40 protein-coding genes and 3 pseudogenes (1 of these 43 running past the window's edge) are annotated in these 57,671 nt (G+C 65.7%); 18 read left to right on the top strand and 25 right to left on the bottom strand.

Translation table 11 applies throughout. The annotated features are described in order from the left end of the window. Nucleotides 1-963, bottom strand: partial view of a transporter substrate-binding domain-containing protein gene (locus tag LGR69_RS26080; RefSeq protein WP_091859121.1) — the 5' portion only. The gene continues 192 nt to the left of window position 1, outside the view; only the first 963 of its 1,155 coding nucleotides appear in the window; its start codon is at nucleotides 961-963; its stop codon lies off the left edge, out of view. A 421-nt stretch (nucleotides 964-1,384) separates the two neighbouring features. Here LGR69_RS26080 and LGR69_RS26075 point away from each other — a divergent pair, with 421 nt between their 5' ends. Further along, nucleotides 1,385-2,707 (top strand): MFS transporter, encoded by a 1,323-nt coding sequence (locus LGR69_RS26075; RefSeq protein WP_230367841.1) that lies wholly within the window; start codon nucleotides 1,385-1,387, stop codon nucleotides 2,705-2,707. Nucleotides 2,708-3,120: 413 nt separating this feature from the next. Here the strand turns inward: LGR69_RS26075 and fes are convergent, their stop codons facing one another. Continuing rightward, nucleotides 3,121-4,707 carry an enterochelin esterase gene (gene fes / locus LGR69_RS26070; protein WP_230367840.1) on the bottom strand — a complete coding sequence of 529 codons (1,587 nt, stop codon included), beginning with the start codon at nucleotides 4,705-4,707 and terminating at the stop codon, nucleotides 3,121-3,123. Further along, nucleotides 4,701-6,926: a TonB-dependent siderophore receptor gene (locus LGR69_RS26065; RefSeq protein WP_230367839.1), complete on the bottom strand. Its 2,226-nt coding sequence runs from the start codon at nucleotides 6,924-6,926 to the stop codon at nucleotides 4,701-4,703. The genes fes and LGR69_RS26065 overlap by 7 nt, the downstream gene beginning before the upstream one ends. Before the next feature lie 295 nt (nucleotides 6,927-7,221). Between LGR69_RS26065 and LGR69_RS26060 the strand changes: the two genes are divergently transcribed. Continuing rightward, nucleotides 7,222-7,974 (top strand): helix-turn-helix transcriptional regulator, encoded by a 753-nt coding sequence (locus LGR69_RS26060; protein ID WP_230367838.1) that lies wholly within the window; start codon nucleotides 7,222-7,224, stop codon nucleotides 7,972-7,974. A gap of 10 nt (nucleotides 7,975-7,984) precedes the next feature. Here LGR69_RS26060 and LGR69_RS32245 read toward each other — a convergent pair whose 3' ends face one another. The 5 genes from LGR69_RS32245 to LGR69_RS32105 form a co-directional block, all read right to left on the bottom strand. Next, entirely contained in the window at nucleotides 7,985-8,158 is a 174-nt protein-coding gene (locus tag LGR69_RS32245) for a hypothetical protein (protein WP_370881405.1), read from the bottom strand. A 1,009-nt stretch (nucleotides 8,159-9,167) separates the two neighbouring features. After that, entirely contained in the window at nucleotides 9,168-9,368 is a 201-nt protein-coding gene (locus LGR69_RS32240) for a D-Ala-D-Ala carboxypeptidase family metallohydrolase (protein ID WP_370881404.1), read from the bottom strand. Between the two features lie 289 nt (nucleotides 9,369-9,657). Continuing rightward, nucleotides 9,658-10,329: a hypothetical protein gene (locus tag LGR69_RS26050; RefSeq protein ID WP_328505092.1), complete on the bottom strand. Its 672-nt coding sequence runs from the start codon at nucleotides 10,327-10,329 to the stop codon at nucleotides 9,658-9,660. 109 nt (nucleotides 10,330-10,438) lie between these two features. Then, on the bottom strand, nucleotides 10,439-11,212 hold the full coding sequence (locus tag LGR69_RS26045) for a hypothetical protein (protein WP_230367837.1): 774 nt from the start codon (nucleotides 11,210-11,212) through the stop codon (nucleotides 10,439-10,441). A gap of 302 nt (nucleotides 11,213-11,514) precedes the next feature. Beyond that, on the bottom strand, nucleotides 11,515-12,585 hold the full coding sequence (locus LGR69_RS32105) for a M23 family metallopeptidase (protein WP_230367836.1): 1,071 nt from the start codon (nucleotides 12,583-12,585) through the stop codon (nucleotides 11,515-11,517). A gap of 394 nt (nucleotides 12,586-12,979) precedes the next feature. Here LGR69_RS32105 and LGR69_RS26035 point away from each other — a divergent pair, with 394 nt between their 5' ends. Further along, nucleotides 12,980-14,296: a tetratricopeptide repeat protein gene (locus tag LGR69_RS26035; protein WP_230367835.1), complete on the top strand. Its 1,317-nt coding sequence runs from the start codon at nucleotides 12,980-12,982 to the stop codon at nucleotides 14,294-14,296. Between the two features lie 50 nt (nucleotides 14,297-14,346). On the opposite strand, the gene LGR69_RS26030 is transcribed toward LGR69_RS26035, so the two are convergent. Further along, nucleotides 14,347-14,916, bottom strand: coding sequence for a hypothetical protein (locus LGR69_RS26030; protein WP_230367834.1), 570 nt, complete (start codon nucleotides 14,914-14,916; stop codon nucleotides 14,347-14,349). A gap of 324 nt (nucleotides 14,917-15,240) precedes the next feature. On the opposite strand from LGR69_RS26030, the gene LGR69_RS26025 reads away from it, so the two are divergent. Beyond that, nucleotides 15,241-15,525: a PAAR domain-containing protein gene (locus LGR69_RS26025; RefSeq protein WP_230367833.1), complete on the top strand. Its 285-nt coding sequence runs from the start codon at nucleotides 15,241-15,243 to the stop codon at nucleotides 15,523-15,525. A gap of 58 nt (nucleotides 15,526-15,583) precedes the next feature. Here LGR69_RS26025 and LGR69_RS32235 read toward each other — a convergent pair whose 3' ends face one another. The 10 genes from LGR69_RS32235 to LGR69_RS25975 form a co-directional block, all read right to left on the bottom strand. Beyond that, nucleotides 15,584-17,221, bottom strand: coding sequence for a transglycosylase SLT domain-containing protein (locus tag LGR69_RS32235; RefSeq protein WP_370881403.1), 1,638 nt, complete (start codon nucleotides 17,219-17,221; stop codon nucleotides 15,584-15,586). A gap of 3 nt (nucleotides 17,222-17,224) precedes the next feature. Next, complete coding sequence (locus tag LGR69_RS26015; protein ID WP_230367832.1) at nucleotides 17,225-19,081, bottom strand: serine/threonine-protein kinase; 1,857 nt, start codon at nucleotides 19,079-19,081, stop codon at nucleotides 17,225-17,227. Further along, nucleotides 19,081-19,926, bottom strand: coding sequence for a PP2C family protein-serine/threonine phosphatase (locus tag LGR69_RS26010; RefSeq protein ID WP_370881402.1), 846 nt, complete (start codon nucleotides 19,924-19,926; stop codon nucleotides 19,081-19,083). Before LGR69_RS26010 ends, LGR69_RS26015 begins: the two co-directional genes overlap by 1 nt. Then, a complete protein-coding gene (gene tagF / locus LGR69_RS26005; protein WP_230367831.1) occupies nucleotides 19,910-20,599 on the bottom strand; it encodes a type VI secretion system-associated protein TagF in 690 nt (229 codons plus the stop codon). The genes LGR69_RS26010 and tagF overlap by 17 nt, the downstream gene beginning before the upstream one ends. Nucleotide 20,600: 1 nt before the next feature. Then, nucleotides 20,601-24,224, bottom strand: coding sequence for a type VI secretion system membrane subunit TssM (tssM, locus tag LGR69_RS26000; protein ID WP_230367869.1), 3,624 nt, complete (start codon nucleotides 24,222-24,224; stop codon nucleotides 20,601-20,603). Between the two features lie 90 nt (nucleotides 24,225-24,314). Continuing rightward, nucleotides 24,315-25,763: a type VI secretion system protein TssL, long form gene (tssL, locus tag LGR69_RS25995; protein WP_230367830.1), complete on the bottom strand. Its 1,449-nt coding sequence runs from the start codon at nucleotides 25,761-25,763 to the stop codon at nucleotides 24,315-24,317. After that, nucleotides 25,760-27,097 carry a type VI secretion system baseplate subunit TssK gene (gene tssK, locus LGR69_RS25990; protein ID WP_230367829.1) on the bottom strand — a complete coding sequence of 446 codons (1,338 nt, stop codon included), beginning with the start codon at nucleotides 27,095-27,097 and terminating at the stop codon, nucleotides 25,760-25,762. The genes tssL and tssK overlap by 4 nt, the downstream gene beginning before the upstream one ends. 344 nt (nucleotides 27,098-27,441) lie before the next feature. Beyond that, nucleotides 27,442-28,815: a type VI secretion system-associated FHA domain protein TagH gene (tagH, locus tag LGR69_RS25985; RefSeq protein WP_230367828.1), complete on the bottom strand. Its 1,374-nt coding sequence runs from the start codon at nucleotides 28,813-28,815 to the stop codon at nucleotides 27,442-27,444. A 213-nt stretch (nucleotides 28,816-29,028) separates the two neighbouring features. Next, nucleotides 29,029-29,583, bottom strand: coding sequence for a DUF6931 family protein (locus LGR69_RS25980; protein ID WP_230367827.1), 555 nt, complete (start codon nucleotides 29,581-29,583; stop codon nucleotides 29,029-29,031). A gap of 40 nt (nucleotides 29,584-29,623) precedes the next feature. Then, nucleotides 29,624-31,456 carry a type VI secretion system Vgr family protein gene (locus LGR69_RS25975; RefSeq protein ID WP_230367826.1) on the bottom strand — a complete coding sequence of 611 codons (1,833 nt, stop codon included), beginning with the start codon at nucleotides 31,454-31,456 and terminating at the stop codon, nucleotides 29,624-29,626. A 106-nt stretch (nucleotides 31,457-31,562) separates the two neighbouring features. Here LGR69_RS25975 and LGR69_RS25970 point away from each other — a divergent pair, with 106 nt between their 5' ends. The 13 genes and pseudogenes from LGR69_RS25970 (at nucleotide 31,563) to LGR69_RS25910 (ending at nucleotide 51,154) form a co-directional block, all read left to right on the top strand. After that, the gene (locus tag LGR69_RS25970) at nucleotides 31,563-32,123 is read left to right on the top strand and encodes an OmpA family protein (protein ID WP_230367825.1); all 561 of its coding nucleotides are present in this window, start codon (nucleotides 31,563-31,565) and stop codon (nucleotides 32,121-32,123) included. Between the two features lie 13 nt (nucleotides 32,124-32,136). Further along, nucleotides 32,137-33,471 carry a type VI secretion system protein TssA gene (locus LGR69_RS25965; RefSeq protein WP_230367824.1) on the top strand — a complete coding sequence of 445 codons (1,335 nt, stop codon included), beginning with the start codon at nucleotides 32,137-32,139 and terminating at the stop codon, nucleotides 33,469-33,471. A gap of 322 nt (nucleotides 33,472-33,793) precedes the next feature. After that, a complete protein-coding gene (gene tssB / locus LGR69_RS25960) occupies nucleotides 33,794-34,318 on the top strand; it encodes a type VI secretion system contractile sheath small subunit (protein ID WP_230367868.1) in 525 nt (174 codons plus the stop codon). A gap of 52 nt (nucleotides 34,319-34,370) precedes the next feature. Next, nucleotides 34,371-35,882: a type VI secretion system contractile sheath large subunit gene (gene tssC, locus LGR69_RS25955; protein WP_230367823.1), complete on the top strand. Its 1,512-nt coding sequence runs from the start codon at nucleotides 34,371-34,373 to the stop codon at nucleotides 35,880-35,882. Nucleotides 35,883-36,037: 155 nt separating this feature from the next. Next, nucleotides 36,038-36,520: an Hcp family type VI secretion system effector gene (locus LGR69_RS25950; protein ID WP_230367822.1), complete on the top strand. Its 483-nt coding sequence runs from the start codon at nucleotides 36,038-36,040 to the stop codon at nucleotides 36,518-36,520. 119 nt (nucleotides 36,521-36,639) lie between these two features. Next, nucleotides 36,640-37,188: a type VI secretion system baseplate subunit TssE gene (tssE, locus tag LGR69_RS25945; protein WP_230367821.1), complete on the top strand. Its 549-nt coding sequence runs from the start codon at nucleotides 36,640-36,642 to the stop codon at nucleotides 37,186-37,188. Nucleotides 37,189-37,222: 34 nt separating this feature from the next. Next, nucleotides 37,223-39,169: a type VI secretion system baseplate subunit TssF gene (gene tssF, locus LGR69_RS25940; RefSeq protein ID WP_230367820.1), complete on the top strand. Its 1,947-nt coding sequence runs from the start codon at nucleotides 37,223-37,225 to the stop codon at nucleotides 39,167-39,169. Then, on the top strand, nucleotides 39,166-40,191 hold the full coding sequence (tssG, locus tag LGR69_RS25935) for a type VI secretion system baseplate subunit TssG (RefSeq protein ID WP_230367819.1): 1,026 nt from the start codon (nucleotides 39,166-39,168) through the stop codon (nucleotides 40,189-40,191). Before tssF ends, tssG begins: the two co-directional genes overlap by 4 nt. Beyond that, nucleotides 40,188-42,965: a type VI secretion system ATPase TssH gene (gene tssH, locus LGR69_RS25930; protein WP_230367818.1), complete on the top strand. Its 2,778-nt coding sequence runs from the start codon at nucleotides 40,188-40,190 to the stop codon at nucleotides 42,963-42,965. Before tssG ends, tssH begins: the two co-directional genes overlap by 4 nt. A 310-nt stretch (nucleotides 42,966-43,275) precedes the next feature. Then, nucleotides 43,276-43,526 (top strand): annotated as a pseudogene (locus LGR69_RS25925) (IS3 family transposase); the annotation flags it as partial. 409 nt (nucleotides 43,527-43,935) lie between these two features. Further along, on the top strand, nucleotides 43,936-45,651 hold the full coding sequence (locus LGR69_RS25920) for a ShlB/FhaC/HecB family hemolysin secretion/activation protein (RefSeq protein ID WP_230367817.1): 1,716 nt from the start codon (nucleotides 43,936-43,938) through the stop codon (nucleotides 45,649-45,651). Between the two features lie 42 nt (nucleotides 45,652-45,693). Next, nucleotides 45,694-49,173, top strand: a complete 3,480-nt coding sequence (locus tag LGR69_RS25915; RefSeq protein ID WP_230367816.1) for a beta strand repeat-containing protein — start codon at nucleotides 45,694-45,696, stop codon at nucleotides 49,171-49,173. Between the two features lie 106 nt (nucleotides 49,174-49,279). Then, on the top strand, nucleotides 49,280-51,154 hold the full coding sequence (locus tag LGR69_RS25910) for a caspase family protein (RefSeq protein WP_230367815.1): 1,875 nt from the start codon (nucleotides 49,280-49,282) through the stop codon (nucleotides 51,152-51,154). 85 nt (nucleotides 51,155-51,239) lie between these two features. Here the strand turns inward: LGR69_RS25910 and tnpC are convergent. Beyond that, a pseudogene (gene tnpC / locus LGR69_RS25905) lies at nucleotides 51,240-52,169 on the bottom strand (IS66 family transposase); the annotation flags it as partial. A gap of 18 nt (nucleotides 52,170-52,187) precedes the next feature. Between tnpC and LGR69_RS25900 the strand changes: the two are divergent. Beyond that, nucleotides 52,188-52,443 (top strand): annotated as a pseudogene (locus LGR69_RS25900) (transposase); the annotation flags it as partial. Between the two features lie 343 nt (nucleotides 52,444-52,786). Here the strand turns inward: LGR69_RS25900 and LGR69_RS25895 are convergent. From LGR69_RS25895 to LGR69_RS25875, 5 genes are all read right to left on the bottom strand, one after another. Further along, nucleotides 52,787-53,299: a hypothetical protein gene (locus LGR69_RS25895; protein WP_230367814.1), complete on the bottom strand. Its 513-nt coding sequence runs from the start codon at nucleotides 53,297-53,299 to the stop codon at nucleotides 52,787-52,789. A 349-nt stretch (nucleotides 53,300-53,648) separates the two neighbouring features. After that, nucleotides 53,649-54,323, bottom strand: coding sequence for a serine hydrolase domain-containing protein (locus tag LGR69_RS25890; protein ID WP_230367813.1), 675 nt, complete (start codon nucleotides 54,321-54,323; stop codon nucleotides 53,649-53,651). Nucleotides 54,324-54,447: 124 nt separating this feature from the next. Continuing rightward, nucleotides 54,448-55,863, bottom strand: a complete 1,416-nt coding sequence (gene terL / locus LGR69_RS25885) for a phage terminase large subunit (RefSeq protein WP_230367812.1) — start codon at nucleotides 55,861-55,863, stop codon at nucleotides 54,448-54,450. Beyond that, nucleotides 55,860-56,357, bottom strand: a complete 498-nt coding sequence (locus LGR69_RS25880; protein ID WP_230367811.1) for a DUF5681 domain-containing protein — start codon at nucleotides 56,355-56,357, stop codon at nucleotides 55,860-55,862. The genes terL and LGR69_RS25880 overlap by 4 nt, the downstream gene beginning before the upstream one ends. Next, the gene (locus LGR69_RS25875; protein ID WP_230367810.1) at nucleotides 56,347-57,540 is read right to left on the bottom strand and encodes a DNA modification methylase; all 1,194 of its coding nucleotides are present in this window, start codon (nucleotides 57,538-57,540) and stop codon (nucleotides 56,347-56,349) included. The genes LGR69_RS25880 and LGR69_RS25875 overlap by 11 nt, the downstream gene beginning before the upstream one ends. Between the last annotated feature and the right edge of the window lie 131 nt (nucleotides 57,541-57,671).

The raw sequence follows: 57,671 nt of genomic DNA, 5'->3' as shown, positions 1-57,671 counted from the left end.
GAGGCGCTGCCGCAGGGCCGCGGCGCCCAGGCGCCCGGCATCGAGGGTGCCGGCCTCGGCCAGCGCACGGGCGAAGAGATGCACCTGCGCGTAGGCCGTTTCCGACCACATGCTGGTCGGGCGCCCGGGCCCGAACCGCGCCTCGAAGGCTGCCCGGAAGCGCCGGTTCTCCTCGCCCGCGAGGGCCGCGAAATACGAGGCGGCCAGGACGTGGCTGCTGCACAGCTCCGGGCCGATCGCCCGGATCTGTCCCTCCGCCAGGGTCAGGCTGGCGATCGGGCAGCGCGCCCGGTCGATCCCCGACGCCGCGTAGGCCCGGTAGAGCCGCTCGGCGCCGCGCCCGACCACGGTCGAGAACACCGCGTCCGGCGCGGCGTGCCGGATCTCGGCGATCATCGCAGCGTGGGCCGCGTCGTCGGCGTCCAGCGGCGCATAGCGTTCGCCCACGATGCTCCCGCCCTTCGCCTCGATGAGATCGCGCATCACCCGGTTCGACTCGCGCGGGTAGATGTAGTCGGACCCGATCAGGAAGATCCGCGGGCCATGCTCCTGCAGGAGGTAATCTGCCAGCGCGAAGACGTTCTGGTTGAGGGTCGCGCCCGTATAGATGATGTTCTCCGAGTACTCGAAGCCCTCGTAGATCGACGGGTACCAGAGCAGGCCGTTGTGCCGCTCGACGGTGGACAGAACCGATTTGCGGCTGGCCGAGAGCGAGCATCCGAAGATCACCTCGGCCCCGTCCTCGGCGAGCATCCGGCGGCCATAGGACCGATACGCGTCGTTGTCGCCGGCCGGATCGTAGCAGATCGGTTCGATCGGCCGCCCGAGCACGCCGCCGGCGGTGTTGATCTCCTCAATCGCGAGGGCGGTGCCGAGGAAGTGCTCGGTCTCCGTGATGCCGCTGACCCCGCTGCGGGAGAACAGGACGCCGACCCGCCATGTCGCCTCATCCTTGCCTGCCATGGCATCCCCACCCGCCCCGAAAACCCGCCCGACGGGCGGTCGCGCGCACGCCGTCCTATCGCAGTCGCGACAGCCTGGGAAACCGACGTGATGGGGCGGCAGGTACGATGGCAGGGCACGGTGATAGCGCACGGCGGATATTCGACGTGCTTAAAGCATCAGATCAGAGATAGACGCCCCTCAGACCAGGATGCGAGCGTGCGCGCTCGCGCCGGGACGAGGGCTGAGTCATCCGGATCGACGCGGATCCGGCCGCGAGCGACCGCCATCCAGACCTTTGACGCGTCCGAGACGCGCGGCCCTGTGGCCAGCTGCCGGGTCTTTGTGCATCAGACGGTCCCGGTCGTCGCCGCGGCCCGATCGCGCGGAGACGCCGGTCCGGCCGACCGGGCGATCGGCATCCGCCGCTCGGGGTATGAGAATGACCACGGCCTCCTACGATGCGGCGCTGGCCGCCACCGGCGTCGGCGCGTTCCAGAAGCGATTGTTCGCCCTGTTCGGCCTCGTCTGGGCGGCGGACGCGATGCAGGTGCTCGCCATCGGCTTCACCGCCCCCTCGATCGCCGCCGGATTCGGCATCCCCGTCCAGCAGGCGCTGCAGACGGGAACCGCCCTCTTTCTCGGCATGCTGGTCGGCGCCTTCCTGTTCGGCCGCCTGGCCGACCGTTTCGGGCGCCGGCCTGTCCTGATCGCGACCGTGCTGATCGACGCCGCCTTCGGCCTCGCCTCGGCCTTCGCCCCGAGCTTCGGCTGGCTCCTGGCCCTGCGGTTCCTGACCGGCCTCGGGGTCGGCGGCACGCTGCCGGTGGACTACGCGATGATGGCCGAGTTCCTGCCCGCCGATCGGCGGGGCCGGTGGCTGGTGGCGCTGGAAGGCTTCTGGGCGGTCGGCACCGTGGTGCTGGCGCTGGCCTCGCTCGCCGCGCACGGGACGCGACCGGAGGAGGCGTGGCGGATCGTGTTCATGATCACCGCCGCGCCCGCGCTGGTCGGCCTCGGGCTGCGCATCCTGATCCCCGAATCGCCGCTCTTCCTCCTCCGGCGCGGCCGCACCGCGCAGGCCGAGGCCGTGCTCGCGAGGGTCGCGCGCACGAACGGACGCCCCGCCAGCGCGCCGAACCTGTCGCAGGCTGCCCGATCGCTCGGGACACCGAGATCCGCCGGCTCGATCTTCCGCCCGGACCTCCGGCGGCGCTCGGTGCTGATCCTGGCCGTCTGGCTGCTCGTGTCGGCCTCGTATTACGGCGTCTTCGTCTGGCTGCCGGTGCGGCTGGCGGGACAGGGCTTCGGCTTCCTGCGCGGCGAGGCCTTCCTCGTGCTGGTCGCGCTCGCGCAGCTGCCGGGCTACGCGCTCGCCGCGTACGGGGTGGAGCGCTGGGGGCGACGTCCGACCCTCATCGCCTTCCTGCTCCTCAGCGCGTTCGGCTGTCTCGCGTTCGGCATTGGATCGTCGGTCGGCTTCCTCGCGGCGGCGACGCTCCTGATGAGCTTCGCGCTGCTCGGCACATGGGGGGCGCTCTACGCCTTCACGCCCGAGCTCTATCCCACGGAACTCCGCGCCACCGGCATGGGCAGCGCCGGCGCGGCGGCCCGCCTGGGGGGCCTGCTCGCACCGTCCGTCCTGGCGCCGGTGCTGGCGAGCGGCTTCAACCTCGCGCTCGGTGCCTTCGCGGCGCTGCTCGCGCTCGCCGCCGCGCTCACGCTGCTGATCGCGGTCGAGACCCGGCGGATGCCGCTCGGGTGACGCTTGTGTGGCCGGCGGGGCTGGCTCTGCCGCTGACGGTGGACTGTCCCGCTTGAGAGGCGCTCGATGCCTTGGTTGCGGAGGCAACCAGAGCCTCGACGGCCTGATGATGGCCCGGAGGTCGCCGCGCGCCCGCATGAACGAAGCCGCGGGCGACATCTCCCGATCAGGCAGGCTGACCGGTCACGCCGGTTTCGCAGCCGTCGGCCGCCTGCAGGTGGAGCCGTCGAACGCCTCACGATCTCTGGCACGGACAAAATTCGGGCCCAGTCCTTTCTGAGGCCGGGCATGCCATGAACGAGAACCTGACCGCTCCAGCCCGGCTGAACGCCCGACCTCGGGAAGGTCCGATGTCTGGTGGGCGAGACAGGTGTGCCGGTGAAACCACCATGAACCGGTATTCGCGAGGCGCCTCAATCGATCGTGCGGGCGCCGGCGATGGCCAAAAGACCGTCTGCGAGCGCGCCGCGCCAGACCAGATAATCGTGCCCGCCGGCATAGTCCCGGCCCGTGACGGGGTAGCCCCGGCTCTTGAGGCGCTCGCGCAGGCGCCGGGTCGTCTCCAGGATGCCGTCCGAGCCCTGATGGGCGCCCTCGAACAGGCCGGCGCTCATGTGGAAGCGCAGGTCTCGGCGCGTCGCGCGGGCGACGAGCTCCGCCAGGCGCTCCGGATGCCACCAGAACGAGCCCGACATCGCGATGACGTTGCCGAACAGCTCGGGATGGGTCAGCGCCACGGTGGTGGCCGCCAAGCCGCCATAGCTCGATCCGGCCAGGATCGTGCGGGCGGGCGGGATGGCCGCGCGGCTGCGCGCCTGGATGGCCGGCAGCAGGTCCCGCGCCAGGAAATCCGCGAAGGCCGGGTTGCCGGGGAGTTCCCGGGTGCGCGTCTCGGCATCGATCTCCGAGACGAACACCGCCAGCGTCGGCGGCAGCCGCCCGTCGGCCGTGAGGGCGTCGAGGATCCGGGGCGTCGGCACCTTGGTGAGATAGGCCTTCGCGTCGAACAGGATCAGCAGCTGGTTGCGCCGGTCCGCCGGGTCGAAGCCCGCCGGCGTGTAGAGCGTGATGCTGCGGGTGTTGCCCAGGCCCGCACTCGACAGCCGGAACCGGGTGAAGGTGCCCCGCGGGGCCGAGAGGTCCTCGAGCCCCGGCTGGACCGGTGCGGCGGGCAGCTCCAGTGTCGATTCCTGGTTGAACGCGTCCGGCGCGTCCGCCGGCCAGGGGTGATGGTTCAGAGGATCGGCGGCCGCCGTGGCGAGCAGGGCGATGCGGCGCTCGCGGTCGCTGCCAGGAGGGGCCGGCACGTCGGGGGCGATCCGGTAGGACAGGCGTGTGTCCGGAGGAACCGTGAAGCTTTTGAACCAGACATCGCTGCCGGCGAGGCGGCTCAGCCATTCATGGTCGCCCGACGGCGCCCCGACGAGCCGCACGTTCGTCCGGTTGCCCCGCGCCAGGAAGGTGAGGATGACCTGGCCGTCGCCGCCCGCCTCGACCAGGGGCGTGCCGCGCCGCGCCACATCGGCCCAGAACGCCTCCGTGCCGCCGCCTGCCTCGACGCTGCGCGCCAGGGCCGCCATGACGGGGCTGGTCAGCCGCGGCGGCGGCGACACCGCCTTCGGCGGGGCGACGATCGCCTCCGTGGTGAGATGGGCCGTCCCGTCTTCGAGGGCCATGAGCACCAGGCGCGCGGGCCCGCCCGGCGCCACGAAATGGACCACGGTGCGGCCTTCGACATCGTCGGCGAGGCGGCGGATCGGTCGGCCGTCGTCCGCCACGAGGTCGAGTTGGAAGCGACCGGCGCCGACCGCGAGCGTGCCCCGCACATAATCGCCGGGCTGGGCAACCAGCACCAGGGATCGCACCTGGCCGGCGGCCAAGCGGTGGCTCGCAACGGTCTCTGCAGGCTGCGTCCCCGGAGGCGGCGCGCCCTCGGAGTGGGGCGCGGACATCCCGAGGACCAAGCCGGCCATGACCAGGGCCGCGAGCGACCTCACCACCGGTATTTCAGCGCCCCGGTGACGGTAAACCCGTCTCCGTAGAAGCAGGCCCCGGCGCCCTGGCACGACGCCACGTAGGTCACATTGCCGATATTCTTGGCGTTGAGCTGAAGGGCGGCGCCGTCGAAGCGGCGGTCCAGAACGCCGAGATCGTAGCTCAGCATGGCGTCGACCAACGCGTAGGACGGCACCTTCACGGTGTTGGCACTGTTGCCCCAGCTCGTGCCTAGGTAGCGAATACCGGCGCCGAGCTGGAGGCCCCTGAGCAGTCCCGTGTCGAAGGTATAGGCCGCCCAGAGCGAGGCCATGGTACCGGGGATGCGCGGCGGCGTCTTGCGGAACTCGGTCGGATCGCCGGTCCTCTCGATGATCGAGTCGATGTAGGAATAGCTGGCGATCAGGGAGAGATTGGCGGTGATGTCGCCCTGGGCGGACAGATCGACGCCCTGGTTGTGGACGACGCCGATCTGCTTGAAGATGAACTTTCCGAACGTGTCCGAGTAGGCGCTGACCACCCTGTTATTCTGCACAATGTCGTAATAGGCGGCCGTGAGCAGAAGGTGCGTTCCCTCCGGGGTGTACTTGATGCCGCCCTCGAACTGGTCCGCCGTAGTCGGTTTGAACGGCGTGTTGCCCATGGGCGGCTGATCGAGGACTGGCTCGAACGAGGTGGCGTAGCTCACATAGGGTGCGATGCCGTTCGGCAGGGTGTAGAGCGCACCCACGCGATAGGTAAAGGCACTGTCGTCGTAGCGCATGGCGGTCCGCGGCACGGAATCGGTGGTCGACGTCTTCGCCCAATCCTCCCGGAGACCGGCCAGGAGGTGGAGATCACCGATCGTCATTTGGTCTTGCAGGTAGACACCGACCTGGCTGGCAGACGTGTTCAGGTTTGAGTCCGGCTCGAGGACCAAGCGCGAAAAATCGTAGCCGTAGATCGGACGGGCTAGGCTGATGCTGGGCACGTTCTTCCGGTTGAAGCCCCAGTGATAGTCGCGGGTCCGGTCGCGATAGTCGAGGCCGGCCAGGATCGTGTGTTCGACTGGGCCGGTGGCGAGCTTCAGCTCGACCTGATTGTCGTTGGTCAGCGTGCCCCAGGCGTCTGTGCCACCCGATGCGGAACGACTAATGAGCGTCTTCGCGCCGGTTGCCGAATCGAGACTGGTGCGCCCCCAGGTGAGCGTCCGCTGCTCGTAATCGACCCAGGCGTAGCGCAGCTTCTGACGCAGCGTGAGGGCGTCGCCGATCCTGTGCTCGAACTCGTAGCCGATCCAGGCCTGTGTGCGCTCCGCCTTCTCGAAGTTGGGGTCGGAGACGAAGAAGTCTCGCCGCACGTAGCCGTAGTCTTTGATCGGCCGGATCGTCCCATCAGCATCGAGGAAGTTGCGGAAGCCGAAATTCGGTTCCCACTGGTAGCCGGACAGGATGGTCAGCGTCGTGTCCGGGCTGGGAGCCCAGCTGAGCGAGGGGGCGACCGCGATACCCTGTTGACGGGTGAAGTCTTCCTGCAGGTGCGTGGTCAGCCCGGTGCCGACGAGGCGGAAAGCGAGGGACTCCGTGCCCGACACCCGGTCGGAGATGTCGAACGATCCTTGCAGGAACGCCCTATTGCCGACGGTCAGCCAGATCTCGCGCAACGGCCCCGAGAACAGCGGCTTCTTGCTCACCATGTTGATGAGGCCGCCGGGATTGACCTGGCCGTAGAGCACCGAGCCCGGGCCGGAGAGCAGCTCCACCCGTTCGAGCAGATACGGGTAGACCTTGGAGTAATCGACGTCGCCGCCAAAGAGCATGCCGTCGAGGTAGCGCGGCACGTAGGAGAAGCCGCGCACGAACACCTCGTCCCGCACGTTAGAGGCGCCGCGATAATCGGCGATCACCCCGGGCGAGTAGCCGAGCGACTCGGCGACCGATCGGACCTGCTGATCGTCCATCTGCTGCCGACCGATCACAGTGATCGATTGCGGCGTCTCGGCGATCTTCGCGCTGGTCTTGGTGCCGGAGAAGGTTTGCCGAGCCACGTAGCCCCGCACCGGGCCGTCACCGCGCTCGCCGCGGCCTTCCACCGACAGGGTGTCGAGCGCGACCGCAGCGATGGGCGCCGGTCCGCTGACACTTTGGGCCAGCGCGGCGCTGAGGGCGATCGTGCTCGCCGCCCCGGTGAGAAGGATCGAGAGGGCCAGACGCAGGGACGTTCCGGAACAGATGTGCGACCGCATGGACGAGACCTTGGCAACACGCCGCGCATGATCCGTCGCGCGAGAGCACGTGATGCTGAGCGCTCCGTATAGGCCCCAGCATTCCGAAGCTCCACGAAGGTTAGCGTTGCCACAGCGGCGGATTTCTTTGTAGGAACGGCGCGCCTTGCGTCGGAAATATCGTTTTAACTTGTATCTTTTCTAAAGTGATTGGCGTATGAATGCTATGGATCATCTGTCCGTCAGCGTGATCGACGGGCGGACAGGCTGCGTATGCGACGCAGCCGTCAGCGAAATCAGCCCAGGTTTGCTCGTGATGGTCTTGTCTGAGGGCGCGCATCGATTGTTCATCGACGGTCAGGCGTTGGATGTGCAGGGAGGCGACGAAGGGGGCGACGGAACGGTGGTCCTGCTCAACACCACCCGTGCGTCGCGCCTGCACCATGATCCCGGCGAGGCGGCGCCCGTCCGGTCCGTGACGATCGCGGCGCCCCATGCGTGGCTGGACGGGCTGAGGCGCGCGACGACCGAGACCGACCCGGTCCTCCAGGATTTCCTGTCCACGCATCGCGCGCAGCTGACCGTCCCGGCGAGCCGGCAGATCCGCCATCTGGCGGATCAGATCTACGACCCGCCGCCGACCCTGGGCGGCGCGATGCGCGCCCTTCATTGCAAGGCGCGGGCCCTCGACATCCTGTGCCAGGCCTGTGCGGCCGTGAGAGAGCACACGGGCGAGCGCTCGCACCCGCACCTCGCAAGCCGCCGTCGTAGCGAACGGGTCCGGGACTACGTGCTGGCCAATCTCGGCGCGAATCTCACCATCGAGAGGATTGCCGCGGAGATCGGGGCGAGCGTGTCCTCCGTCCAGCGCCACTTCAAGGAACACTTCCGGATGACGGTGTTCGAATTCATCCGCAGCGAGCGGCTCGCTCAGGCCTGCGCGGCGCTGGAGCGGGACGGCGTCACCATCGCCCAGGCGGCCTACGTGGCGGGCTACGCGGATCCCTCGAACTTCACGGTGGCGTTCAAGCGGGCCTACGGCGTCCTGCCCAAGCACAAGCGGCGGTGACGGCGCCCGCTCATGCCCAGAGCGTGGCGCCGCCATCGACATAGAGGTCGGCCATGGTGACGGGACCGGCCCTATCGGAGGCGAGGAACAGCAGGGCGTTGTTGACGGCGGTCTCGTGTTGGGCGCGCGGAAAATCGTTGACCGCGAGGAACGGCTCGATGGCGCGCAAGAAAGCGTCAGACACCGTGAGCAGGCCGTCGATAGGGGCTGAATGCCACACACGCTGATCGGCGCGTGCCGCCCGCCTGCATCAGGGCTTCGCGACTGATGCGCTGGATGGCGTTGAAGTGGTGCTTCACCAGCACGCTACCGCCCGATGCCAGCCGAATCGGACCTATGCCGGGCCTGTACGCCTCGAAATCTGGCGTGCCTGGGCCGGAGCAGAGGGCCGTGCCGGTTCCAACCCACCGCGGATCTGTCAGGCTCGCGGCTTAAACCACGCTTCCGTGGGGAGATCCGGCGAGAAAGCCTGGGGATTGTTCCATAAGTTCTTGCCACCCATCGCTTTTCCGAACCGAAAAGTGAGTGGTGGTGCGGGTAGTCGTGATCAAACACGTCTCTGTGCGTGATTTCCCTGTCTATGCGGAAATTACAGGGAAAGACTTCGGAAAAACGAGCTTCGTACGCATGCACACTCGGGACTTCGCAGCAGGTGCAGGAGCTTAGCGGCATTTTCCCTACGTGATGGTACAGGGAAGCGAAACAGCGTGTGCAGGGAAGCGCAGAAGGCGCTCAGAGTGCGGGATTTGCAGCATTTCTGTGGGCTTGGGAATGGCCTTTTGCCAAAAGCAAACTGAAGGCTCAGCGCCCATCTCGGTCGCAGAAGGGGCTGTCTTATGGCAACGGTCTGATAGGGCTCGTTCGATGGGACGGCCATGCTGGAACAGCTTGACCGTCCAAGAAGGCGGCGTTCCACTAAACCGAGCTCTAGCAAGACGGCCTATTTTCAACGGCCCTAAAAAATTTCTGATTTTGTTTTGTCTATGCTTCCAAGCTATCCACCTTTACGAATTTGACTTCTACATATCTGTCTTTTCTTTGAGGGGTAATGCCCTCTGTTATGAATGCAACTCCAGAGCTTGAAACTATCGTTTTTTCTAAAGTGTAATGACCGACATGAATATGCTCGGCTTCAGTTTGCGTGCAATGTCCGTGATGTATTATCTGGACTTTATATAATGACGGCAAGCAATTCATAAGATTTTGCGCTTTTTCATCAAAACAGCAAACACGTCTTTCTCTGTCATTCCAGCTACGTGCAGATCGGCCGCCCTGTGTTTCAAGTGTAGGCTTTTTTTCGCCCTTTCTTTCACTACGTGGTCACGATCACCACTGTTCACGTTTACCTTTCGTTCCAAATCATTGGATATATTATCAAATAAATGCTCGAGCATGTTGTCCGAAGTATGTTTTTTATAATTTACGCCAGTTATTCCATCGTTTTTAGGTATCATTTTTATGACATTCAATTCGAGTGGGTTACTTAATTTAAACGCTTTGATATGAAGAAATGCACCGATTATATGGTTTTACCGGTTCGATTTAAGTATTAAGATGACGTATAGAGTGAGCGGTCTGACGGCCCATACAGGTGGGATTGGCGAGCGCGGGATCAGCTTTGAGACGCTGGCGCGGCACCATCTCGGCCGAGAGACCTTTGAGCACGCACTGACGGCGACTGTTCTAGACCGCATTGAAGCCGCGCAGCACTATCTCCAGGTGGGAATGACTGTAGAGCGTGATACCCAGCACCTCCCGCTGAACGCAACCGTTGGAGCGCTTGACCATGCCATTGGTCTTCGGCGTGTAGGGGCGCGTCATGCGATGCTGTACACCGTGCTGTTCGCAGGCGGCCTCGAAAGCATCGGCTGTGAAGCAGGAGCACCGATGGGTGACCCGGAAGGGTAAGGCGCCGAGCGCGTCCGCGAGGAAGGCGCTGGCAAAGACTATGGTCTCGTCATCCTTGACCGCGAGGTGCACGTAGCGGAAGGCGCGGTCGATGGCGACGTACCGGTCGCGTTGACAAGTGGTGCCGTCACGGTCGCGCAGTTTGAGCAGGTGCTTCACGTTGACGTTGATGAAGCCGACTTGGTAATCCTGGAAGGTGCCGTGCGGCTTACGGGCTTGCTCGGCGGGCGGCAGCCGGTTGAGGCTCTCCACCCTGAGGATGCGGTAGCTGGCGTCCCGGTTCAGGTGCGACGGGAAGTGGCTGACCACGAAGGTCAGCGCGTCGAGACGGAAGCCGGTGGAGACGCCGTAGCGCTTGGCCAGCACCCCGGAGCTGTCATGCGAACGGGCGATCTCGGCGCGAACCGCCGGAATGTTGCGGGCTTGGGTATGGATGGCGATCATCACCGCGCCCTCCTGGCAGCGCGGCGGCGCACCCCCTCGAACCGCCAAGCCCAGGCTTTGATCGCCCAATGGGCCACATCTCAACGACGTTCCGCAACCAAACAATAGGCTCTCAGAGCGAACTGGCGATCGAACCAAAACCCATAGCCCGAGCACGCGCGCGAACCAGAGCCTTCTGATCCTCCCGCAATTGTTCGAGCAGCGGGCGTGCTGCCGAGTAGACCCGCATCCCCGTGCCGATACCAAAGGCGTCTTTTGGATCTTGGCCGGCGCGGACCATCGCTGTCTGCTGCGCGCTGATCTCCAGCAACGCCTGTTCGACTGGAATCCAGTACGGCTCCTGCTCGCGTGTGAGCCGTAAAGCCATGCGCATCCGCCGGATCTCGACGAGGGTCAACAATCCGTCGGCGCGCGGTTGCGCGGTGAGCGGAGCGGTTTGAGCAGGCGGGGCAGCCTGGGGCGGATGGATCGAGGGGCGGGGCAGAGATTTCGGGTCTGGCCTATGAATCTGCAGCGCCCCAGGCCTGACGAATTCCTTTGTTGGCCCGCCGACAGGGGCGTCAACCCGGTCGCCGGGCGACAGGGTCGCCGACTTTATCGCAGGTTCAGACTCAGCCAAAGGAGCAGGCTCGCTACGCCGCGTATCGGGTGCGAGCACCATGGTTTGAGCGCTCGGCCGCGACTGGCGTGATGGGGGCGCCGACGGCACAGCAGCCTCGAAGGGCTTGGTGACGGTCATGCCTTCCATCAACAAACTTTGTTGCGTTTCCGACGTGGGCCTGCGCTCGTCGGGTGACAGGCTGACGATCACGAAAGCCCCGATTGTCACGGCGGTGACAAACGCTGCCGCGCCGCCGACCACAACTGGGAGCTCCCGCGCCACCATCCCCGTTCCTCCAAGCGCCACGGATTGTTCTGGCTCCTCCGGCATGATGGCAGAGGCTCGGCTGCTGTGCCCATCATCGCGAAAGATTGTCTTCGTGCATAGAGCATCGTTTTTGAAATCGAGGTGGGGATGATATTGAAGACTATCGAGTCGGCGCCGTCTTTTCCGAAAAGCGGAGACAAGCCTTCGGGGTGTTGCTTCGAGGGCCACCTCATGATTGGACGGGTGAGGAGACAAGCGTCATGTCTTGGCTGCGGCACACGCGGTGATCGATTTGCGTGCGATGAGCCGCTGCAAGCCCCTCAATCGGCTGCCTCGGCAGCGTCTGCTTCGGGTGTCGCGTCCGTCCGCACGAGAGGCCTGAGAACGCGCTCCCCCGCGGTCAGGAAGCGGAGCGGATCGAGCGGGTTGCCGGACAGCCGCGTCTCGTAATGCAGATGCGGTCCGGTCGAGCGTCCGGTCGATCCGACCGCTCCGACCACCGCACCCGCAGGCACCGCCTGACCGACGCTCACGCCGGTGGCCGAGAGGTGTGCGTAGCGGGTGACCAAGCCGTTCCCGTGATTGACCTCAACCAAGTTTCCGTAGCCGCCGCTTGGGCCCGCGGTGATAACGCGGCCGCTTGCAGTGGCGTGCACCACGGTTCCGACCGGGCTGCGAAAATCCATGCCGGCGTGCATCCGGCGCTCGCCGGTGAACGGGTCGGAGCGCGTCCCGAAATTGCTGGATCGGCCGACCTCGCCCTCGATCGGCGGCCGCAGCGGCACGGTCTCGGCCAGAGCCCGCCAACGCACGGCCTCCCCGAGCGCGGCGTCGGCGCCGGCCAGCGCCAGAGCGAAGGCTGGGCGCGGGTCCGACGCGGGGCGGGACGGGGGGCTCACGGGTTCTGGAGCAAGAGCGAGTTGCAACTCGGCGAACGCCCCACGCACGCGCTCGATCCGCGCACGCGCGAAGGCAAGAAAATGCTCAACGGTGCCAAATTGACGGGTCTCAACCCGGCCGAGTCCTGTCTCGATCTGGTCGAACTGCTCACGCAGTGTCTGTCCCGCGAAGGTGCGCTCGGTAGCCGACCCCTTCCGCATCGGCGGCTGTCGGGCCGAGTCCTCGGCTCGAGCCGGCGCATCGGGCGGGGGCGTCGCAGAGCCGGCGAGCGCGCGCTCTAGTGTGGATGCGAGCGCTGCGTCGCGGTTCTCAAGCTCGACTTGGCGCGTGATGATATCCGTCAGCCGCTCGGCCAGTCCGTCCTGCTCCAGCATTTGACTGCTCGCGACGCCAACCAGCCTGCGCGTCAGGGCCCGAACCTTGCCTTCGTGCTCTGCCTGACGGATGGCAGCCTCGTCGGTCAGCCGGCCGATCGTGCGCGCTTGAATCACCCCATAGCCGGTGGCGACGAAAGCCCAGCACGCACAGACTGCGAGCAGCGCCCAGGGAAGCGGCCTCCGGGACGGTTCCGCGGGCCGCGCGGCGCGGGTCAGCGGGCGCCTGTGGCTTCGGCTCAAGGTCACGCGTGCGGCCTCACATGCCATCGTCAATCGAAGGGTGCCGCTCGGTGCGAGCTCGGAGACATCCCGCGGCTAAGGCAGCGACGTTAACACACATCCGGGTCGATTTCGCAGCTGGAGGTTGTCTCAACGCGATGCGGTCCCGCGATCGGCCGATCGCTCGGCGACCCGTAGATTGTATTGACCTCGGCCAGCGCGCCAGCAACATTCGATGCCGAGTGTCGCCTGCACCTGCGACAGGCGCCCCGGTCAGGCGGAGGCCATGATGGACGGCGTCGGATCTGGCGGGCCGGCAGAGTTGACCCTCGACGACGCGCTGGAGATCGCCGCGCGTGCGCATCGTGCGCGCGACGTCCCGGTGGCCGAGGCGCTCTACGAGCGGATCCTGGCTGCCGCGCCCGACCACGCGGCCGCGCTCCACCTCTACGGCATGCTCCTCCACCAGACGAACCGGCCGCGCGAGGCAGTCCGGTTGATCCGCCGGTCCATCGAGATCGAACCGGAGGACCCAAGTGCGCACATCAATCTCGGCAATGTGTTCTTCGAGCTCGACCGGCCCGACCTTGCGATCGAGGCCTACGGCACGGCGATCACGATAGAGCCCGGCGAGATCGACGCACGCAACAACTTGGGCGTGGCCCTGCGCGTGCTGCGCCGGCCGGAGGAGGCGGAGGCGGTCTACCGCGAGGCGATCGCCCTCGATCGCGGGCACCGCGACATCTGGAACAACCTCGGACGGCTGCTGGCGAGCCAGGGGCGGATCGAGGAGGCCATCGCCGCCCATACGCGGGCGCTGGAGCTCCAACCCGCCGATCCCGGGACCCGCCGGTTCCTCGTGGCGGCCTACGCCGCGACGCGGGAGCACGATCGGGCCCTGGCGGTCCTCCGGGACTGGCTGCGGGACGACCCGGACGACCCGTCCGCCCAGCACCTGTTCGCAGCCATCTCGGGGAAGGACGTTCCCGAGCGCGCGAGCGACCGCTATGTGGCCGCGCTGTTCGACGGGTTCGCGGCGAGCTTCGACCACAAGCTGGCGCTCCTCGATTACCGCGCGCCGAGCCTGGTCGCGGCGGCGGTCGACGCCGCGCACGGCCCCGGGGCCGATCTGATCGTCCTCGACGCCGGGTGCGGCACCGGGCTGTGCGGCCCGGCGCTCCGGGCGCATGCCCGCGAACTGGTCGGCGTCGACCTGTCCGGGCGGATGCTGGACAAGGCACGACAGCGCGGCTGCTACGACCGCCTCAACGCGGGCGAGCTGACGCGCCATCTCGGCGACCGGCCGGCCGCCTACGATCTCGTCGTCTCCGCCGACACGCTGTGCTACTTCGGCCCCCTCGACGTGGTCTGCACGGCCGCAGCCGGTGCGCTCCGGCCCGGCGGGCGCTTCGTGTTCAGCGTCGAGGAGAGCAAGGGCGAGGGGTTCTCGCTCCACCCGCACGGCCGCTACAGCCACGCGCGCGGCTACGTCGAGCGCTGCCTCGCCGGTGCCGGCTTCTCGGTGGAGGTGGTCCGCCACGAAGCCCTGCGGATGGAGCGCGGCGAGGCTGTCCGCGGCCTCGTCGTCACGGCTCGGAGAGGTTGAAATGTCTGACCGGGGATGCCTCCCCGCCTGTAGCAACGTTTGAGGGGCTTTCAGGCTGTTTTCGCGACACGTCCGGCCGCATCGTATATTTGAGCTCGGCCGATGTTTAATTTTTCGAGCTCTTTTTCGGCTTTTCGAAGATTTCTTTTTATGCCAGCTTCTATCGATTGCGCTTCCATTTGACCGGATTTGCCGCGCTCGATGGATTGATACAAGGCCAGTGTGTCCTCAGCCAAGCCGACTATGATGTTCACTCCAGGAACGAAATCTGGAGCTTTCTTCTTTACGCCTTCTAGTAGAGATTTTTTCAAAATGTCTAAGGCTTTACTGGCGTGTCCATCAGTTCTGGTTCCGCTCTTGGCAGTTTTAGAATATATCTCTGTTACAAGGAGCTTGTATAAACCATTCGCAGTCTTCAATTCGAAGGCATTGATGATGATGTTCAATGGAATTATCATCGTGTTCATTGCGACTTCGAAATCATTCCAGAACTTCATCTTATCCCTGGAAATGGATAGGCCCGTTTGTGCCTGCTTGAGAAGCTCTATGCCTTCACTGACCGCGAACGATTTGTTATTGGTTATTTCAAGTTTTTTCTTGAGTGAGTCGGAAGCGGACATCGGGATTGCTCAAGCTGACGTGTTTAAGATATTTGTGGTATGGATGATTTGATGTACCGGGTCGTCTGAATCTACACTGTGGGCGAGATAGCGCTAGAGGGATGTGCGTCCGCCTCGGACGAAACCGTGTCCCAGCGATGGGCCAGTAGCTTCGCACCCACGGAGGCCAATATCTTCTGAACCCGAGCCCATCGACATCTTCCCGTTCCTACCGCAGCTTCGGACAGTTCTCGGACCGATCCGTAGCATCGCCTCCGTAAAACGCGTAACCTGTAATCGTCGGACGACTGAGTCCGCGCATGGACAGTCACGGCCCCAATGGGAATGCCCGCCGCCCGCATCACCGACATGCACACCTGCCCCATGGTCACGGTGCTGGTGCCCCATGTCGGCGGTCCGATCGCCGCGCCCTGCTGCCCGACCGTGCTGATCGGCGGCCTGCTCGCGGCGCGGGTCGGTGACACGGCCGGCTGCGTCGGGCCGCCGGACGCGATCGTCCAGGGCTCGCCGACCGTGCTGATCGGAGGGCAGATGGCCGCGCGGATCGGTGACATGACCGCCCATGGCGGCGTGATCGTCGCCGGCCTGCCGACGGTGCTGATCGGCTGAACGGCCGGCCGCGGCCGGACGGCGCGTCGCAACGTTTCAGCTGCGCCGCGGGGATATATCATTTTCCCGTCGCGACCGGCACGATCCGCGGCTCCGGCGTGTTCGGCACGCTCACAGCCTTCACGCTGCTGTAGCGGTCGAGGCGCAGGGAGATCATCGTCTCGAACTTGCTGCGCACCTCCGAGACGGACAGGCTCTTGCCGCCGCCACTACCGTAGAAGATCGGCTTATTGGCCGCTGCGGGCTTCGGCAGCAGTTCGGCCGCCACCGTGTCGGGCTTGCGCGTGACCTCGTCGATCATCCGCTCCGCGCCGTCTGGCCCGAGGAAATGGACGAGGTAGACCTCGCCGCCGGTCAGGTTGCGGCCGATGCGCTTGGCGATGCGCAGGCTGTCGCGCTTGAGCATCTCCGCGGCGAGCACGGCCGAGAGGTAGGGATCGCGCCGTAGGTCGAGGATGCGGATGCGCTGCGGACTGGTGACGTCGCCCCCCGCGAGCAGCGCCGCCTCCTGCTCCAAACCGTAGCGCGGGCCGAATTCGCGCACCACGCCGAGCCAGGTCTTCTCGATGAACTGGTACAGGCCGGAGGCGGACGAGGTCTGGGCCTGCACTTCGGTCTTGAAGCTCGACTCCTTGTCGGCGATGGCCATGAGGAGCACCGGGTCGACACTCGTCGCCCGCGAAGCCCGGACGATCTTCTCGACGAGGTAGCGCCGGATGCGCATCGGCCCGAAGGTCAGGAGCTCATCCGGGTTGCGCGGGCCGTTGCCTTCCAGTTCGCGCGCCAGCGCCGTGTAGGCGGCCAACTCCGGCCGGTTGCCGGCGTTGGCCCGCACGGCGCCGATGTCGCCCTCGACCAACGACTTGGCGGCACCGGCCGAGAGCTTCACCGCCGGCGGTGCCAGGGCCTGCGCACCGGCAAGTCCCGCGGAACTGCCCTGACCCGACTGCGGCGCGACGCGGATGGAGGGCGCGAGCGGCGAGTTCGGATCGGCGTCGACATCGGTGACGTTGTAGAGCTGTGCTGCGAGGTCCGCACTCACGATGATGACCGGCTTGTCCTCGCCCAGCGTCAGGGTGGCGGTGGCCTGCTCGACCTCCTCGTCGGGCTCGGGCGCCTGCGGCACGATCAGCCAGCCGACCCCGACGCCGATCAGCATCAGCGCGGCGACCGCGCCGAGGCCGAGGAACGGCAGGTGCCGGGTCGAGGCGGCGGATGTGAGCGCGCCCAGGGATTCCCATAGGGTCTCCCGGTCGACCGCTGCAGATTGCGGCGTTGGCTGCGCCGACGCACGGTGGCGGGCGACGAAGGCGGCGATCTCCGGGAACCAGCGCGCGTCCGTCGCCGGGTCGGCGGCGGCCTTGAGGCGCCCGATCCCGGCCTCGATCTCGCCTGCCGTACGCCGGTCGAGCCTCAGGCGGCGACGCAACGCCCCCGCGCCCGCCCCTTCCCGTGCGGCGAGGTCGACGGCGTGGAACCACTGGACCAGCATGGGTCGGGACTTGGCGAACGGCGTACCTTGGCAAGGGAAGACCTTCATGCCGCAGGAACGGCAGGAGAAGGCCCTGTTGCGGCTCTCGCGCAGAAAGCCCTGGCGGCCGCCACAGGCGGCGCAGGGCGCGTCGGCGAAGTGCAGCCGCATGACTTCGTCGAGGCAGGCTTCCTCGGTCAGCGGAGGTTCGGCTGCGCCGCGCATGGCTCAGTTCCCGACCTTGATCTGGTGGACCGCGAGGCCGAACCCGGATCCCGGCCGGTCCATCGCCTGCCGGAGCTCACTGAAAGCCGGGATCGAGCTGTTGGCGCGCGGCACGGTGATCGGATCCCGGCTTCCGGCGGCGACAACGAGCTGCGCGCGGCTTGCCCCATAGGGGGGGATCTCCAGGCGCACCGCGAAGCTCGCCTGGCGGCCCGACCGTTTCACGTAGCGCGCGAGGTCGTGCACGGAGCCGTCGCGCTCGACCAGGAAGAGCGCGACGTTCTGGGCATCGCCGAGGTCGACGGTGCCGCGCAATTCCTCGCCGTCGCGCAACCGATCCCTGTCGAGTCGCAGTTTCGGGACGTTGGCGGGTTTGGTCTGCGCCTGCCGCGCGAGGAGATCCACAACAACGCATTGGTCGGGCTCGACCTGCCGCAGCTGGATCTTGGCCTCGAACCCGAACGCCTTCTTGAAGGCCGCGTCGAAATCGGCGAACGGCCGTGCCGTGGTCCCATAGGCCTCAATGACCGCCTCCTGCGCGCTGACCGCGGTCGGGCTCAGGAAGAAACATTCGCCGCCGCGATAATCGCGCACATAAGCGGCGACCCGCTCCATGGTCGGCTGGGCCGGGGGCGGCGCGATCGGTTCGAAGTCGGGATCGGGAGCCCGCGCGCGTTCGGGCTGCCGCGGCGGTTCGGACGGGATCGGTGCGACCGGAGGTTCCGCCCGCTGCCGCCCGATCTCCGGCTGTGGCACGGCATCCGGAGGCGCGCGCGTCGCGTCCGGCCGGGGCTCGGACGGTGGCGGGACCGGCTCGGGGGGCGGAGCGGGCCGCGGCCTTTCCGTGAGGATCGGCCCGGTCTCTTCGGACGTCGGTTTGGTCTCGGGCCACAGCAGGCTCGCGGCACCGATGCCGAGCGCCAGAGCGGCAGCCGCTCCGCCGACCGCGATACCGATCCGGCCCCGCTTCGTCGCTTTGACCAAGCCCCTCGGCGGTGGCGCGACGCGGGTCGTCGGTGCGACCCACGCTTCGACTTCGACCATGCTCTGCGGCCGCATCCGCGGGTCCGGCCGCAGCATGCTCTCGAGCAGCGGGACGAGCCGGGAATCGACGCCGGCGAGGTCCGGGACGGCGGTGCGCTTGGCGATGAAGTCGACGTGGCCGCCGCCCATGTCGAGGGCGCGGCCGCGACTCGCCTCCGCGAGGACGAGGCCGAGGCTGTAGATGTCTGACCGCGGCGTTATCTCGCCGCCCTGCAGGCCGCACTGCTCGGGTGAAACGTAGGCGTACTTGCCGGCGAAACCGTCGCCGATCACCGTCTGCGTCTCGGCGAGGCGCGCGATCCCGAAATCGATGAGCTTGGCCCGGCCTGGTTCGCCCGCCGGGAGGATGATGTTGTCCGGCGTCACGTCCCGGTGGACGATTCCCGCCTCGTGCGCCGCTCCAAGGCCACCCGCGAGGCGCCGCCGGAGGGTATCGACGGCCTCGTAGCCGAGCGGTCCGCGCTTGAGCAGGTCGGCCAGCGATGCGCCGGTGACGTACTCCATCGCCAGGAACGGCAGGCCGAGCCGGCGATCGACCGAGAACACGAAGTAGCGGACCACCGCGCCGTGGTGGACGTTGTGGAGCGCCGACGCCTCCTTACGGAACAGGGCCAGCGCGGTGGCATTCTCGGCGAACTCCGCGCGCATGACCTTGATGGCGACAGTGTCGCCAGTCTCGATCGCATGCCCGCGAAAGACCTCGCCCATGCCGCCGACGGCGATCGGCTCGTCGATCTCGTAGAGGTCGCTCAGGCGGGTCCCGGGACCGACCCGGGCGCCGGCGCGCGCATCGACGACGGTTTGTCCCTCTCGCATCAGGAGCCTCCCGCGGCGGGACGGCCGGGTCGAATCAACGTCGACCCGGTGCCGGCGATCGGACCGTCTTCCCGATCGCCCTGGTAGCCGCACCGGATGACGACCACGGTAACGTTGTCGGTGGCGCCGCGCTCCAGGGTGAGATCGAGCAGCGCGTCGCAGGCCCATTGCGGCGCCGAGGTGCCGGCGGCCTGAAGGATGTCGCGGTCCCCAACATGGCCCGTGAGCCCGTCGGAGCAGATCACGAAGACGTCACCCGGCAGCACCGCACCCTGCTCCAGCTCCATTCCCGGACGCTCGTGGACGCCGACGGCCCGGGTCAGAACGTGCCGTCTCGGCCACGCCGCCATCTCGGCCGCGTTCAGGATGCCGCGCTCGAACAAGTCGCGGCCCTCTGTGTGATCGCGGGTGAGCTGCTCGATGGCCCCATCGCGGATGCAGTAGATGCGGCTGTCCCCGGACCATACGCAAGCAAAGTCCCGCCCGAAGACCAGCAACACTGCCACGGTCGACCCGATCACGCCGCCGCGGACGGCACCCGTCGCCCGCAACTCGGCATTGGCGCGCAGTATCCTGTCCTCCAAGCGTGCCATCAGGTCGGCCGCCGATACGGCAACGCCGATCGAGGCCAGGGCGCCGATCACGGTGGCGCTCGCGAGTGCTCCGTCTTCATGCCCGCCCATCCCGTCGGCGACGGCGAAGACGCCAATTTCCGGTGCGACGAGGAAGCCGTCCTCATTGTGAGATCGCACGCGGCCGGGATGGCTGACACTGCCGCTGTCGAGGCGCAGCAGGTCGATCGGGAGGCTCCCGTTGGCGGGATCGGGATCAGGTTTCGTGGGCATCGAACCGCCCCGTGAGGAAGCCGGAGAAGAGGTGGGGATCGGGCATGCCCCGGCAGGTGAGCGCGAGCGCCGGGAACCCCGCGCCGCCAGCCGTCCACCAGTAGCTCATGCCCGCATACAGTCCGGAACGAGCGAGCGGGCGCACACGGCTGAGAGCCGCCGCGACGTCGCCCGCCTCGACCGGCCCGGCCCACGCTTGGCCGCGCAGCCGAAAGATTCCCGCGACCGATGCGGGCAGGCCTGGGGGGAAAGCCTCCGGCAGGGCCGCGAGGCCCGCCGTCACTGCTTCGAAGGCCACATCCTGCGAGAGTGTTGACAGCAGAAAGGACTCGGCCGATCCGAACCAGCTCTCGAATGGCTCGACCTCCGGCGGTGGCAGACCCTCGGGGTGGTCCGCACGGCAGAACAGAGTCAGTGGGAAATAGCGCCCGACCCCATCGGCCGAAGGCATGAGGGCCCCGAGCAGAGCTTCGCCCGCGATGTCGGCACCGAGCCAGAACCGCCAGATCGGCGCACGCAAGTAAGCCGCGGTCCAGCCAGCGCCCATCCCGTGCCGACTCGCCGAGATGGCGCCCTGAAGCCACGGCTCCCAGGCATTTAGGACGGCATGCGGCATCGCCATTGCGATGAAATCGCGCCGCGCCGGGAGTTTGCCGTAGAGGCAGCAGGGCACGTCAGATCCCCGTCGGGCAGCGGAACTCGCGCAAGGCCGGCAGCGCGAGCGGATTCTGCGAGGTGTTCACTTCAAACTTGTACGAGACCTGCCGCGTCCCGGCGGCCAGGGTAGCAACGACGGCGTCTCCCTGTTTGAGTACAGACCCCGAATCGAGCAACCGGAACAGCGACCACGCGCCAGTCCTCTCGGCCACGGTACTTGGTCCGCTCGAATTGCCGAAGAAGCTCGGCGGTCCTTCCACCTGAAGCACCGTCCTGCCCGGCACCGCTGGACCCGGCCACTGCACGGCCGTGGCCGGGGCGACACCACCCTGCATGGTGACGACGCTGCCGTTCACATCGAGCTTGATCTGTCCGGCCTCGCCGGCAAGCGTCAGGGGCGTCACGGAGAAGGTGACCGAGGGCATCGTGCCGCCCGTAGAGAAGAAGGTCTCGCGGATCTCCGCGGCCCGCTGGAACTCTCGCAGCGTCGCTGCCGAAAAGCTGCGGGCGACCTGATCGTCGATCCGCCACGTCCATTGCGGCCGCGAGCGGTCGGTGCGGTTGGCGAGATTCTGCGTGAAGAATTTGTCGAATGCGCCGTTGGGACCGAACAGTTTGGCGAAATCGGCGAGCGGCACCTCGCGGTCGCTCGTGCGCGCGAACGGGTAGCGGTTCATCGCAATCTGGGCACAGTCGCGAATCACCTCGTCGGCCAGCGACTTGCCGATCTGCGACACGGCAGCGCCCGCCGCGCTGCCCTCGAACTCGGCCGCGATCTGGCGGATCATCGCCTCAAACGGAGCAGGGAAGCGCGCGGCGAGGGCCCGGAGGGCTGCGGTCTGGGTAACAAGCGTATTGTTGGCGACCGCCGCTTGGTTCGGGTTCGTGGCCTCCAGCGCGGCGTTCTTAATCTCGTTGAGCACGTTGACGAGCGCGTCCGTGGTGCGGCGGCCCGGATCGCCCTCGGTCAGGACTTGGAACGGCCGGAAGGCCGCCTCGATGTTGGCCCCGGGCGCTTGATTTGCCGGCATCGCGAAGCGCTCGACCGGTGCCATGCCGCTGGCCGAGATTGCGGTGCCGGCCACATTCCGTCCGAGGGCGACGACCGCGTCGCCGGTGCCCATCGGCATGGCGGAACCGACGCGCTGCTCTAGGGATTTCGCCACCGCGCTGGCCGCAGCCTTGGTGTGGTCTATGGCTCCCGCCGGCCGTTCGCGCGTCAGCCGCGTCTCGTCGCGGATCGATTCGAGGATTTGCCGGAACGGCGAAGTCGGAGCCGCGATAGCCTGGAGGGCGACGTAACGCGGTTTGTCGGCGGCGAGCGGGCGGACTTTCAGCCGCCGCAGCGCGCCGGTCCAGGCCTGCTGGAATTCGCGGGCGTAGACCTTCATGAGGTCACCGAACAGGGAGCCATATTGGGCTCGGACGGATTGTTGCTCGCCGGCTGGTCCCAGGACCCAACGGTCGCGCTCAGCGATGTCCTGAGCGTCGCCGAACCGGTCGATGAACGCGTTGAGGAACCCGTCGTAAGTGAAAAAGAACGGCACCCGTACGCTGTCGAGGTCGGCCCCGCCGGCAGCTTCGAAGACGAGACCGGCATCGGGGCCGGCGGCCTTCGCTGCCGTCCAGTCGCGGGCCGTCGCCGGCCGCGCTTCGGACTTAAGGACTTCGTAGGTGCGCTCGGCGACGCTGAGCCGGGCGAGCGTACGCTGGCTGTCCTCGATCAGGGCTTGGTTTACTGTGACGAGGGGCGTGCTGCCGTCGTCGAGGTCCAGCATCGCTTGGAGGTGATCCTCCAAAAGCTGCCGGCCTCGCGCAAAGCCTGCGCCTGGATAAAGGTTCTCGGTCCAGTCCCGCCGGAACCACCCCACGACGAGGTTCCTGTCGAGCGGCACCTCGGCGCGGCCGCCCAGCATCAGGTAGACCTTCAGCGCCTCGTAGATGAAGCCGGGATTGGCGCGATTGGCCTCAAGCTGCTCCTCCAAGCGGAAGATGAGGCGTGGTCGGAACAGGCGCTCAAGGCCCGCCCGGTAGGCCGTCTCGGCAGCCGATCGCAACCGCGGCCGCTGGCTGAGGCCGAAGGTCGCCATGATCGGCTCGCCTTCCCCCCGGCTCGCGTAGCCCGTCGGCAGGTAGCGCAGCGCGTTGAGCAGCGGCAAGACCTTCGAGAAATTGCGGTCTGCCACGACCGGCTCGCGCAGCGTCTCGGTGGCGTCGGCGCGGTACTTGCTCGTCAGGCTGCTGGTGAGTGTGATCAACTGTCCATTGCGCAGGAAGCTCGTCCACCACAGCCCAACAAGCAGCGCAGCGCCGAGCGCCAAGCCTGCGTAGGTGCCAAGCCGCAGAAGGTTCGCCCGGCGCATCGCGGCGCGGTTGGTCGAGACCCAGCCCGCCTCGCCGATCACGACCTTCCTCAGAAGATCGGTCAGGAAATAGCTCCGACCGCGGCCGGAATAAGCCGCGGCGCTGACGTCCTGCGAGCCGAAGCTGCGCGAGAGCGCACCGATGAGTTGGTCAATCGGCGTGCCTTCTTGCGTGCCCGACGTAAAGTAGAATCCGCGCAGCGTTGCGTTGACGTGGAAACGGCTCGGCTCAAAAACCCGGCCGAGGAAATCGACCACCCGTCCGCGGATCGCTGCCATCTGGCTCGGGAAGCCGAACAGGACTACCCGGGCGGTCGGCGCCACCTCGTCCTGGAGGCGGTCGGGCATCCATTCGTTGAGGCGCTCGACCAGAGCATCAAACTCCGCCGGCACCTCACCGACCATGTTGCGCGTCTTGTCGGCCGTCTGGAAGGTATGGCCCCAGACCATCTGCCGCTCGGCTTCGGAGAGCTGACCGAAGAATTCGCTGAAGCCGGCGATGAGGTCCGCCTTCGTGAAGATTACGTAGACCGGGAAATCGACCTTCAGGTGGTTGTGCAACTCGATCAGGCGGGCCCGCACTGCGGAGGCGTGTGCTTCGACGCCGTCATCACCACCTATCAGCAGATCCTCAATGCTGATCGCGACGAGGACGCCGTTGATCGGTTGGCGCGGACGCGCACGTCGGAGCAGATCGAGGAAAGCAAGCCAACTCGACCGATCGCCCTTGGGGGAGGAATCCTGGGTGGTGTAGCGTCCAGCCGTATCGATCAGTACGGCGTCCTCGGTGAACCACCAGTCGCAATACCGCGTGCCTCCGATGCCGGCGACGGCCTCCGGGGTCCGCCCCTTCGCCAGCGGAAACTTGAGGCCGGAGCGGACAAGGGCGGTGGTCTTACCCGCTCCAGGCGGCCCGATGATGACGTACCACGGCAGGTCGTAGAGATAGCCGCTCTTGCCGCCCCGCGCCTTCTTCAGCGTCGCGAGCGCATCGCCCATCCGTTCCTGGAGGACCGTTCCGTCGCCGGCCTCGGCCTCGGGACTGGCGATCTCGGCCTGGAGCGCGCGCGTTGCCTTCCGGCGCGAGTGCCAATCCCAGCCCATCGCGGCGGCCACCCCACCTACGACGAGCGCACAGAGGAGGGCGCGGGGCCACGCCGCCTCCAGGGGGCGCGCATCGGCGATGGCCAGGAGCGGGCCTGCCCACCAGATCAGGGCCGACAGGCTGAGTCCGCCAAGAACCAGGGCTGCGCGCCATATCCACGCCTGTAACGTCATCACCCCGAAACCTCGATGCGGCCCCGCACCAGAGCCTCCCGCCGGACAGTGTCCCGGCCCTTCTCTCCCGCCGCGTCCCGCACAACGGCCTCAGCGCTCGCGCTGGACAACGATGTCCACGCGCCGATTGCGGGCTCGGCCCTCCGGCGTCTTGTTGCTGGCGATTGGCGTGTCCGCGCCCTTGCCCTCGACCGCTAAGCGGTCGGGTTTCGACAAACCGGACCTGAGGACGGCGGCGACCGCCTTCGCTCGCGCTTCGGACAGGACGAAGTTCGACGGGAACAGGACCGTCTTGATCGGGATCGCGTCGGTATGGCCCATGACCTTGATCGAGCCCGCGCCCTTTTCCAACAGGCCGGCGAGGCGTTGCAGCAGGGGGACGAACGTGGGCTTGACCCGGGCGTCCGCTGGCGGGAACAGCGCCGCGGCCACGCGCAGGACGATTTGGTTGCCGGACTCGATCACGGCGATTGCGTTGTCGTTGATCTCCGCCTTCAGCGCGTCTTGGAACCGGCCGGCCTGACTCTCCGGCTGCGGTGGGGGCGGTGGGGGCGGTGGGGCGTAGACCCGCCGCTGGATGCTGATCTCCGTCATCGGGTGGAGCAGGGTGAGTTCCGCGGCGGCGCCTTCAGCGTTCCCGACGAGGAGCAGGCGTAGGAGCAGGAAAAGGCCGAGCAGCACCGCGCCGACGACGGAACCCGCGGCCCAGAGCGGCACGTGGAAGCGTTTGGCCTCGGGCGGAATGATCTGCCCCTGCCAGCGCGGCGAGACCTCGCGATCGACGCTGCGGGTCCGACGGAGCAGTTCGTAGAGCTCACGCTGGATCCGCTGGAGGTTCGCTGCGCCGCCTCCGCCCGTGCGGTGAACGCCCTGGAAGCCGATGCCGAGGCATGCGTGGATCAGCTCCAGCAGGTCGTAGTTGCCGATCGGGTCGACCTTGGCCCTGTCGAGTTCCTCGAAGAAGCGCACGCCGCCGACGCGCTCGCCGAAGAAACGGCTCAGCATGCTGTACTGGGTCCAGACGTGCCGCTCGTCGGTGGGGATGTTCTGAACGATGTCGTCGGCGGTGGCGCAGACGATGTACTTCGCGGCACGCACCTGCTCGGCGGATACCCCGGCCGCGCGAGCATCCTTCTCGAGATCCTCGATGCTGGCAGCAACCTGCTCCATCAGGTTCGAGAACGAGGCTGTGGAGAGCTGCACGCGCAGCCGCCCGAGCAGCAGCATCAGGGGAGCGGCCGCGCGCAGGAGCGGGTTGGCGTTGGGCGCCACCACCACATCCCGCTTCATGACCAAAGCGCGCCCGGATGGCTCCGCGGGCGGGCGGCGGGCGGAGAGATCGGAGGTTGCCCAGTCGTCCTGTGGCGGTGCCGGCGCCTGCGGCCGGTAGGGGGCGGCCTGGAGGGGAGGGGCCTGATGGGGAGAGGCCTGGCCCGAACGGGCCGCCGGAGCGGCGGGCATCGGATCGGGCACCCGCCCGCGCCCGCCTGGGTCAGGCAGGATAATCGTCCGATCGCTCCGGCCGAACGGATCGCTCATCGCCGGACGTCCAGCACCGCCCACAGCTCCAGTTCGAGCTGTGGCCAATCACCGGAGAAATGCATCCCGATCGAGCTTGCCACCGAGAACTCGGGCCACAGCGGCGATTGCCGGTCGAGCAGGAAATATACGTGATCGGTGATCGCCCGGATCTGCGGCGGCGGAGTCGGCAAGTGCACAAGCGGCACACCGGGCAGGTTGGCGTGCACGATCTCGCTCATCTGCGTGTTCGGGCCGACCTTGAACAGGTGCGGAAACTCGGACTGGATCTCGGTGAGTGGCCGACGCGCTGCGACCTCGAGGACGAGGCTCGCGTTGCGGAACAGGTTGCGGTCCCGGATCATCGAGACGAAAGCGTTCGACGCCCGCTCGACGATCGGCAGCCGGATGGCCCTGCGGCCGAGCTGTGCCGAGAGGAAATCCTGGATGTCGCGCAGGACCGGCATGAACACGGTCTCTAAGTCGTCGTGATCGTAGGCCGGGTAGGTACGGGCGCGCCGGTCCGCGGTGGTGAAGGTTGCGAGTTCGCCGGCCAAGCGCAGCAACTCCTCGTAGAGCCGCTCGGGGTGCACGAAGCGGGACGCTGCGAAATGCTGCAGGACCGGGATGTGCCGGTTGAGCAACTGCAGGATGAAGTAGTCCGCGCTCTGCAGGCCGCCGCCCGCGGTCGGGTCGGCGGCGTAGCGTGCGAGTTCCTCCAGCTTGTTCTCGACCCAGCCTATGACTCGCTCGATCCAGCCATGCACCACCGGATGGCTCGAACTGGTAAGGACCGGCGGAGCGAAGGTCTCGTCGAAGACGATGGCCCGGTCGCGCACCTCGACGATGCGAGCGATCGCCAGGGCGACGTAGCCGGGTTTGGCGGTTTTGCGGAGTTCGTAGGCGAGGCGTGGCTGGGCTACCTCGATCTCCTCCTCGATCCGCAGGGCCGAGGTCGTGTCGATCAGTCGGACGTTGGCGGGCACGAAGCGGCTGGCGCTGTCGGCCTCGGCGCTCTCGACCTCGCGCGTATTAGGGGCGCCCACCGGCAGGGTCAGCCAGACCAAGTACTTGCCGGCACTTTCTGGAACCTCGATCGGGGGCGGCGGCGGCATCTCGGCTGGGATGTCGAAGGGGGTGCCGTCCGGCATGATCCCGGCAGCACGGCGCACGGCAAACCGGCTCTGCTGTGCGAGGTCGCGGTCTATCTCCAGCGACGAGAACCCCCAGGGGTACGGGGTGACGTTGCGGGTCCTGCTCTCAACCAGGCCCTCGACGTACCGGTCGTGCTGCTGAAGATGATGTGGTCGAAGGAACAGCCCTTCGGTCCAGATCACCTTGTTGCGCCAGGACATCGCCGCCCGCTCTCCCAATGCGCCCCGGAGCATCGGGCCGAAAACCCGGACCGGGGCGATGCTCCAGATTTTTGACTCTGCGTAGTTTGTCCCGAGAGCTGGTGAACGCTTTTCGGGACGATGCTCCAAGTGCACCAGCGAGTCGCTCACATGGGTCCGCTCGGTTCGCTGCTTGGCGCGAAGGCAGGCATAACGACTTTTTACGTCAGGGCCAATGCTCTGGTTCCCCTAGGACTATCGATCTCGGATCCGTAAGTATCACATCCGCCATATATCCCCATGATTTCGGGGCGCCTGTGTACTTCCGGTCACGGCACGAAGGACGGCCGTCCGCGCCCGCCCAGCTACCGAACCTTGTCGTAGCAGTCCGCGAAGAACACCATGAAGGCATCGACCATGCCCTCGTCGTGCAGCGAGGCCAGAGCATCCCAGCGCGTCGTGTAGATGTCCCAGAGGCGCGCCTTGCGCGAGCCGAGCAGCCCACCGAGGCCACGGTCCTTCTCGTCGGACGCCACGATACCCTCGGGGCTCAGTTCCTCCGCCAGGAGGCGGAGGGCGTTCTGCATGGCCGCGTAGGTCTTGATCTGATGGGTCTTGAGGTCGCGGAAGCTCACCTCCATTGCCCGCCGTGCTTCGAGGTAACCGCTCGACGGGCGGCCCATCATGATGCGCAGGGCGTCGTCGACCGTCGGCGAGAACTTCAGAGGGTTGTTGTCGAGCGCCTGGATCGTCGTCTGGTTCGCGGCTCTGGCCGCGCGCTTCGATTCGGTCCGAGCGGCCAGCAGCTGTTTCACGTTCTCCGCATTCAGGCGCAGAATTGCGCCCGCTTCCTCGGCGAGGTCCCCAGCGTCCTGCCACGCGAGGATCTCGGGCGGGATGCCGAGGCCGGCGGCGAAGCGCCGGACGAACGTGTCGGCGTCGAGGTCGGCACTCCCAGACCTCGACGGTTCCGCGGCGGGGGGCGAGGAGGGCCCCGGTGCACCCGCAAATCGAGCCCCGTCGGACACGGCCCAGGGATCGCTCGCAGACGGGATCTCTGGGGGTGAGGCCGGGGCTACGCGGACCGGAGACGTGGGACTCTGGGGTGCGACCACCGGAGGATCGAAAGCGGGCGTCGGGAAGGGTGGCTCTGGGGGGCGCCGCGGGACGGGTAACGGCGTGGGTTTCGGAACTTCCCAATCCGGCACTGCGCCGGGCCCTTCCGATGGGCGGGTGCCGGCCAGGCCCGCGGGCTCCGGGAGGTCGACCAGCCAATCGACAAAGTCGGGGCGGACGGGACGAAGCGCGTCGGGCGACCTGAGGTGATGACTCGGGACCGACGGAGTTTCGGCGGCCACGTCCCAATAATCCTGTGCCGCGGCCGGGCGCACCGAAGGCGAGGCCTGCGCGTGGGCGGCCGCGCCGTCGATCCGGGCGAGGATAACGTACTGGCCGATCTGAATGCGGTCCCCGTCCTTCAGCTGGTAGGCTTCCTGCAGGCGCTGCGCGTTGCGGTTCACGAACACGCCGTTGCGAGAGACGTCCCGCAGCCAGAAGCCTCCGTCCCGGTGGCGTATCTCGGCGTGTTTGCCGGAGATTACGCGGTCCGGATCGGGGAGCGTCCAATCGAGGTACTGATCGCGGCCGATGTCGATCCCACGCTTGCCCGACAGGCTGATGCTGAGCGGGCCCCCGTCGGGAAGGACGGTAAAATTCTCAATCTGAAGGGTGAGTGTCATCGTCCGTTCCGATGGCCACACTGGGCCACGCGCAGCGCGGTGCAACTCGCGTTCCCTGTTCCTACCACACACAGCCGCGACGAAGCGGGGGAACTCGCACGTCGCACCGGGTTGCCTCTGGGAGCGGATTGCTCCGGATGGCGTCCAGTGTGCCACCTTCGCGCGACCGCGGCGAGGGTGGTGCGCATTCACGCGCGGGCTCGGCCCGTGCGGTCACCGAGTCCCACGGTGCATCAACGATACGCCGAGGTCGATGCAAGCCTGAAGATGGTTCGAACGGTCCCGCGCGCTGACAGTCGCAAGCGCTACGAGGACCGCTGTCCGAACGGCCCTTGGGGTCATCTCCGGGGTCGCCTGCACGATAGCCTGAGCGCTCGGCCCGACATTGCCGCCCGACCAGCCCGCCGCGAGCGCCACCCAGGGCGTGGCGAGTCGCTGGTTGCTCGTCATGCCCAGGCGCAGCGCCTCGCGGCGCAGCAGGTCGTCCGGGTCGCGGACCCAGTTCTCGGCAGCCTGCAACGGCGCATCCTCCTGGCCGACCGCGATCCGACAGAGGAGGCGCACGCTCTGGGCACCCCACCAAACCGCCTCGCGGCGCCCGAGGGCGTAGGCCAGCAGGCTGACCCCGTCCTCCGGCGTCTCGCTGTGCCGCACCCGCTCCAGGAACGGAAGTGGCGGCTCGTCGGTCGGCCCTGCGGTAAAGTCGCGCTCTGCGCTCGGGAACGCGGCGAACAAATCCCGCGCGGTGCTGAAACGGCTGCCTGCCACGGGGGACCATTATATCTTGAGGACCGTCACGTACGGGGGCTCAATTCAGCGTGATGAGAGGCGCCTTCTCTTCGATCAGCGCCGTACCTTGCAGCTTGATCATTCCGGCCTCGATAGTGATCGAGGCCGGGTCCATGGTGATCTTGCTCGCGCCGCACTCAATCACGACCTTGGTCCCCGCCTTGATGTGCACTTCCTGGGCAACGTCGTTCTTCCAGTTGCCGCTCTCGACCTTGAAGCTGTCGTCCCCGTTCTTGATCACCGTCGTGCGCGAGGGCTTTCCGCTCGGCGTCTCGAAGGCGACGCCGACCTCGCGGGTCTCGGCGTGGCGCACCACCGCGTCCAGGTCCTTCTCGGCACGCACGTCGATCTTCTCCGAAGATTTCTTATCGTCGAACGTCAGTTGATTGTATCCCCCGTGCCCCTTGGTCGAGTCGGACTTCATGCCCGAGACCGTTTTTTCGCTCGGCAGCTTGAAGGGATAGGGGTATTCCTTATTGTACACCGTCCCGACCACGAGCGGATGATCCGGGTCCCCCTCCAGGAACTGCACCACGACTTCCTGGCCGACGCGCGGGATGACCTGGAAGCCCCAGGACTTGCCTGACCACATTTGTGCCACGCGCACGGGGCGGGAGATCCTGTCCTTGTCCCGGTTCCAGTGGAACTGCACGAAGATCCTCCCCTCCTCGTCGACATCGATCTCCTCGCCTTCCTTGCCCTTGCGCGCGGTCACGAGGGCGGTCTGTGGCCCCTGCACCCTCGGACGAGGCGTGATGAGCGGCGCGCGGTAGGGTCGGTCGATCGGCTGCAACTCATAGGTGCCGTGGTACAGTGCGCCCGCGCCCGAGCCAGTGCCGCTGCGGTAAGCCTCTGGACTGATCACGTGGCGGGCCGAGACGACGAGGTACTGCCCGTCATCCGAGGGGTGGTTCCGAATCGTCACAAGCGCTCCGGGGTAGAGGCTCGCAGCATCGCCGGTGGCGCTGCGGCGGTGGTCGGGCGCCTGCTCGGCCTCGAGCTGCACCTTTGCGCGCTTCTTTCCGAGATCCCGCTCCGTGTAGCGGCCCGGAAAGTCGTAAGCCTCCAGGGCCGCCTTCTCGTACCGTTCGGAACCGCTGGAATCCGCCTTCAGGTTGGCGGTTGGCTTCATGTAATCGAAATCGTTCGTCGCGAAGGTGCCGGTGCGGAATCGTCGGTCGGCGCGCCACGCCGAGACGTGCTCGCGTTCGCGCCGGTCTCGCTCAGTCAGTGGGATAAACGGTATGGCGCCACCGCCCGCCTCGACCGGCCGATGACAGGATCGTGAATCGGCAAGAATCAGAAGATGTTTGTTGGCGCTGTGCTCGTAGAACGTGTACAGACCCCACTCTTCGAGTAGGCGACTGACGAAATTCAGATCACTTTCGCGATATTGCACGCAATATTCGATTTTTTCATAGTCGCCGCGATTGGCCTTGACCTCGAAATCGCCGAAGCCGGCGCCCTTGAATACGTCCTCGACGATATCCAGGACGGTCTTGTCCTTAAAGATGCGGCAATCCGACCGGCGGCCGAGAAGCCAGAGCCAGGGACGGAGCGTCAGTCTGTAGGCATGTAGATCCTGGTGGACGCCGGCCCATTGCGCATCCACAACGATACCGTTGTAGTATCTATCGACGTCATCGTAAGATCGGAAACGAATGTGCGCATTCCGACCGAGTAGCTTGTCAAAATCGTAATTCGGATCCTCGCACAGGGCCTCGACTCTATATTCGAACAGGCGGTCGAGGCCTTCTTCGGCGTCCAAATGAACGAGCACAAACTTGTCGCGACCGGCGGTCGTTACGATTTCGGCAATGCGGCCTTGCTGCGAAGGGGCTCCGTAGTCCACGATCTGATCCGCGCTGGCGTTACTGCCCTATCCGCGTTAGACTAGTTCTCACGCGATCGCTAGTTAATCATCGATCGGCCCCGTTTGAGGTGTCAAGTCTCATATCATGAGTGCTTCGATCCGGCGCCCTGCCCGCATCCTGACCCTCACGCTGTTCGCGGCTGCCGTTTCTGCGGCGACGGCGGCCTGCGCCGATCCGGCCTATAAGGCGTCGGACATCGTCAAACACTTTGCGCCGGCCAAGCGTGCCGACCTCGGGGAGACGCGCGCACTCTGTATCGGCACGGAGAGCGAGTGTGCGAAGCAGGTCCAAGACCGCTCAAAGCCGGTCGAAGGCTTCGACCTGCGGGTGAATTTCGACTACAATTCGACCAACCTCACGGCATCCGCCCGGTCGAACCTCGACGAGTTCGCGCGTGCCCTCAGCGACCCAGCCCTGGATAGGGCGCAGTTCGTCGTCGAGGGGCACACCGACGGGACCGGCAGCGACGCGTTCAACCTCGATCTCTCAATGCGTCGAGCGCGGTCGGTCGTGGATTTCTTGACAGCGCACGGCATCCCGGCCGCGCGGCTGGAGGCGAAGGGCTATGGCAAGCTGAAGCCCCTGGTCCAGGACTCATTCTCCAGCCAGAACCGGCGGGTCGAGACACGTCTGAGGGCGGATTAGGCGCTCGCCTCTTATGGCACTCGACATCAATCCGGATCGGTTCCTCGATCCGATTACCGAGGCCTTGCCCTGCGGAGACGACCTCGATGAGGCCGGGGATCCCGATTTCCTAAACGGCGTCGCGCGCGCCGAGAGCCGGCTGCCGTCCTTCTACCTCTACCGGGAGGGGGGCGAGCTGAAGATTTTCGATCGCTCCCACATCGATTTCGCGCGAGAGTCAGAGCTCCTCCTCGACCTTCTGGATCGGACGCGCGACCTGCGCCTCTTCGCACTGCTCGGCAGGCTGGCCATGCTCGACCGCGATTTGCGCGGATTTGGGCAGGTTCTCGCAGCGGTCGCGGGGCTCCTCGAAGCACGATGGGACGGCGTGCATCCGCGCGGCGCAGGAGACGATTACGATTTCCGCGCCGCCGTCCTGCAGGCCCTCGAAGACAATCCGACCGTCATCCTGCCGCTCCAGCACACGACGCTGTTTCGAAGTCGCCGCTACGGACCGATTACCTTCCGGAACCAGATGGTGGCCACCGGCGAGGTACCGCCGGCCGGCCAGGATCCGGGGCCCGACCGCGCCGCGATCACGCGTGCGCTTGAGGACGCGGAACCGGACACACTGGCGGCGACGCGAGTCGATCTCGCGACGGTCGCCGATGCAATCGGCCGGATCGGGGCCGCCACCCTGTCCCGCGGCGGCGGCGGAGGCGCCGTCGACCTGGGGCGGCTGAAGGAGCTCATCGCGCGCATGCGCGAGTTCGTCGGCGCTCCCGATGGGGTGCCGGCCACACCACAAGCGGGGGCGCAGGAGCCCGCTCTCGCGGTGCCCGCGTCCGTTCACGTGCCGTCCGTCGGCGCAATCACGAGCACGTCTCAGGCCGCGTCAGCCCTTGCGGCAGCGGCGCTCTATCTCCGGACGCATGAACCGTCGAGCCTTGCCGAAGTTCTCGTGCGGCAGGCTCAGACCCTCGTTGGCAAGTCCTTCGTCGAGGTGATGCGCATCCTGATGCCGGATCAAGCCCCCGAGGTTGCCATCGTGCTCGGTGCCGGGCGCAAGTTGCGCCTGACGTTCGACCAACTCGCTGCGGTGCCGGACGTCGGAGGGGTGGACCAAGCCTCGGATCCGACGCTCGATCAGAGCCAAAATGCTACGGAGGCGTCGGACGCGTCCGCACCCAAGTTCCGCGCGACGACGAGGGGCGAGGCCGTCGCGCTGCTACGCGAGACAGGACACTATTTCCGCCAATCGGAGCCCGCCAGCCCGATCCCGCTCCTACTTGAGAAGGCCGCAGCCCTCGCGGACCGTGATTTTCTCGCCGTTCTCAAAGATGTGCTTTCGGATCCGGGGGCGGATTAACCCCTCGTTCGCAGTTGATCCGTCGGGCGCACTGGGCTGCGGACGCCGCGGCGACATCCAAGAAGCTAAACTAGTCAAATTTAGTCTCTATTTTTACTCGATTAATTGGATTGTTTGACAGCAAGTCCTTGATTGAATTAATGTGCCGCTTCTGGGGTACATCTGACCGATAATAGCGTTCTCGGTAGCATCCGCCTCTTGCGTGGTGGTGGAAAATCTGTACGACTGCCAAGCATAGCGTAGGGGCTGGAATCTATGGACCCCGTGCTGGATACCGGTCTAAGTCCCGGTTTTCTGTATTGATTCCATCGAAAGAAGCGCTCTGATGGCCGATTCGAGTCAAAAGTTCATCAAGCGCAACCGACCTCCGCGCGTGCACATCACGTATGAGGATCCCTACGACGCGGAGCGCAAGGTCGAGTTGCCTTTCGTCATGGGTGTGCTGGCCGATCTGTCGGGCAACGCCTCAACGGTCGAGAAGCCGGACATGGCCGATCGTGATTTCCTTGAATACGATATGGACAACTTCGAGAAGCGAATGGCTGCCGTCGGGCCCGCGGTGCGCTTCAACGTCGAGGATCGGCTGACGGGCAGTCAGGACAAAATGTCGGTCGAGCTGCATTTCCGGAAGATGGACGATTTCGGTCCTGCCGCGGTGGCGCGTCAGGTTCCCGCGCTCGCCAAACTGCTGGAAGCGCGCGAGCAGCTCTCCAACTTGCTTCGCTACATGGATGGGAAGGTCGCGGCGAGCGATCAGATCAAAGCTCTCCTCAAGGATCCGGCCCTGATGGAAGCCTTAGCCCAGCGGCTTGTGCCGACCGCGTCGCCTGAGTCCTCCGAGTCCTGAGGCGACGCGCGCCTCGCCCCTCACTCCATTCCGAACCCTGAAAGGCGCATCGATGGCCGCCGGAAATCCCGAGTTTGCGCAAGGCGCCGCGTCCGCGGAGCAGCAGACGGCGGACGCGAGCGAGTTCGCGGACCTGCTGAAGCAAAGCTTCAAGCCGCGCACCGAACGCGCGGCGACAGAAGTCGAGAACGCTGTCGGTACCCTGGTTCGAGAAGCCCTGTCGAACACTGCGCTGATCAAAGAGGACGTCCTCGATACGATCGAGGAGATGATCGCCCGCATCGACGAAAAGTTGACCGCACAGGTCAACACGATCATCCACGCGCCTGAGTTTCAGAAGATCGAGAGCGCATGGCGTGGGCTGAACTATCTCGTGTTCAATTCCGAGACGGATTCTACGTTGAAAATTAAGGTTCTGAACGCTTCGAAGCAGGAAGTGTTCAAGAACTTACGCCTTTTCACCGGCGCTCGTTGGGATCAGAGCCCGCTATTTAAGAAGGTTTACGAGTCCGAGTTCGGTCAGCTGGGCGGTCAGCCTTATGGATGTCTGGTTGCTGATTACGCTTTCAGTCACCTGCCGCAGGATGTACAATTGCTGCGTGAGTTTGGGAAGATCGCGAGCTCCGCACATGCGCCGTTCTTCGCTGCAGCCGATCCCACCCTTCTCAGGATGGACGCCTTTACAGAACTCGCCAACCCGCGAGATTTAGGGAAGATCTTCGATACGCCCGATTACGCCCAGTGGAAGAGCCTGCGCGAGTTGCCAGACTCTCGTTACGTCGGGCTTTGCATGCCGCGAGTGCTTTCCAGAGTCCCCTACGGGGCCAAGACCGAGCCGGTCGAGGAGTTCGCGTTCGAGGAGGAGACGGACGGTCATTCCGGCGAGAAGTATGCCTGGATGAGCGCGGCCTACGCCATGGGCGTGAACATCAATCGAGCGTACAAGGATTGCGGCTGGACTGTGCGGATCCGCGGGGTTCAGTCGGGTGGGGAGGTGATCAACCTGCCCTGCCACACCTTCCCAACGGATGACGGTGGCGTCGATCTCAAATGCCCCACCGAGATCGCGATCAGCGATCGTCGCGAGGCGGAGCTGGCAAAATCCGGATTGATTCCGCTGATCCACCGCAAGAATACCGATAAAGCCGCCTTTATCGGTGCGCAGTCACTATACAAGCCCGGGTCGTATTTCGGTCCGAACGGTGTCGATCAAACCGCGTCCGACAATTTGTCGTCGCGCCTCCCCTACATGTTCGCGGTGTCGCGCTTCGCTCACTACTTGAAGTGTATGGTCCGCGACAAAATCGGCTCGACGAAGGAAAAAGACCAGCTGACCCGCTGGCTTCAAGAATGGATCAACGAATACGTTGATGGCGATCCAACGAATTCGAGTGAGCAGACCAAGGCTCGCAAGCCCCTCGCTGCTGCCCGGGTTGATATAGTCGCTGACGAGGAGAACCCCGGTTATTACTCGGCAAAGTTCTACCTGCGGCCACATTATCAACTCGAAGGCATGGATATCGGTATGAGCCTCGTCTCGCGGCTGCCGCCACTCCAGCAATGACAGCGCTTGGGTCAGGCATGGCTCAGATACGAGGCATGAAGATCTAGCCTTTTCCTCTCGTGATTACCCTCTGCCGCCCCACGACATGTGGCGCGTTTTGAAGTCAAGTCAGATACATTTACAGATCTCGGACAGGAACGGGAGGAACCTGAGTTATGGCCGTCGACATTTTTCTGAAGCTTGAGGGGATCAAGGGCGAATCGCGCGACGATAAATACAAAGACGAGATCGATGTCTTGGCGTGGTCCTGGGGCGCCGCTCAGTCTGGCACCACGCATGTCGGGTCGGGGTCCGGCGCCGGCAAGGTGAGCGTTCAAGATCTCAGCATCACGAAGTACATCGACAAATCCAGCCCAACTCTCTTCCAGCATTGCTGCGCCGGCAAGCATATCAAGAAAGGCAAGCTGATCGTCCGCAAGGCTGGCGATAAGCCGCTCGAGTACCTCACCGTTGAGCTTGAGGACATCATCGTCTCTCATCTGTCCATGGGCGGCTCCGGCGGCGAAGACCGGCTCACCGAGAACGTGACGCTGAATTTTGGCACGTTCCATGTGAAATATGCCGTCCAGAATGCCGACGGCAGCAAGGGAGCCGAAACTGAGCACAAGTGGCACATCGCTAAGAACGTCGCCGGCTGAACCTCGTTCGGCACCCCACTCCGGCCTGGCGTGCGGTGCCGGGCCGGAGGGAGATGCTGGTGCCCGAGTGCGTCGACGCTGCCACGACTCACTGAAACGGGCGCATCAGGAGCGATGGTATGAACGCCAAGACCGCAGGAGGTCGAGCCCGCAACCCGTTGATGGACGTCTTCCGCACCGCTAACAGCGCCCGGGACGCACGGCTGCGGATCGAACGCCGTGACGCGTCCGGTGGGCGCATCGTTTCCGGACACGGGGCGCATCCTCGCTCCGCCATCAACGCCGGCGATCTCCAGCGCAGCGTCTCCACCGACCTCGAGCGTCTGATGAACACCGTTCATCTCGCGGCGGACATCGACCTCTCGGCCTTCCCGCATGTCCGTCGCTCGATCCTCAACCATGGCTTCGTGGATATCGCCCGCATGTCCATCGACGACGCCGCCGTGAATGGCATCGCCATGGAGATCGAGTTAGCTTTGAGGACCTTTGAGCCGCGGCTGGCGCCGAGCTCCATCGTGGCGCGCCGCGACGATGCCGCCGATCCGAACGAGCTGAAGCTGCGCTTCGTTGTACGCGCCGAGATTCGGGCCGACCCGCTCAACGTCCCCGTGGAGTTCATCGCCGACCTCGAGCGCGACACGGGACGCATCAAGGTCGCCCGGCGATGAGCCAGGCGCGTCCGAATGGGCCGGGGCACTCCGCATGAATCGTGAGTTCCTCGACCTCTACAATCGTGAACTTGGTTTCTTGCGCGAGCACGCGCGCGAATTCGCCGACGAGTTCCCGGGCATCGCCGAACGCCTCGGCGGCTTGGTCGAGAATCAGGCTGACCCGATGATTACCGGGCTGCTCGAAGGCGCCGCTTTCCTCGCCGCACGGGTCCAGCTCAAGATCAAGGATGAGTTTCCCGAGTTCACGCAGAACCTCTTGGAACAGCTCGTCCCGAACTATCTCGCGCCGACGCCATCGATGATGCTGGCGAAAGTCAACCCCGCGTTCGGCGACCCGGGACTGCGCGACGGCCCGCTCATTGCCCGGGGAGCCAATCTCGACGCGACCTACCGCGAGCGCGAGCGGCAGACCGCGTGCCGCTTCCGAACGACCGACGACCTGCGGATCTGGCCGTTCGACATCACCGCCGCCGACTATTTCGGCCATCCTGCCTCACTCCAGGCGCTCGGGATCGGCGGTGGCGATGTCGCCGCGGGGCTGCGGCTTACCCTCGTCCACCGCACCGGGCAACCAGAGAACGAGGCGACGAAGCCCTCGGAGGATCCACAGACGTGGTTCTCCGGTTGCGCGCTCGACACGTTGCCTGTGCACCTCGTCGGGCCCGAAGCAGACGCGGTGGCGATCTACGAGCAGATCCTTGCCGACCGCCTAGGCGTTTACCTTCGCTACCTGGACGGGTTCGGCGATCCGGTGCTCGTGCCCCTGCCCCTGGACGCGGTGGAGCCGGTCGGCTTCGGTCCGGGCGAAACTTTATTCCCGAAGGACAATCGCCTCTTCGATGGCTTCGACCTTTTGCGTGAGTACTTTGCTTTCCCGCGCAAGTTCCTTGGCTTCAAACTGACGGGCTTGAACCGGGCGCTGCAGGGGGTGCGCGCACGCGTGCTCGACGTCGTTTTCACCTTCGACGAGGCCAACCCTCGCCTCGGCTCGGCCGTACGCCCGGACGCCTTCGCCCTCTACGCCGTGCCGGCGGTCAACCTGTTCGAGATGAGTCTGGATCGGGTCCCGGTGCGGCCGAACCAACACGAGTACCACCTGGTGGCCGATCGCAGTCGGCCCCTCGATTTCGAGCCCCATCGCATACTCCAGGTCTACGCCCACCAGCCGGAACGGACGGGCAAGACGCCCGTCCGGCCCCTGTACGCCCCCGCACAGGCGAGCGAGACTACGGGGCTGTTCTACACCGTGCGGCGCATGCCCCGGCGGCGCACGAGCAAAGAGCGGCAATACGGATCGACCTCCGACTACACCGGCACGGACTTGTTTTTGTCGCTGATCGAGCCCTCGGGGATCGACGGCGACGGCGCTGTCGCCGAACTCAGCGTGCGCGCCCTCTGCTCGAACCGGCACTTGGCTGATTTGCTGCCGGTTGGGGAGGCCGGCGCCGATTTTCGCCTCGCCGACAACGGTGCCTTGGACGTGCTCTGCCTCGCCGGACCCACGCGACCGCGTGAGCCGGTCGTGGCGCAGATCCGCGGCCGGTCTGAGACCTTGTTCACCGGCGCCGTATCGTGGCGGCTGATCAGCCTGCTGAGCCTCAATCCGCTGGGCCTCGTCGAACCGCGCGCCGGGCGAGGGGCGGAGGCCCTGCGCGAAACCTTCATGCTGTTTGCCGACCTCGCCGACAGCGCCGTCGAGCGACGTATCCGCGGCGTGCGCAGCGTCGACAGCCGTCCCGTGGTGCGGCGGCTCCGGCAGCGCACTGGCACCGGCGCCGCCCGCGGCACAGAGGTGACAGTGACCCTCGACGACAAGGCGTTCGAGGGCACCGGCCCCTACCTTCTAGGCGCGATCCTCGATCGGTTCTTCGCGGAATACGCCTCGCTCAACCACTTCACGCAGACGGTGATCCGGACGGCCGAGCGCGGGGAGATCCTGCGCGGTCCGCCCCGGGTCGGTGGCCGGAGGCTCTTGTGAGCTTCGCGGACCGCCTGCTGGCGGAGCCCTGGGCCCACGACTTCCTGGCGACCCTGCGGCGGGTCGAGCGCAGCTTTCCGGACCAGCCGCGGATCGGCGACAGCGGGAGCCGGCGCGACGACCGCGTGACGCTCGGACAGGACCCCTACCTTGCGTTCCCAGCCTCAACCATCGCCGCGGCGGAGCGTGACGCGGCGCGGGGCCTGCACCTGCGCGTCTGTTTCTTCGGACTGCTCGGACCGCAGGGCGCCCTGCCGCTCGCCCTCACCGACGAGACCTACGGTTGGCTGCTGGAGCACGATGACGCGCTGCCGCGCTTCCTCGACGTGATTAACCACCGCTTCATGCAGCTCTTCTATCGCGCCTGGGCGGACGCCCGCCCTATCGCGCAGCATGAGCATCCCGGAGCGGACCGTTTCGAAGGCTATGTGGGGGCTGCAGCAGGGCTCGGCTCCGCAGCATTCCGCGGCCTCGACGCGGTTCCGGATGCGAACAAGATCGCCTTCGCGGGCCTGCTCGGTCCAGCCGCCCGCTCCGGCTCCCGCCTGCGCAACGCCGTGGCGGGCCTTTTTGGCATCGCAGTCGAAGTCGAGGAGTTCGTCGGTACGTTCCTCGAATTCGAGCCCGGCGACCGCTCCCGGCTGGGCGGCGCCAACGTCGGGCTCGGGCAGGACCTGCTGCTCGGCAAGAGCGTGTTCTCGGTGGAGGACCGCATCCGCCTGCGCATCTACGCGGTCGACCTCGCCGAATACGAGAGCCAGCTGCCGGGGGGCGCGCGCTGCCGGCAGCTGGCCGACTTCATGCTGTTCTATCTCGGCGACGAGCTCGAGTGGGACGTAGAGCTCGCACTCCCGATCGCCGCCGTCGAGCCTCTGCGTCTCGGGGCCTGCGGGCGCCTTGGCTACACCAGCTGGCTCGGCAGCGGAACCGACCCCTCGGGCGCCCCCCACCGGCGCGACGCCCGTTTCCACCCCGCCGAGCGCGCTGGCCGCACGGATTACCGCGCAGGGAGCGCATCGTGAGCGACATCAGCAACGAGACCGTCACGGGCAAGCTCAACCGCGTCGGCTATGACTGTTTCTTCCAGGCGTTCCAGCGGGCGCGCGCATCTGGCCACAGCAACGTCGAACTCGCCCATTTCCTGGCTTGCCTGCACATGCAGGACCGATCGGACTTCGCTCTCACAGCCGACAAATACGGCCTCGACCGTGGACGGCTGGGCGCCAACCTCGTCAAGGCGATCGATGCTCTGCGGCCCAAACAGACGGAGATGCCCATCATCTCCGACGGCATCATCGCCTTGCTCGACCGCGGCTGGCATTACGCGACGCTGATGTTCGGCGAAACCCAGATCCGCTCCGGGCACCTGCTTGTCGGTGCGCTCAAGACGGACCATCTGCGCCGCGCCCTGCTGTCTCTCTCGCCCGAATTCGGGCGGATCCCGATCGACACGCTGACAGAGGAGCACCGCACGATCTGGGCACGCTCCGACGAGGAGAACCTTCGACCGATGGACGGCGCTGGGGCAGTCGCAGCAGGCGCGGCAGGGTCGAGCGCACCGAGGGGCCAGACCGCTCTCGATCGCTTCTCCCAGGACCTCACCGCCCGGGCGGAAGCTGGCGAGATGGACCCGATCCGCGGCCGTGACGAGGAGATCCGCCAGCTCGTTGACGTGCTGATGCGCCGCCGCCAGAACAATCCGATCCTCACCGGCGAGGCTGGCGTCGGCAAGACCGCGGTGGTGGAAGGCTTCGCCCAGGCGATCGCCTCAGGCGCGGTGCCGCCGACGCTGCGCGGCGTACGCCTCCATGCTCTCGACATCGGATTGATGCAGGCGGGCGCCGCGATGAAGGGCGAGTTCGAGCAGCGCCTGCGGTCGGTCATCGACCAAGTGCAGTCCTCTCCGACGCCGATCATCCTGTTCATCGACGAGGCGCACACCCTCATCGGCGCGGGTGGGCAGGCCGGGACGGGCGATGCGGCCAACCTCCTCAAGCCGGCGCTGGCGCGCGGCACCCTCAAGACCATCGCGGCCACAACCTGGGCCGAATACCGCCAGTATTTCGAGAAGGATCCGGCGCTGACCCGCCGCTTCCAGCCGATCCAGGTCGGCGAACCCGGGGTTGCGCAGGCGGGCGACATGCTGCGCGGCCTGCTGGCGCCGATGGAGAAACACCACGGCGTGCGCATCTCGGACGCGGCGGTGGTCGCGGCGGTCAACCTCTCCCACCGCTACATCCCGGCGCGACAACTCCCCGACAAGGCGGTGAGCCTGCTCGATACCGCGAGCGCCCGGGTGGCGATCAGCCAGACCGCTGTGCCTGCATTGATCGCGGACGCCCGCGCGGCGATCCGCGCCAAGGCGAGCGAGCGTGTCGCGCTCGACGCCGACCGCGACCTCGGCATCGACGACCCGGACAGGATCGCGGGCCTCGACGGCGAGATTGCCGGCCTGCGCGAGCGCCTCGCCGAGCTTGAGAGCGCCTGGCACACCGAGACGGCCCTCGTAACCGAGATCCGGGCGCTGCGAGCGGCGCTGGCAGCCGAGTCTGGCGCCCTCGATGCCGCGGCTACTCGACAGGCAACCGAGCCGGTCGGGGCGGCGCTGGAAGACGGGCGTTCAGAGGGCGGGCCTCCCCCGGGTCCGCCGCAGCCCCAGGGAGCAGAGGCGTGCCGCGCCGCGCTCCGGGACAAGGCCGCCGCGCTCGAAGCGATCGAGCCCGAGGCGCGCATGATCTACGATCACGTCGACGAGCAGGCGGTGGCCTCCGTCGTCTCGGACTGGACCGGAATCCCGGTCGGCCGGATGGTGCGCGACGAGATCGCGACGGTGCTGCGTTTGCCGGAGATCCTGAACCGGCGCGTGGTCGGCCAATCGCATGGGCTCGCGATGATCGCCAAGCGCATCGAGACCAACCGAGCCAAGCTCGACAACCCGAACAAGCCGATTGGCGTGTTCATGCTCTGCGGCCCTTCCGGCGTGGGTAAAACCGAGACGGCGCTGGCGCTGGCCGAGGCCCTCTACGGGGGCGAGCAGAACATGATAACCATCAACATGAGTGAGTTCCAGGAGGCGCATACCGTCTCGACACTCAAGGGCGCGCCGCCCGGCTACGTTGGCTACGGCGAAGGCGGCCGGCTCACCGAGGCAGTGCGGCGCAAGCCCTACAGTGTGATCCTACTCGATGAGGTGGAGAAGGCGCACGGCGACGTGCATGAAATCTTCTTCCAAGTGTTCGATAAGGGTGTGATGGAGGATGGCACCGGCCGGCGGATCGATTTCAAGAACACGCTCATCATCCTGACCTCGAACGTCGGCACAGATCTGATCATGCAGTTCGCGCAGGACCCGTCCTACGTGAGCGACCCGGAAGCGCTGGCCGTGGCTTTGCGCCCACAGCTCCTCAAGGTTTTCCCGGCGGCGCTCCTCGGCCGGATCGTGACGATCCCGTACTTCCCGCTCTCGCCCGACATGCTCGGCGGTATCGTCCGCCTCCAGCTCGACCGTATCGGCCGGCGCGTACGCGAAAACCACGGCGCGGCGTTCACGTATGATGAGGCCGTGGTCGCGCACATCGTCGCGCAGTGCAACGATCCGGATTCGGGCGGGCGGATGATCGACAACATCATCACGAATACGCTGCTGCCGGAGCTGTCGCGCGAGATTCTGATCCGGTCGCTCGCGCAGAAGGAGGTGGCAGCAATCGGGGTTGGGATATCGGAAGGACAGTTCGCCTACCATTGGTCGGAGACCGATATGTCGCCGAGCGTGGATCAGCGGCCTCCAGCGCCGTGAGTTTCGATGGAGAACCCTCTCGACGGTCAGGCATGCGGCCGCCTCGTTTTGCAGGCACCATCGAGGTTCGGTCGTCCCGCCCGGTGCGAACGACTGGGGCGCCCTCCGACTGTTCAACGCCCTAACGCTCGTCCTGGCGGGCTGACGCTCAATGTGACCTGACCCGCCAAACCGGCTCACGCCGAGCGCAAGATTTTCGGGCATCCTGAACCTTGAAGGAGGGTGGGTGCCAGGCCTCGCAAACGCTTCGCGAATGAGCGGATCGCCTTCGCGGTAGGCGGAGAACGGCGCCTCGGTCGACAAGGTCTGTCAGAAGATGGGCGTGCCGGAGCACCACAAGCGTACCTACCGGATCTGCCGCGACGAGGAGTTGTCGATCCGGTTCGAGCTGCCCAAGCGCTAGCGGGCTCGTCGCTATCGCCAGGGACGGCCGGCCATCGGTGGGCCGAACGAGGTCTGAGCAAAGATTTCATGTCGGACCGCCTCTTCGACGGGCCCCCGTTCCAGATCCTTAGGGGCCAATGCACCTCATCAGAGCCTCCCCGGTTGCGCGTCCGAGCCGCAAGCCCAGCTCTCAGGCTGTGGCGGATTAAGCACAGCCTGCCATTCTTGGCCGTGCTGGCTCCGCCAAATACCGCATCCATCCGGAAACGTGGTAGCTTAACCGCATGAAATCAGTGTAAGTCGCAATTGCTTGCAGTCGATAGTTGTGCTGCTGAGCCGATGTGCCAATTCTGATAAAATTACACCGACCTTAGAACGCTGTGGCGTGATGTGCTTGCAAAATCGGGGTCGACTAAGTAATTTTTAACGATATCGGCTAAAGCAATAAGTTCAATCTCAGTATTCGACATGTGTTTTCGGCTTTCAACGAGTTTGGACTGGGCGACTAAGAATGCCTGACTCTCGGCTTTACTCTCGCCGAACGGCCGGACGCGGCACGCCTCTGGCACGATCTGCGCTCCTCTGGATGGCGATCGGGTGCGCCGGCGCGGGGCACGCGGCGGCTCAGACGGCCAGCCAAGTCACGCCGTCGACTTTCCAGCCGGCCCAGACGGGACGCGGCGGCGGCCTTGTGTTCTCAGGCCAACCCGGGCTCGGCACGCCAGCCGGCGCCGAGCGCCTGAGCGTGCGCCTGTCCGGCGTCACAGTCGAGAACGCGCCTCCGGGCTTCGGCGCCGAAATCCAGGCGCTGGAGGCTCGTCTCGCTGGGCGCACGATTCTAGCGTCCGAAATCTTCGCCGCGTCGCGCGAACTTGAGGCGGCAATCATCCAATCGGGCGCGGTGCTCACGCGCGTGATCCTGCCCGCGCAGACGCTGCGCAACGGCCAACGCCTCCGGCTCGTCGTCGTGAACGGCTATGTTGATCGGATCGATTTCCAGAACGTGCCGGAACCCGTCCGGGCGCGCGTGACCGTCTTGCTCGAACCGCTCATCGGACGGCGTGACCTGCAACTCGGCGAGATCGAGCGCCGCCTGCTTCTAGCCGGTGATACTCCCGGCACTGCCCTGCGCTCGACCTTGGCGCCGAGCACGGCTCAGGGAGCGACCACCCTCGTCGTCGAAGCGCTCTACAAGCCGGTCACCGGCTTCTTCGGCGGAGACAATACCTTCGGCTCTACGCTCGGCGGCTTCTCGCTCAACGGAGGCTTCGACTTTAATACGGTCTTCGGTCTCGGCGAAACGATTTACTTCCGCAGTTTCGGCTACCCAGGCGGAAACGACACCCGTGGGACGGGCAGCCCGTTCGGCGAGTACCCTCGCCTGCGCACCTTCGCCGGCGGCTTCATCCTGCCGTTGGGGACAGACGGCCTGACCTTCAACTTCGAGGCGGTCAAGAGCCAGACGACGCCGCGCCTCACCAACAACGTCCAGACGGCGAGCGACTTCGAGCGCTACTCGTTCCGCTTGCGTTACCCGTGGCTGCGAAGCCGAACGGCCAACTTCTACACGGAAGGCGCGCTCGATGTGACGCGTGACGAACTCGGCTTGCTCAATCCTCCGGTCAACACGCCGATCAGCCTCGATCGGCTGCGGATCGTCCGTTTGAGCGGCCTCGGCGACATACGGTTCGAGAGCGGCGGCTTTCTCGCCGGCAGCGCCACACTGTCGCTCGGGATCGATGGACTGGGCGCCCGCTCCGCCGCCGACGCAACGCCCACATTGCCCCTGTCCCGGATCGGCGCCAACGCGGACTTCCAGAAGTTCGACGCGCTGCTCTCGTACACCCAACCGTTATTCGACCCGCTGATCCTCAACCTGTACGCCCGCGGTCAGACCTCGTTCGGGCAGGCGATGCCGCGGAGCGAGCAGATCGGCTTCGCGTCGTTCTCGGAACTTTCGACCTTCGACGCCGGTAGCTTGGCCGGCGACAGTGGCGTCGTGTTCCGCAGCGAGCTGGCCGCCCCCTTCGCCTTCCGGCCGGAAGGCATCCCGCTCTCGGTCGCGCCCTACGTCTTCGGCGCCGTGGGCGCGCTTTACCTCGAGCGGCCGTCTGCTGTTGAGAAGCAGGCCGGCCTGGCGGCCCTCCACGTCGCCTCCCTGGGCATCGGCGTGCGCTTGGTCAGCCAAGCCGCTCCGACAGACACGCTGACCTCTCTCACGCTCGAGTTCGGCCGGCGGTTCCGCGACGACACACTGCCGGATGCCAACCGCTTCACGGTCGTCGGCTCGATTCGCTACTGAGCCCGCTCTGCCGCCACGCAGCCGTCTTCCTGAGTCCGCCCGATGAACCGCACCTGCAAAACCCTGATCCAGGCGCTTCTGGCCGGCACTGCGCTCACGCAGCCGGGTCCAGTGCGCGCCGGCGAATTGCCCAGTGGCGCGACCACGGTCCAGGGCAGCGTCGGCATCGCGACACCGTCCGCAAATCAGATGACGATCCAGCAGACGACGCAGAATGCGATCGTGAACTGGCAGAGCTTCTCGGTCGGCGCGGGTAGTCGCGTCGACATCACCCAGCCTTCGACCTCGTCGGCGCTGCTGAATCGTGTCAGCGGATCGGCGACCTCGACGATCGCGGGCCAGATCAACGCGAACGGCCAAGTCTACCTCGTCAACCCGAACGGCATTGTGATCACCCCGACCGGCATCGTGAGGGCGGCGGGCTTCGTGGCCTCGACCCTCGATATCGCGGACCAGGACTTCGTAGCGGGTCGGCGGGTGTTTCGCGGCAACGGCCAGTCGGCGGCGGTCACGAACCAGGGTACGATCGAGATCCAGCGGGGCGGCTACGCCGCGCTGCTCGGTGGCCGGGTCGAGAATTCCGGACTCATCAGCGTTCCAATGGGCCGCGTCGGCCTGGGCGCTGGCGAGCAGGCGACCCTCGACCTGTCCGGCGACGGCTTCCTGCAGGTTGCGCTTCCCTCGAAGGGTGATGGCTCCGATGCGGCGTTGATCCAGCACAGCGGCCGGATCGCGGCCGCGGGCGGTCAGGTCGTCATGCAGGCAGCCACCGCCCGCGACGCGGCACGCAACGCCATCAACCTGTCCGGAGTCGTCGAGGCGCGCAGCGTAGGTGGGCGCAACGGCGCGATCGTGCTTGGCGGCGGCGACGGCGGCAAGGTCACGGTCTCGGGCCGGCTCGATACCTCCGCACGCACCGCCGTGGCCCGGGCGACCGCTCGGCCGCCGGGACGCGGCGGCACGATCACGGTGACCGGCGACGACATCCAACTCAAGGGTGCGGCCCTGCTGGCTGATGGTCAGGCGGGCGGCGGCACGATCAGCGTCGGCGGCGGCTTCCAGGGCCAGGGGCCTCTCCAACGGGCGACCACCACCACCGTGGACTCAGCCACCACGATCAGCGCGAATGCCGGGCAGACGGGCAACGGCGGCAACGTCGTGCTCTGGTCGGATCACCGGACGGATTTCGCCGGCCGGATAAGCGCGACGGGCGGGGCGCAGAGCGGCGACGGCGGTCAGGCCGAAGTGTCCGGCAAGATGCTCCTCGCCTACACTGGCTCGACGGATCTCACCGCCGCCAAGGGCACATTCGGGACGCTCCTGCTCGATCCCTACAACGTCACGATATCGAGCGGGGCCTCAACGGGGACAGGCTTCACAGCCACGGGCAATGACTCGGTGATCAATGCCACGACCCTACAAAACGCGCTTCGCAGCGCCAACGTCACGGTGACGACCGGTGGCTCAGCCAGCCCCGGCACGCAAGCCGGCGACATCACCGTCGCGGCGCCCTTGACCTGGGGCAGCGGCACCGGCGGGACGGCGACGACGCTAACCCTCAACGCCTACCGCTCAATCCTCGTCAACGCGAACCTCACGGTGAACGGCGACGGTGGGCTATCGCTCAACACGAACCAAGGCGGGACAGGCGGTTTGCTGAGCTTCGGCACCGGGGCGAGCGCGTCGTTCACTGGGGCGAACGCCAGCCAGACCCTGCAGGTCAACTTCCTATCCTACACGCTGGTGAGCAACGTGACGCAACTCGGCGCGTTGCTCCTCAACCCCAGGACGGCCGGTAGCCGGGTTGCCCTGGCGACCGATTTCGACGTGAGCGGCGCCCTACCCTTGTCCGCGCCGGTCAACACCTTGCCAAACGGCACCAGCGTTGATTTCTCGGGGATGCTGCAAGGTCTAGGTCACACGATCAACGGGCTGACTGTCAACGCGTCGGGTCCCTATGCCGGACTGTTCGGCCGCGTGCAGAATGCCACGATCAGCAACTTGAATTTGACCAATCTAAACGTCACCAGCACCTATGGGGGTACCGGAAACGTTTTTGTCGGAGGATTGGTCGGCGAAGCGGTGAACTCCAACATAAGTGGAGTTACCGTTAGCGGAAACATATCCGGTTCCACGCGGTCGGCATCGGCTGGATTTAGCTATGTGGGCGGCTTGGTCGGAATTAATTCTGGCCAGATCACGCAATCCAGTTCGAGCGGCGTCGTCAGGGGCGGTGTCGCCATTGAGGCCGAGACCGGCGGCCTCGTGGGCCGAAATCTGGATCCGGGTTCGATCGTGCAATCCTTTTCGTCGAGCAACGTCATCGGAAGCGCAGCGTCCGGCATCAGTGCGGACACAGGCGGCTTGATCGGGTGGAACACCAGTAGTGGGGCGGTCCGACAGGCGTATGCGACCGGTACCGTTAGGGGCGGCGACGTTTCCGGCGATGGCAGTTCAAGCTTCACCGGTGGACTGATCGGCTATAATACGGGCAGCGGTGTTGTTCAGCAGGCATACGCGAACGGCGCGGTGCAGGGGGGCAGCGCGACGCAGACGAGTGCGACCGGCGGCCTCATTGGAAATCTGTCCGATGGCTCGCTCGATCAAACATTCGCCACCGGACGCGTTACGAGCGGCAGCGGCTCGACTGTATCCACCGGAGGGCTCATCGGGTTTGCGGGTTCGAGCAACGTGAGCGCATCGTACTGGGACTTGACGAGCACGGGTCAGACGGCCGCGGCAGGCAATGCCACCAGCCTCTCCGGTGCGGCCGGCCTCACCACCACAGACTTCCAGAACGCGTCCACTTTCGTGCAACGTGCCACCAACCAGGGTTACGACTTCCAGACCGTCTTCAATCCGCCGAGCACAGGGGCATACCCAACCCTGCGCGGCGTGCCACGCACCACGACTACCACCGCGAACAACGCTACCCGGGCGAGCGATCTCAATAGTGCGAGCGTTACTCCGAACGTCACGACGATCGTATCGGGCTCCACCACGCCGACAAGCACACCCAAGGACTCGATCGATCTTGGGGGAGGAAGCTCGTCGAAGCCCGTGGCGGCGGCGCCGGCAGCCTCGGGCGGAGGCGGCAGCGCGACGCGAGCCACGGCCCTGAGTACGCTCACCAACGTCGTCTCGGCATCGAGAGTTCTTGAATCGAAGTTTGGAGGCTGCAATAACTCGGGTAGTGTTGGACTGGGTGGGGCAACGAACTGTTTCGGCAACGCCCTCGATGCCTTCGCGGACGAGCTGGACCTCCAGGCCCAGCAGCTGCCGCCCGCCTTCCGCGGATTGCCGGCCGTAATCCGCCAAGCAGCGAGGCAAGTCAGGGCAGCCCGCACAGTGACCGAAGCTCGGGCGGCCGTGCAAGTGGCCTTGGTGGCGGTGAAGAAGGCCATCTCGCTCGTCCGGGCGGATGATCCAGCAGTAGCGCGTATCCAGGTCAGACAAGGCAATGCGATCTACACTGCCCTTCAAGTGGCCGACAATCGCCTCTCGCGGGCTGTCGGACTCTGATCGCTCCGGGGGGAAGCTCGGTCTCAGCCGAGTGGTCGGCGTCCTCGCCTTGTTCGGGACGTTGACCCTCGGTGGCGCTTCAGGGGCGACCGCAGCCGACAAGCGCGTGGCGCTCGTGATCGGAAACGCCGCTTACGCGACGTTCAAACCGCTGAAGAATCCAGCAAACGACGCAGTCGACGTCGCAACGGCGCTGAAGCTCCTCGGCTTCAAGGTGATCAAGGGTCAGAACCTTAAGCGGGGCGAGATGCTGGAGCTTCTCAGGCAGTTCCAGGCCGAGGCCAAGGATGCCGACGCGGCGGTCTTCTATTACGCAGGGCACGGCTTCCAGGTCGATCAGAAGAATTATCTTGTCCCAGTCGACGCCGTGATCACGAAGGCGGCCGATGTGCGGAGCCAGACGATTGATCTGCAAGACCTCACAAAAGGCCTTGAGAGCGACCGATCCAACCGTCTAATTTTCCTCGACGCTTGCCGCGATAATCCGTTGCGGGGAAAGCCCGGCGAGGCCGGTGCATCCGAGACGGCGCAAGATGGGCTTGCGCGTCTCGGAAGCGCGGCAGGCTTCCTGTTCGCCTACGCAACGCAGCCGGATAACACCGCCTTCGATGGTGGCGGTCGCAACAGTCCCTTCGCGCAGGCGTTTCTCAGCCACCTGTCTATGCGAGGGCAAGACCTCAGCACAATGATGATCGAAGTTCGGAAGGACGTCATCGCGGCCACCGGCGGGTATCAGGTTCCCTGGGAGAACTCGTCGCTGACGACCCAATTCTTTTTCTTGCCTGGACAGCCTGCTCAAATCTCGCCTGAGACGCAGCTCTGGCAACTTGCTGCTTCAAGCCGCGACGCAAGCCTCCTGCGCGTCTACCTCAGCCGCTACCCGGAGGGGGCGCACGTCAACGAAGCGCAACGGATCGTAAAAATCGCATCGCTTGAGCCGGACGGCGTGAGTGCACTGCGGAGCACTTCAGATGTCGCCAGCATTTCCGATGATCGGTTGTGGGACCTTGCTCAACGTTCACGGATCCGGGCGCTAGTCGAGTTCTACGTCGACCGCCGGCCGGATGGCCGCCACGCGGTCGCCGCCCGTGAGTTGCTTCAGACCCTCCCTAGCGCCGAGGAGGCAGATCTGAAGCCGGAGGTGGTCTGCGATCGTAGCGCAACCCATCCGCGCGACGCGACTGCCGACACGCCCGGCGTACCGTTGGCGGATTTGGCCCGCAATGGTGATGCGGCAGTCGCAGCGTGCCGCGCGGCTCGTGAGGCGCATCCCGAGATGCCGCACTATGCGGCGCTCCTCGCACGCGCGCTCGCCGCCACCGGACAGCGCAGCGATGCTATCGAACTGTATCGGACCGCTGCCGCACAGGGGGATCTGCGCGCCATGGTGAGCCTCGGTCTCATCCTCGAGACTGGCGACGGTTCGCCTCGCGACCCAAAGGCTGCCTACGACCTCTACACGCGAGCGGCCGAGCGCGGTAGCCCGGACGGCGCCATCAACCTGGCTGTCGCACTGATGGAGGGCACCGGGATCCCCCGGGATCCAGCCCGTGCCATTAATCTGTTGCAGCGCGCCTCAGCGGCAGGATCCGCGATTGCCACCTACAATCTTGGTGTGCTTACCGAACGCGGCGTCACAAAAAGCGGCTCGGCCCTGCGATATTTCGTGCGTGCCACCGAACTCGGCGATCCTCGCGGATTCCTCTCAGCCGCGATCCTGCTCGATGAGGGCCGAAGCGTCGCAAAGAACCCAGCTGATGCCGCCGAGATGCTCCTGCGCGGCGCCGCCGCCGATACAGGCGAAGTGATTGAGCAGATGGTGCGGCGCTCTCGGACATGGTCCCCCGACACTGTGCGCGTCCTCCAGAGTAAGCTGCGGCAGGCCGGCTACTACAGCGGTCCTATCGACGGCCAAGGCGGCCCCAAACTGCGTCAACCCCTGGAAAAGTGGCGCCTTACAGGAACGCTCTTTCTTCAATAGAAAGTATAGATCCGATCTTCATACGATACTATCTTGTTACAGCCGCCATTCGGCTGGTAATTACCCACGCGTCTGATGGCAGGGTTCAAGCGCCGATAGTTTTGAGGATTGCGCCGAAGGGACTGCTGCCTGTGATGCGCGCCGCGGTGTCGACGACGGTGCGGATGGCGGCCTCGCCCTCGGCCGCCCACATGGCGCGATAGCCGTTGGTCACTTTCCGTTGGACGACAGCCGGACGAAGCAGCCGCTCGGAGCCGTTGTTGGTCGGCTCGGCCTTTCCGGAATAGGCGAGGAACACCAGGAGCTGATCGCGGGCGCGGCTGATTTTGGCCTGCAGATCGTGGGTCAGGTCACAGCGGCTCGACGTGGCCAGGATGGCGCCGAGTTGCCGATCCAAGGTCCGACGCTTGGCCGAGAGGGTCGAGGCAGCCAACTCGGTGACGCGCTCGGCCAGGGCGAACATGCTTCCCAGCCAGAGCTGCAGGCGCCAGGGGACGGGATCGTCGCTGACCTCAACGACGTAGGCGACGTCGCGCGCCAGATGCGCCAAGCAGGTCTGGTGCTCATCCGCGTGGCCTTGTTGGGCCGTGTAGCGATCCGAGATCCACACCGCGGGCCGGTGGCCATCCATCATCTCCCGCACCACGACGGCGCCGCGCGTCGGCGAGGCGGTGTGCACCACGGCTTGCGCCCAGTGGAGCACTTAGTGGTAAGCGTTCGAGCCCTCGATCCGCACGCCGAACTCGTCGCAGGCGACGACCTCGGCCTTGCGCAGGGTCGCGATGGCCGCGTCGCGACCCGGGTCGAAGCGGCCCTGCGCGCGGCGGAGCAGGTTCATCAGCCCGCCCTGGCTGAGCGTCAGGCCGAACAGGTCGGAGAGCGCCGCCTGCAGCCGTTCGTACGAGAGCGCCTGGAAGGTCTTCAGGTACGTCGCCACCGCATGCAGCCGTGGGCCGAAGGGCGTGCCGCGCGCCGCCTCCGGCACCGGTGCGATCACCCGCTCCCCACAGCTCGGGCTCCGTTCGGGCACTGAAAGACCACCACCGTCACGGCCGCGCCCTGCGCACCAGCGGCCTGATCGCCACCACGCTGGTCGATGGAGCCACGAACGGCGAACGCTTCCGCACCAATGTCACTGACACTCGGGTCCCGGTGCTGAAGCGGGGACGACGCCGTCATCCTCGACAACTTCCCAGCCCACAAGGTGACCGGTGCGCGCGAAGCCATCGAGGCTGTCGGTGCCAAGCTCCTTTACTTGCTGCCTTTCAGTCGATTTTAATCCGATAGAGAGTAAGCGCTGTTTTTAGGCCACGCGCCCGATGAATGCCGAAACTACCTTACCGCCACAGGATACGGTGCTTATGATCCAGCATGATCGGATGGCGCTCTAGGAAGGTAGGATGGGGCCGAGCCAAGCGGTCCGGACGCGCATCGGGGGCGCGTTTGCCCCATTTGCGGATGATCTCGGTGGACACGCTGCATCGCTTGGCCAGCAGCATAAACTCGGACGGGTGATGCAGGATAGTTTCTCTAAATTCCTGCGGTTCCAATTCAATCCTCGCTCTAACTTGTTTAATTTCAATGTGCCTTTAAAATTGAATTTTACTATTGACGGGACTAAAAAATATTAATTCAAACTTGTCTTACCAAAATATCACCCAGCGCTATGGTGACGATAGAAGTTGATCCATTAGCGGCCTTATCTCCCAGCCCTGGAATGAATATTTGTGTGATCGTGGGCGGGGGCACCCAAAGCGGCTGGTCGGCACTAGGAGAGACTCTCTCGTCATCTTTTCGCATGTCCTGAATGGTGCCGGGCCCTATGAAGGCAGTCAGTGATCCTACCACCTTTGCCTTGACGACCAGATCACAGGAGCCCCCCCATTGACGTGCAATTGCGCCGTATTGACGCCAAACTTCTGATAGCGCTGAACCCGAAGCGCAAGCGCGACGGGATATTTCCTCAAAATCTGCTTCAGAAATCCACCAAGGTGAAGTTAATACTTCATCATCGCTCAATACGCGGCCCTTTACAGTTCTATGGCCGATTTTATATATTTTTGTACCAGCTGATAGCTCTATCTTTGATCTTACGATCATTCCACGACTTGGTCTCTTCGCGACATGTTCATTAAGCGCAGGCATTGTGAATACCCTTAAATTTAATTAATGTTTTGAGGTCTTGCGTGGTGCAATGCGACAACATCGATTAAGTCGGGCACGGCATAGTGATGCCGCAGTTAAATCTGACGATAGTCGATTTTCGAGCATGATTCTGATCCGGTCAACCTAATTAGTGCGCGAAGTTCGGATGGAACGGCAAAATGCTTAAGTTCTCTAAAGGGTGTTTTTCACGTCTGGTCGAGATTGCGCTAATTTAGCGATTTTTACATAGTATGTGATGCTAAAAATAGACATCATATGTGCCATTTTGTGCGAAATATTGACGCAACAAAGTATTTTGTTTTGTATCTACCAAGCATTTTATTTCTTGCTATCTAAGTTTGGCTAGCATCCGGAAGTGGGTCTCGACCATGCCGAGCGGCTTGAGGAGAACATTCTCGATAACCTTTTGCAGGTCGGCTTCGCCGGCTACCTCCATGACGCGGCCGAGTACGTCCGTGGCGTCTGGGTAGTGCGAGATCGTACCTGATTGGTGCTGCGGCGGCAGTCGCGCGATCCGCTCGGCGAAGGCGGCGTTGTCGAGAACCTGGCTGAGCAGGCCGTCGGCCTCGTAGGCCCGGCGCGTCAGCCCGTCGCCGAGATAACCGTAGGCGATCCCGGCGGTGTGGCGCAGGAGGTCGTGCACGGTCGGCACGGTCGTCGCCGGGACGCGCGTACCGTCGGAGCCCGACAGGTAGAGTTCGTCGAAGGCGGGGATGAAGTCCGCGACCGGCTGGTCGAGGCGTAGTTCGCCGCGTTCGGCCAGCACGAGGGCGGCCACCGAGACCACGACTTTGGTCATGGAGTAGATGCGCCAGATCGCGTCGGTCCGGAGGGGATCGCCCGCGACGGGGTCGCGAAAGCCCGCAGTCCGCCGCCAGATGTCGGTGTCGTGGCTACCGATCAGCAAGTCGGCACCGGCGATCGCGCTCGCCGCGACGTCAACTTCCAGCCGGTCACCGAGGCGATCGAGAAGCAGGAGCGAGAAGGTCGGAGGGCTGCGCATGGAGCCTGTATAGGGCGCCCGGCGGCGGCGGCGAACAGAACGGGGCGGGAGCGTCGACCATCGCCAACGCCCCCACCCACCGCCTCGGACCTAGGTGCTCGCAGTAGAGGCCCAGTTCGGTGTCTTAATCGTCGAAGGAGCGGATGCGCGGACCGGCGTCGAGGTCGTCGCGGGCCCAGATCAGGAACTGGCTCATGCTGTCGACCTGATCGTCGTGCCGGCCGTGGGGGAACGCCAGGACCTCCTTCTCGAACTCGCCGAGCCAGGCTGCCTGCTCGGGCAGCAACACGCGCCCGCCCTCGATGCTCGCCGCCTGCGAGGACGCCCGAACGATCTTGTCGCCCTGCGGCTGGACCGCGATCGCGAACACCTCCCCGGAATACCGCAGGTCTTGGACGAGGTGCTCCCCGGACGCCTTGTCCTCGATGAGCACGCCGTTCGGGCGCCAACGCGCGTTCATCTCGATGATCTTCCGGCGCAGGTCGGGGTAGCCCAACCGATCCCGGAACACGTCGAGGAGATAGTAGGCGCCGCCGCGCACCAGCCACGTCGTACATACCGAGTAATCGTTCAGTTCGCCGGCCTTCGAAGCCGTGTCCCAAGATTGAAAAACCTGATCGTCGCCGTAGGAGCCCGGCGCCGGCATCGCGCCGAAGCGCGGAAACCACGCCAGGTCGAACATGTTGCCCCCGGGCGGCACCGGTTCCTGCTGATACTGGGCCGCGAAGTTGAAGCTTCCCATGGTCCGCCGCTGCTCCTCGAGCACGGCCAGCGGCTCGCGCTCGGGGTGAAGCACCTCGCCCCTCCGGCGGTGATGGACCCGCCCCTGACCGATGGGGATGAACTGATCGGCCTCGGCGATGGCCGGAAGGTTGAGGACCGTCCAGCCGCCCTGCTCGAGCAGGTGACCGGTCAGATCATCGACGTGAAGACGCTGCATCACCAGGATGATCGCGCCGGTGGTCTTGTCGTCGAGGCGCGAGAGCAGGGAGAGGTCGTACCAGTCGTTCGTGGCGCTGCGGACCGCCTCGGACAGCGCGTCGGTCGGCTTGATCGGATCGTCGAGGATGATGATGTGGCCGCCGCGGCCGGTGAGCACGCCGCCGACCGAGGTCGCCATCCGGGAGCCGCCGCGGGTGGTCTCGAACTCGCTCTCGGTGTTCTTCGCCCCGCCCAGGCGGGTGCCGGGGAAGAGGCGCTCGTACCAGGGCGCGCGCATCAACATGCGGGTCTGGTTCGAGAGCTTGACCGCCAAATCCTGGGCGTAGCTCACGCAGATGATCCGCCGGGTCGGGTCGCGGCCGAGCATCCAGGCCGGGAATGCCACCGAGGCGCACAGCGACTTGGCGCTGCGCGGGGGCACGTTGATGATCAGCCGCCGGATACGGCCGGCCATCACTCCCTCAAGGTGATGGGTGATCGCGTCGAGGTGCCAGTTCGACGCGAAGGTGTCGCCCTGGACCACGGTGCCGAAGGCCTTCTGGAGGAAGAAGCCGAGATCCTCGCGCAAGAGGTGATCGAGCAGGGTGGGCGGTGTCACGCTGCATGGTCCTCTTGGTCAGAGATGCAATTGGGGGTGAGATCGAGACCCTGGGCGGGATTGGCGTTGACGGCGGGCGCGCTGGCCCGCTCGCGGGCGAGGAAGCGCGCGACGATCGCCTGGTCCTCGGCGGAGAAGGGCGTTGCCGCCTCGAGCGCCTCGGCGGTCGGGGGCGGCCCCTCCAGCAGGCCGAGCCGATGGGCGAGCGCCAGGAGTTCGCGCAGGGAGCGCGCTTCGCCCTTGGCGGCCTTGTTGACGTTGGTGATGACGATCAGGTCGAGCTTGGTCAGGGTGCGGGACTTGCCGCCCTCGACGACGGTGACCGTCTGCGAGAACTCCCGCTTCATGGCCTCCTCGATCACGGTCTTGACGTCGCGGGCGCCCTTGGCCCGCCCGCGCGGGTTGCCGGACTGGCCGGGCTTGAACCGGGTGTGGGCTGGCGGCCGGCCGTAGCCGACCTCGTAGTCGCCGGTGGGCTTGGTCTTACGCGGCATCGCGGTCCTCCTGGTCATGGTCGGCATGGGTGGCGGTCTCAGCCCCGTTCGCCGCGCGGAGAGCTGCGAGTTCGGTGAGGGTCTGGCCGGTGGCGGCGAGACGCGCGGGCTCGCCGGTCAGCCGCTCCAGGCGGCGCAACGCGACGTCGACGTAGACGGGGTCCAGTTCGATGCCGCGGCCCTTGCGCCGGGTGCGCTCGGCGGCGAGCAGCGTCGTGCCCGAGCCGCAGAACGGGTCGAGCACGACCTCGCCGCGGGCCGAGACGTCGCGCAGGGCGTCGGCCACCAGAGCCACCGGCTTCACGGTAGGATGCGCGGCGAGATCGGCGGCGCGGTCGCGGTGAAAGGTGTTCTGGCCGGGATAGTCCCAGACGTTGGTACGGTTGCGCCCGTGCTTGCCCAGCTCGACGTTGTTGCGGTGAGGCGCCCTACCGGCTTTGAACACGAAGACCAGCTCGTGCTTGGAACGGTACAGCGAGCCCATGCCGCCGTTGTCCTTGTTCCAGACGCATAGGTTCTTCAGTTCGTAGAGCTCGTCGGCGGCCGCGAGCATCTCGCCCATGTGCCGCCAGTCCATGCATTGGAAATGCACGGACCCGTCGGCGCTGTGGGCGACCAGATGTTTGAAGGTGGCGCGCAGGAACTCGGTGAAAGCCGATGTCGTCATCTCGCCGGAAGCCATGGCGAACTCGGCGTGGCGAGCCTTGCCCAGCCCCGAGACGTGACCGCCGACCTTCACGTTATACGGCGCGTCCGCGAACACGACTGCGGCGCGCTCCTCACTCAGTAGGGTGGTGTAGGACGTGGCCTCCAGCGCCGAGCCGCAGAGCAGGCGATGGGCGCCGCAGATCCAGAGGTCGCCGGGGCGACTGATCGGCTGACCGGTCCCGGGGTCCGCTCCCTCATCGTCAGGATCGACCAGGCTCTGGCCAGGATCCAGGATGGCCTCGATCTCCGGGACCTCGAAGCCGGTGATCTCAAGATTGATGTCGAGATCCTGCAGGCTCTCGAACTCGATGCGTAGGCGGTCGGGATCCCAGGTGGCGAGTTCGGCCTGCTTGGTGACGGCGAGGCGGTAGATCCGAGCCTCGACGACGCTGAGATGGTCCAGGCAGATGGTCGGGACTTCGGCGAGACCGATCTGCCCGGCGGCTAGGAACCACTCGTGCCCGACGATGATCAATCCGGTGGAATCGACTTGAATCGGTACGAGGAAACCGAAGGTGCCGATTACTTCGGCTAGAGCACTTTCGGTTTGGGCTGAGTCGGATGCCTGGGGTTCACGCGGGGCTGTTGGGCTGATTCATTGCGCAC

It is taken from the genome of Methylobacterium brachiatum (assembly GCF_020523825.1).
GTDB classification, from domain to species: domain Bacteria; phylum Pseudomonadota; class Alphaproteobacteria; order Rhizobiales; family Beijerinckiaceae; genus Methylobacterium; species Methylobacterium brachiatum.
The sequence above is the reverse complement of the archived record's forward strand: the minus strand, read 5'-3'. Positions and strand labels throughout refer to the sequence as shown.

Bases quoted from the DNA above. Each gene is read 5' to 3' on its own strand.
- LGR69_RS26075 (WP_230367841.1), top strand. From the start codon at position 1,385: ATGACCACGGCCTCCTACGATGCGGCGCTGGCCGCCACCGGCGTCGGC.
- LGR69_RS26065 (WP_230367839.1), bottom strand. From the start codon at position 6,926: ATGCGGTCGCACATCTGTTCCGGAACGTCCCTGCGTCTGGCCCTCTCG.
- LGR69_RS26060 (WP_230367838.1), top strand. From the start codon at position 7,222: ATGGTCTTGTCTGAGGGCGCGCATCGATTGTTCATCGACGGTCAGGCG.
- LGR69_RS32240 (WP_370881404.1), bottom strand. From the start codon at position 9,368: ATGCTCGAGCATTTATTTGATAATATATCCAATGATTTGGAACGAAAG.
- LGR69_RS26045 (WP_230367837.1), bottom strand. From the start codon at position 11,212: ATGGTGGCGCGGGAGCTCCCAGTTGTGGTCGGCGGCGCGGCAGCGTTT.
- LGR69_RS26035 (WP_230367835.1), top strand. From the start codon at position 12,980: ATGGACGGCGTCGGATCTGGCGGGCCGGCAGAGTTGACCCTCGACGAC.
- LGR69_RS26030 (WP_230367834.1), bottom strand. From the start codon at position 14,916: ATGTCCGCTTCCGACTCACTCAAGAAAAAACTTGAAATAACCAATAAC.
- LGR69_RS26025 (WP_230367833.1), top strand. From the start codon at position 15,241: ATGCCCGCCGCCCGCATCACCGACATGCACACCTGCCCCATGGTCACG.
- LGR69_RS32235 (WP_370881403.1), bottom strand. From the start codon at position 17,221: ATGCGCGGCGCAGCCGAACCTCCGCTGACCGAGGAAGCCTGCCTCGAC.
- LGR69_RS26015 (WP_230367832.1), bottom strand. From the start codon at position 19,081: ATGCGAGAGGGACAAACCGTCGTCGATGCGCGCGCCGGCGCCCGGGTC.
- LGR69_RS26010 (WP_370881402.1), bottom strand. From the start codon at position 19,926: ATGCCCACGAAACCTGATCCCGATCCCGCCAACGGGAGCCTCCCGATC.
- tssM (WP_230367869.1), bottom strand. From the start codon at position 24,224: ATGACGTTACAGGCGTGGATATGGCGCGCAGCCCTGGTTCTTGGCGGA.
- tssL (WP_230367830.1), bottom strand. From the start codon at position 25,763: ATGAGCGATCCGTTCGGCCGGAGCGATCGGACGATTATCCTGCCTGAC.
- tssK (WP_230367829.1), bottom strand. From the start codon at position 27,097: ATGTCCTGGCGCAACAAGGTGATCTGGACCGAAGGGCTGTTCCTTCGA.
- tagH (WP_230367828.1), bottom strand. From the start codon at position 28,815: ATGACACTCACCCTTCAGATTGAGAATTTTACCGTCCTTCCCGACGGG.
- LGR69_RS25970 (WP_230367825.1), top strand. From the start codon at position 31,563: ATGAGTGCTTCGATCCGGCGCCCTGCCCGCATCCTGACCCTCACGCTG.
- LGR69_RS25965 (WP_230367824.1), top strand. From the start codon at position 32,137: ATGGCACTCGACATCAATCCGGATCGGTTCCTCGATCCGATTACCGAG.
- tssC (WP_230367823.1), top strand. From the start codon at position 34,371: ATGGCCGCCGGAAATCCCGAGTTTGCGCAAGGCGCCGCGTCCGCGGAG.
- LGR69_RS25950 (WP_230367822.1), top strand. From the start codon at position 36,038: ATGGCCGTCGACATTTTTCTGAAGCTTGAGGGGATCAAGGGCGAATCG.
- tssE (WP_230367821.1), top strand. From the start codon at position 36,640: ATGAACGCCAAGACCGCAGGAGGTCGAGCCCGCAACCCGTTGATGGAC.
- tssF (WP_230367820.1), top strand. From the start codon at position 37,223: ATGAATCGTGAGTTCCTCGACCTCTACAATCGTGAACTTGGTTTCTTG.
- LGR69_RS25920 (WP_230367817.1), top strand. From the start codon at position 43,936: ATGGCGATCGGGTGCGCCGGCGCGGGGCACGCGGCGGCTCAGACGGCC.
- LGR69_RS25915 (WP_230367816.1), top strand. From the start codon at position 45,694: ATGAACCGCACCTGCAAAACCCTGATCCAGGCGCTTCTGGCCGGCACT.
- LGR69_RS25895 (WP_230367814.1), bottom strand. From the start codon at position 53,299: ATGCCTGCGCTTAATGAACATGTCGCGAAGAGACCAAGTCGTGGAATG.
- LGR69_RS25890 (WP_230367813.1), bottom strand. From the start codon at position 54,323: ATGCGCAGCCCTCCGACCTTCTCGCTCCTGCTTCTCGATCGCCTCGGT.
- LGR69_RS25880 (WP_230367811.1), bottom strand. From the start codon at position 56,357: ATGCCGCGTAAGACCAAGCCCACCGGCGACTACGAGGTCGGCTACGGC.